Source organism: Parafilimonas sp., assembly GCF_051953455.1.
Classification (GTDB): Bacteria; Bacteroidota; Bacteroidia; order Chitinophagales; family Chitinophagaceae; genus Parafilimonas.
In genome coordinates this window covers 1-43,776 of record NZ_JBQCIT010000028.1, presented here as the reverse complement: position 1 = coordinate 43,776, position 43,776 = coordinate 1, and the positions used below count along the sequence as shown (strand labels likewise).

Below are 43,776 nucleotides of genomic sequence, written 5' to 3'. Positions count from 1 at the left end.
AACATCGTTTAGTTAAAAAACAATATTAAATATAAAGGCTGCAGAAAGCAGCCTTTATTATGTTATCTCCAATGTCCCTTCCTCCAGTAAAAACCGTGAGGCCCTCTTGCCCAACTGCCATTAACCCAGGCCTGATGCGACCTCCGCCTTGCCCAGTGACCGTTTACATAAACATAACGGCCCCTGTGCCAGCGCCAGTCTCCGTCAACCCACACGTATGTTGGCCCGGGTGAAACCGGCCTTGCATAAACAGGCGCCACAGGTTGTTCTGCAACATAATGGGAAGTGCTGCAGCTATTGAAAATTAAAGCACTTGCAGCAAGGCTAAAAATTACAAATAGCTTTTTCATAAGAAAATTTATTGATTTAATAAGCACCAACAGCATGCCATATTAAACCTATTGAGTTGCAAAAAGGTAAAAGGTTTATTGTGTTGAAGTTTTTTAATAAAAAACAGGTGTAACAGTATATCCTTTTTGCCTTAGCAGGTTAATAACGCCATTGGTATTGCCAAGATGGGCGGCGCCCACAGCAAAAAATGTGGGTTTCAATTTAGCCTGTTCAATAATTTCAGGTATCCATTTTTTATTGCGGTTATTTAGAAGCATATCCATAAAATCAGAGGGCGTGCCTGTTTCATCCATCATTTTGCTTAAAGCATCCAGGTCTTTTTGCTTGTATAAATCAAGCATCTTATTAAAACTCTTTTTAACGCTGTCAATGTGCAGCACTGATTCTGCAAATTCCTCCGCCTGTGCTTTATACGGAATTTCATCAAATATTTTTAACTGGTCTTCTACTTCTTCAAGCCCTTTGATTTCCATATCATTGGCTTTTGCCATTTGCATAAATTTTTGCTCCCAGGCCTGCGCTCCATCGCATCCAAGCAGCTTTGGATAAATGGCAGATTCAATTAGCTGCGGCTTCATTTTTTGCATCATAGTTAGCGGGAGCCCTGATATATTTTGAAAGGCTGACACAACAGAATCATATTGCTTTGGAGGTAAAAGTTGTTTAAGCGTAGTATCATTTTTCATGGTCATTTGCTGCATGGTTTTCATCAGTATGGATGGATCATCCATATCCAGTTCAAGGTATAATTGTTTGGTTGAATAGAATTTTGCTCGCAGCTCCGTATTTACCACAATATCATCCGGGCACATTAAATGAATAGTACCATATAAATAAGAAGGCGTTGTAATGCCCGGCCCGGTTATTTGCCAGAGCAATGTTTTAGCGGAATCAGTTTGCGCCTGTATATTAAATGAAATAAGCGCTAATAAGATTGATATAAATGTTTTCAATTAAATATGTTTTAAAGTGTTTAGATATCTATATTTTTTGTCGTAAAATTTTTATGATTAAATTTTGACAGAACCATCATTATTCCAAATGGTTCTGCATTTTTCTTATCCTGTCTTCAAACTTTTCCGATGAAAGATTGTAACGGCTTAATCCATCCACAATAATAGGGAAGGAGAGCGGTGTGAAACGTTGCGGAAATTTTAAAACGATTTCATTTTGCTGAATACGTTCCAAAGCCGTGCGCAAACGCACTTCTTCCATCTGCTGTTCAAACACTTCGTGATAAGCCTGCTTTAGCAAAATGTTGTTAGGATCATATTCGCTGAACACTCTAAACAACAGTGATGCAGAGGCCTGCAAATGTTTTGCTTTTTTAGGCTCGCCGGGATAACCCGTAAAAATTAATCCACCAATAACAGCTATATCCCGGAATTTTCTTGACGCCATTTCAACAGAGTTTACGCTGCGCTGAATATCGGCTATTAAATCATTTGTAGTAAACAATTCACGCACGTTGGTATCGTCCACAGGCACCGGCTGATCGCTCAATAATTCAAAGCCATAATCATTCATGGCTATGGAAAAAGTAATAGGCGTTATCTGGCTTATTCGCCAGGCGAGAATTGAACTCATCGCTTCATGAATCTGCCTGCCTTCAAAAGGATAAACCAATAAATGAAAGCCATCTTTGCTTTCAATTTGTTCAATCAGCAATTCATCACTTTGCGGAATATGTGATAAATGTTGCTGTAGTTTAAACAATGGTTGTAATGCTTTCAGTTCAGGTGAATCAGGCTTTAATGCCTTGTTGAAAGTGCGGCGCAGTAGCATGCCGAGATTAGCTGTTAAACTCATGCGGCCGCCCATCCAGCTTGGAATGATCGATTTTTTTTTGGGTGATATTTTTACATGTGCTGTCATTTCCTTAATCATCACCAGTTCAAGATTACGCCCTGCAAATGTGAATGCGTCGCCAGGCTCAAGACGGCTTAAAAACCATTCTTCTATCATGCCGATATAACTGCCGTTCATCATGCGCACTTTCATCATAGCGTCGCTTACAATCGTGCCTATCTGCATGCGGTGCCGCATGGCAATACGCCTGTTCCTGATGCGATAAAGGCCTTTCTCATCAATCTCCACTTTTTTATATTCATCATAATTTTCCAATGCCCTGCCGCCGTCGGTTATCTGCTGTAATATTTCATTCCATTCTTCAGCAGTAATATCCCGAAAACAATACGTCCCTTTTATTTCCTCCAAAATTTCTTCCTGCCTAAAACCTTCACCAATGGCAAGCGTGCATAAGTATTGCATCAGTACATCAAAGCATAACAGCATAGGTTGCCGGCTTTCAATCACCTGCTCATGAATAGCCGATTTTAAGGCTGCTGCTTCCACCAGTTCAAGCGAATGGGTGGGCAGAAAATATACTTTACTTATATCGCCTGGTGCATGGCCGCTTCTGCCTGCGCGCTGCAAAAAACGGGCAACGCCTTTGGGCGAGCCAACCTGTATCACCGTATCAACAGGGCGGAAATCAACACCCAGGTCAAGGCTGGCCGTACATACAACCGCTTTTAATTTTTGCGCGTGTAAAGCTTCTTCCACCCAAATTCTTAATTCATGCTCAATACTGCCATGATGCAATGCCATAACACCCGCAAATTGTGGTGCAATGGTGAGCAAGGTTTGATACCATAATTCGCTCATGCTTCTTGTATTGATGAAGATGAGCGTGGTATTGCTTTGTTCAACAATAGGCACAACTTTCTCTGCCAGTTTAATACCAAGATGGCCTGCCCACGGGTATTTTTCAATTTCATCAGGGAGAACTGAAATTACTTCGATACGTTTATCCATGCGGGCCTTAACTACAACCTCCCCTCCAACTTCATTCCTATAGAGGGGAGAGTTTAAGCTTGACAACAGCACTTCACGCGCCTCATCAAGATTACCAATGGTTGCGCTGATACCCCAAACAGAAGCTGTGAGCTGTGTGCTATGAGCTGCGAGTTTCTGCCGCTTAACCCCAGCCGGTTTTTCCTCGCTTGCAGCTTGCAGTTTGCCGCTTACAGCTAAAATCCTGCTTATGGCCAATTCCACCTGCACACCGCGTTTGCTGCCCAGTAGCTCATGCCATTCGTCAACAGCTATAATATGTAGGGATTTAAAGAAATTGGGATAGTTTTTTTGTGCGAGGAGCAACATTAAACTTTCAGGCGTGATAATTAAAACTTCGGGCGTATTGCGGGTTTGCCGTTGCCGTTCGTTTATATCGGTATCGCCGTTGCGGATACCAATTTGCCATTGCATGCCAAGCGCTTCTATTACTTCTTCCATAGCCCGGCCAATATCTTTTGCCAATGCACGCAAGGGTGTTATCCACAATAATTGTAAGCCATTATTTTTTTCTTTTTGATAATTATCGGGATTGTTATTAATAAATTGAATAAGACTGCCCAAAAAAACAGAAAAAGTTTTACCGCACCCGGTGGGTGCATTTACCAAACCACTTTTATTATTAATGATGTGTTGCCATGTTTCTTCCTGGAAACGGAATGCCTGCATGTTTTTAGATGCAAGCCATTGCTGAATGACTGAATAACCTTTTGTGTTTTTAAGTTTCAAGTGTGGCTGATTAATAAACCAATTGTTGAAGTGCGTGACCAAATCCTGCCTGCGTGAACACAGATCAGGCAGGGAAGTTAAATAGCATTACTACAGCCGGCCATCAAAAATTAATTCTCTACTAATTCTTCAATAGCAATATTGAGAAAATTTGGAATGATGTGGCTGTATGTCCATAAAATTTTATCCGGATCGTTCAGGTGTTCGATCATGCTTTGCCATTTAGCCTCACCATAATTTTTAATAACCGTTTCTTTCCTGTCGGGCGTATGCAAATGCACCGTCATGCCAACAGCGTCAGCTTCGGGATGAAACTGTGTGCCAATGAAATAATCATTAAAGCGAATAGCCATGATTGCTCTTTCGTAGTGCACATGCGGCCGTTCTTTTTCGATAGCCAATATTTTTGCACCCATTTCTTTCAGGCGGTTATGGTTAGGCTGAATAACCTGGTAATCACGGCTGTCAACAGCATAAAAAGGATCTTTCATGCCGGCAAAAACCATTTCGTTGGCGCCATCGAACGTCATGTGTACAGGAAATGTACCGAATGAAGTTGAATTACGCGCACAAACATTGCCCACTTTAAAATGCCTGCAGGCAAGCTGGAAACTATGGCAGATAAAGAATACATGCTTTTTGGGATAGTTGCTGAAATCATTATTCCAGTTATTAACCTGTTTAATCCAATGCATAAATTTCTTGTCCCATTCAAGACCGGCCGTATCCATTGGTGAGCCGGGTCCACCACTTGAAATGTAAGCATCATAAGAAAGATCTGGCAGTTCAAGCTTCAGCCGCACATCAAAAATATCAAGCTGAACATCTTTATTGTTTTTTAAAGCCCATTCATCTACGATTTGCTGCAAACAACGCATACCCTGGTTGGCAGCGCCTTCATAAAGATCGAGGATTGCTATTTTAATTTTTTTGTTATTTGTTCGATTCATCGGCTGCAAAATTACAAAATTTTGACAGGGCGGTTGAGCGGCAGTTTTCAACATTTAACGTATAAAATTTATGCTTAAAATATCTACTGAAATTCTGAGTTATTTATTTAATGACAGGTAAAGATTTTTCAAGGATTTCGGTTGCCGTCCGTGCTTAATAAGCATAATAAATGTTAAGAACTTATAGTCTCCAATGCACAAATTTATATCTGTGCACTGTGACTATAATAAAATTTATTTTTCCGGATTACTCATAATAAAACTTAGCAGGTTTCGGATTTTTTAACAGCAAAATCATGTGGATTTTTGCATTACAAAATTTGGAAGAAATGGAGACAAAGGAAAAAATTAATTATGACCGTATTGCACAGGCAATTGATTATATCCGGCAAAACTTCAGGGAACAGCCCAATCTTGATGAAGTTGCTGAAAAGATACATTTAAGCCCTTCGCATTTTCAGCGGTTATTTACTGAATGGGCAGGCACCAGCCCGAAAAAATTCCTGCAATATATAAGCGTGGAGCATGCTAAAAAAACGCTGGCAGATGGCCGCACAACACTATTTGATGCAACCTTTGAAACAGGGCTTTCAAGCACGAGCCGCTTGCATGATTTATTTGTAAACATTGAAGGGATGACGCCTGCCGAATATAAAAATGGCGGCAAAAATCTTTTTATCAATTACAGTTTTGCGGAAAGCCCTTTTGGCAGCCTGATAGTTGCTTCCACCTCAAAGGGTATTTGTTATATGGCTTTTGAGGATGATGAAGAAAAAGCGATTAATAATCTTAAAACTAAATTTCCCAATGCTGCTGTTGAAAGAAAGCTGGATTTATTGCAGCAAAATGCTTTATTCATTTTTCAAAACGACTGGAGCAGGCTGCATGAAATTAAGCTGCATTTGAAAGGAACCGGCTTTCAATTAAAAGTGTGGGAAAGCCTGTTGAAAATACCGATGGGAAAACTATCAACATACAAAAATATTGCTGAGCAAATTGGTAACATACAAGCATCAAGAGCAGTTGGAACAGCTATCGGCAATAACCCCGTAGCCTACCTTATTCCCTGTCACCGTGTTATTCAGTCAGCAGGAAATTTTGGCGGTTATATGTGGGGGCCAACAAGAAAAGCAGCTATCATAGGCTGGGAAGGCGTAAAAACAAATTCTGAAAATTAAAGCAGTATTAATGCAGCACATCATTCAAAAAATACAAAATACAGATTGGGACAATATTACAGAAAGAATGCATCAGAATGGATATGCCATTATTCCGGGATTACTGGCCAATGAAGATTGTGAAGCATTGAAAGCTGCGTATCCTGATTCAAATGCATATCGTAAAACCGTTGTGATGGAACGTTATATCTTTGGTTTTGGCGAATACAAATATTTCAACTACCCGTTGCCGGCCATCATTCAAACAATCCGCGAAAATATTTATCCTCATCTGGCATGTATAGCCAATGTATGGTTCAAAAACCTGCATATTAACAGGCAATTTCCGGAAGCTCATGCAGCGTTGTTGAAAGAATGTCATAATAACAAACAAGAGAAAGCAACTGTATTGATTTTGAAATATGGCAAAGGCGGATTCAACACATTGCACCAGGATTTGTATGGCGATATTTATTTTCCTATGCAGATAGTATTGATGCTTAGTGAACCTGGAAAAGATTTTACGGGCGGCGAGTTTTTATTAACACAGCAGGTTCCAAGAGCGCAGTCCAAAGCGATTGTTATGAATCCGCGCAAAGGTGATGCATTGATTTTTACAACCAACTTTAAACCGGAGAAAAGCACTAAAGGCTACTACCGGGCAAACATGAAGCATGGTGTAAGCGAAGTGCAGCATGGAAGCCGCTACACACTGGGAATCATTTTTCATGATGCATTAAGTTAGCATGAATGATAAGGCATGATGAAATATCTAACATTGATTTACGATATAGAATCAGGAAGCAGGAAATTTTATTTGGAGGAAACAGGAAGCTGAAAATATATGGCAAATTAAGTTGTGCGTCCGGTAAAAGAATGAAGCGGGAAAACAGGGTTTTCTTTGCCAGCGAAAAAGAAGCGCTTGCCCTCAATTACAGGCCCTGCGGGCATTGTATGAAAATGGAATATAAAAAATGGCAGCGTAAAACTAATTGATCTAATGCATGCAAAGCCAAGTCAGTTTGCCATATATTATTACAGTTTAAAACTATCTAACCACTGCTTTCTTTTTATTAAATATGCCTGCAAGTATTAAAAAAACAATTATTTCGGCAAGGGTTATTAGTAAGTATTTTAAAGATGAAGCCGTATAGTTTCCTGTTAACCAAAAAAAGCAAACAGCGCTTATAGCTGAAACAGTTGCGCCAAGCGCTATGCCCCATTTAAAACCTTCCATAATAAGATATGCTTTATGTGATTTGCGTTTTGCAGCCAGTGCTTCTTTTGAATCGTTAATGTTGGGCCCCTGCTTAATTTTTTTTAACAGGTAAATATTTTCGATGATGTCACATAGCCACGGAATAAGCTGTAATACTGCAAGTATTAAAAATATGCAGTGCCAAAAGCCTGGCTCAAATTTTATGGATACCTGCAGGCAAATTAAAAATACGCTGCCGTAGGCAAGCGGCATAAAAAGAAAATCGACCCATAACTGCCTTCTTAATGCACCGATAGATTTTTTGCTGTCATTAGCAGGCAATGCATATAAGCCTTTTATCACTTTAACCAGTTCTGCATAAGTGGCCGGCGTTTCCAGTTCCATAATGCTGAACCTTCTTTTGGTAAGATGGAATGTATAAAAATTGCGGCTTTGTATCATCATTATAAATGATACAAAAAGCATTAAGCCAAAAGCTATGGTGAATAATTGCCAGTTATTTAAATTGTATAAAAGCATAACTATTTTTTTGATGCAGTTATAGAAATTTTTTATAAAAGCGCTATTTCTCCTGGTTTAATTTTAGCTGCATTTCTTTCCTTCCTGCTTTATATTCCTGCCAGTTGAAATTCAGTAAAAACGCTGTTGCAGTTTTAGCGCCAAGTACAAACATTTTCATCTTGTCTTCATCTTCTAAAAAGAAATTAAGCCAGTTAAATCCTTTCAACGGAATGGAACCAATTCCTTTTTTATAAAATTTGTTTTTAATAAGAAAATCTTTATCGTAATAAAACCTTACGGTATTAAACAACCGGTAAATATATCCGGTCAGGCTCCAGTTTTCAGAATCTTCTCCTTCATCATTTGTCTTCCTATCTGTAACGGGCATTTGCCGCCAGCTTTCGCCATAAACATCGCCTGGGTCCTTTTCATCATCAAGGTCAATACCAAATGAGGGCAGGCGGGGCACATCCACTTTAGGGTTGTAAAAAATATTGATAGGAAAATTAGAGAGAATACCGCCATCTACAAACCTGGCGGTGGAAGGCGGTTTTGTTTTTTCCAGCATATCTTCCCATAATTGCCGGATATTTTTTTCTTCACATGGTATATCGCTTATAAAATAGGATTCAAAAAAAATGGGTATAGACATGGATGCCCGTATGAAACCGGCGGGTTGTAGATCATTTATATTCTCTCTGAAAAGCCCGCTCATTTTTGGAAACTCTATCTTGTTCTGCGATACAATTTCCGAAGCAATAAAAGTTACATCACCTTCCAGCCCGTTAAGGCTTTCAACACTTTCTTCCCTGAGATATAAATCGTCAACAGGCGTAGAGGCTGCTTCAATAAGATCAGAAACCGTTTTAATATTGTTTTCGAGCAGGCGGGCTTTAATCCAGTCGTAAAAAACATCGCCGGGGTTTATTCCAAAACCTGCACTTTTTAGGCGCTTTGCAAGAAAAAAAAGATAACCGCAAAGTATAAGCACCAAGGTGAAATAAAGGCCGGTTATAATAAATACAGTTGTTGTGATGCCCGCCATCCATGTATAGATGTGTTGCAAGCCCAGGCCGATAAAACCAAGCATGGGCAGTGCAATTAAAGTTATAAGCATAATGGTTAACCATTTGCTGAGCTGTGCGTTGAAATTCTTGTCTTTAATAAACAATTGAATAAGTGCCCTGGCCGCGGGATGGCCGTCAACAAGACTAAAGAAATCAAGGTCACAAATAGCCTGCAATATTTTTTTTGATTTTGCTATTTTTTTATTGCCTTTTACTTTTTGTTTTGAATTGTTACTGGTATTGGGTTCTGTTCCAATCACGGTCATTAAAGCCGTATTTATTGCGCCGGCGCTGGTACCTGCAAGCCGTATGAAACGCACGCCCATTTCTTCAAGAATGTAAGTGTAGCCCACCAATGCAACGCCTAAAACACCACCGCCTTTCTGCACAAGGTTTACATATTGATGGCCTTCTTTATCCAGCACATCAGAAATAATAAATTCACGGCCGCCTTTAGTTGTATCAAATGCTACCTTTAATTGTTCGAGACATTGCAGCACCTCAGGCTGTTGCGTAAAATCTTCAACTGTAATTTTTGTTTTGGCAGATGTTTGTTTCATTGTGAGAGATTAAACGATAGATAGCAGCAGCAATTACTAGAGCAAATCAGCCCCTGAAATATTACTTAAAATTAAGTTTCATTGTTATATGATAAAAAATAAAAATTATTATTTCCATGAGAAATAGAGTTGCTTTCATCTGTCATTTTTATTAAACAAAAGGGCTGTTTCTAACGGCGTTGTACAACAAATAATCATCCTGGTAGAAGGCGCATAAAACGGGCTATAATATTTTATTTGTTGCGTTTGTTTAACACGTTTTTTACTATATTTGTGATTATGCAACGCTGCATGTATTTGTGGCGTTGTATTTTTTTTTACTCGTTTAAAACCAGATATTATGAGTGACACTATGTACGTTTCAAAGGAAGCGTTTGAAAAAATGCGGCAGGAATTGCAACACATGAAATCTGTTGAAAGGCCTGCGGCTTCACGTGCCATTGCCGAAGCAAGAGAAAAGGGCGATTTGAAAGAGAACGCTGAATACGATTCAGCTAAAGAAGCCCAGGGGATTCTGGAAGCTAAGATTGCATTGCTTGAAGGCCAGATTGCCAGCTCAAGAATTGTAGATGCAAGCGAAATTGACACCAGCAAGGTTTCTATTTTAACCAAAGTAACCATTACCAATGTGGCTTCCAAAAAAACGGTTACTTACCAGATCGTTGGTGAAAAAGAGGCTGATCTTAAAGCCAATAAAATTTCTGTTTCATCACCCATAGGCCAGGGATTGCTGGGTAAGCAAAAAGGTGAAGTGGCTGTGGTAAAAGCGCCAACAGGTATCCTGAAATTTAAAATTGAAGAAATAGCTATTTAATTTTTTTTGCCCATACTTTAAAGCTGCGCACATTGCGCAGCTTTTTTATTTTTGATGTATTTAAAATATTTTTATGAGCATATTTTCAAAAATTATTACCGGCGAAATCCCTTCTTATAAAATTGCAGAAGATGATAAGTTTTATGCGTTTCTAGATATATTTCCCCTGGTGCCGGGCCATACGCTGGTGATACCAAAAATTGAAGTGGATAAGATATATGATTTAAGAGATGATTATCTGCAATCAATACTTGTATTTGCAAAACCTATAGCAAAAGCCATAGAAGCATCTTGTGATTGCAAACGCTGCGGTATGGCTGTCGTTGGCCTCGAAGTACCACATGCCCACCTGCACCTCGTGCCCATTAATACTATGGATGACCTGAATTTTACAAGAGGTAAAATAAAGCTTACTGAAGATGAATTAAAAGATGCGCAGCGGAAGATTTTGGAGAAGCTGAATAACAGCTAAGACATTTGGAAATGGAATAGTTAAGGCGTACATAATAGTCTTGCATTCGAGCCATCGGTCAGCACTTCCAAAACCTGATTCATTTGCCGCTTGAAGTGCCGGAATAATGTCTTTTAGTAAAAGCATTAAGAGAGCAAAATTGCATGGAAACTTCTTGCCATGTGTCTATGTTTGTATTCCAGGCAATTTGGTAAACCTGTACTTATCTTTTATATGCCGGTTGAAGTAAATGCCTTTTTCACGAAATGATAAAAAGGCTGCATATATAGGTTGCGGCACATCGTGATAAACATATATTAATCCCGAAACAAAATGCACCTCTAACGATTTTGTCCCGGGATCATACTGTATCTTCCCGATTACGGACGAAGGCATAGCTTAACTGTCGCCTTTATCGCCGTAACCCGGTTTTGATTTTGTTTTTGCATGTTGCCTTTTATCGGCACTTAATGAACGGCTCACATCATCACTTTCTTTAAAGCGGCCCTGCGCATCTCTTTTCACATAACGCTTATCTCCGTTTGGAGCAATTAAAGAGCGTTTATCACTTGATTTTTTTGTTGTAGTTGCCATAATAAATATTTATGATTTTAAATACAGGAATCATTCCAAAACCATATACCGCTGTTTATAATTTTTTATATGACAGAGATATCTCTTCATACATTCAGGGCTTGTGCATTTTTATGTTTACATCTTCAAGGTTGTGACTGGAAGGGGCCGTTATAACATCGCCATCCACATTATACCTCGCACCATGACAAGGGCAATCCCAACTTTTTTCTGCGTTGTTAAATTTTACTTCGCATTTCATGTGTGTGCAAACAGGATGAATTGCATGAAGATGGCCTTTTTCATCTTTATGCAGCGCTATCACTTCACCGTCATATTTAATTACTTTTCCTTCGCCTTGTTTTAAATCACTTATTTTATCTAGCTGGTCATGTCCAAAAATGCGGCCGGCAAATTGTTTTACCACATCGGCATTATGGGAAAGAAAAGAAACAAAACCGGCTACAGGTTTTATCCTGTTTGGATTAAATAACCGGATATATGGATTGGGTTTATTTAAAATAATATCACGTAATGTAACAGCAGCCACATGACTATAGGTAATACCGTTGCCACCATAACCTGTGGCAACCAATATTTTTTCACTATGTCCGGGCAGCTCTCCGATATATGGCAGCGCATCAGCGGGTTCAAAGTATTGGGAAGACCATTTATTGGCAATTGTTTCAATATCAAAATGTTTTCTTACATATTGTTCAAGCTTATCAAAACATTCCCCGGTGTTTTCTATGTGTCCTGTTTTATGATCTTCAGCACCTGCTATTAAATATTCCTGCCCGTTTATTTCCTGGCTGCGGACATAATGATAAGGATCATACATATCATAATATAAATCTGCCGGATATTCTTTATTCTTTAAACTAACTGCCATTGCATACGAGCGATAAGGAGAACATCTTAAGTGTAATAATTTAATACCAGTAGGAATATGCGTAGCATAAATAAAGAATGAGGAACGAAAATTTCCTTTTGAAGTTTTTATTTCAACTTCTTCATTATCTGCAACAGATTCCACGCGGCAATCCTGCATAATAATGCCGCCCGCATCTTCAAAAGCATGTGCCAGCGCATGCACATATTGAACCGGGTTTAATTTTGCCTGGCCTTCTATCTTCATTGTTTTTTTGGAAGAAATGTTTAACGGCAGATCTTTTGCATATACAGCCTTCAGATTTACTTCACGGCAGGCATCGTGAATGCTTTCCAGCTCTTTTACCTGTTCATCGTTTTCGGCAAATAAATAGGCTGCGGCATCTTTAAAACCACAATCTATCTTATATTCATTTATATACTGCTTAACCAATTGAATTGCTTGTTCAGTGGCACGGGCAACCAATGCAGCATTCTCTTTTCCAAAATTTTTTATAAGCGTGGTATAAGGGCTATCCAGCAACGTATTTAAATGTGCGGTGCTTCCGCCGGTGGTACCAAAGCAAAGGTTATAAGCTTCAAATACAATACATTTTTTGCCGGCTTTCTGTAATAGCAATGCGGTTGTTATGCCTGTAATGCCGCCTCCGGCAATTGCTACATCGAATGAGGTTTGCCCCGCATTTTGTTTGCCCGTAAATTTTGTTGCATGTTGTTGCCAAAGGCTTATGCATGCGCCGTCCCTGTTAATCATAATGCATCAAATTATAATTATGAATCAAATTAAAACTATGCCACTATTTTTTTGATGCAGTTATGTGTTGCCATGAAATGCCAGTTATTTTTTATGCATGCAATCCCCAAGATATTGCAGCAGTTTACGGGCATATTCAAGTTGTACCTCGGAAGGTTCTGTGTGTTGTGGTATTATTTTTTCAGCAAAAACAATTCTTGTGTTATAAGCTATGCTGCAATAAGCAAAAACTTCTTTGGTTTTTTCCACGGGTGCAGCATAACCGGTAATGCTCAAACCCCAGTTACTCCTGAATAATGTGCAAACATGCAGGGCCATTTCTTTGGCAACATTTTGAGAGATGCAATCGTATGCCGCAGCGTGAACCGGCTCAACCAAAAGGTGCCTGCATTTCTGTCCAAGATTATAGGCAGTTATTCCACCCTGGTAAAAACAACTTGCATCTTTTATGGTGCCAAAGGCCAGTTGCAGCAGGCCAGACGTTACGCTCTCAGCTACTGCAATTGTTTCATTATTTTCAAGCAGGTAATTTTTTAGCGGTTCAAGCAATTCTTTTTTAAATGCTTTATAAAAAGCACTTTGTTGTTCGGCCATTGAAAATAATTTTAATTATAATGACGAATTAAATCAAAGTATATGCCTTAAGCAAAAAGGCCGGCAGGCAGGTGTATTTATATTGATCTTTTACTTTTTTTGCTGTTTAAATTTATACTGTATGATTTTTATAGAAGATTTGCCCCATTTATTTATAATTGAATGCGCCGGTTAAAAGATTGTTTTAATATCCTGTTGATTTCTGCAAAACTTTTACGCCTTAAAGTTCAGGTCTTCACTTATTAAGCCTCATGTGATTAATACTCATCCGGCATGATTTTATAAGCGCTTTCAGTTATCCGGCTTTAGTATCTGCGATGATAATTGCTATCTAAACAAATAATTATGCAATGCCGTCCTTTAATTTTTTTGAAGTAAATAATTTCTAACTATAAAACTATATGTATATGCAAAGAATAACTGGTTTTAAAAAAAGAAATTATATATGGATTACACTCTTCCTTTTCATTTTTTCTTTAGGACTTCACTGGTATTTTGGATGGAACACATTTGTAAATGAAGAAAAGGAGCATCAGCAAACACCAGTTGTTTCAGATTATGTTCAGCAAATGATGCGGGACACTATGGAAAACTGGCAATCGGAATTTTTGCAATTGATTTGGCAGGTAGCCGGCCTGAGCTTCCTGTTTTGTGTAGGCTCTCCGCAATCGAAGGAAGGTGATGAAAGAAAAGAAGAAAAGCTCGACTATATTATAAAAATGCTTGATGCAGAAAATTATAAAAAATTAATGAAAGAATGGGAAACGAAATATCCCAAAAAATAAAACGCATAACCATTTGGCTTGTTTAAATTTTGCCCGCACTGTTTTGAATTTATCAAACTGGGTTGATAAAGCAACAAAAAATTTTATCTGTTAAAGTTATTGAAAGCAGCCTTTTGATTTGGTGATTTTGTTTTAGCCGGCAATGCACGGAAAAAATCGTGCATACTTGTCCAGGCTTTACTGGCACAATATCTGAACTGAAACTTCATAAACATTAAAAGAAAAACGATGCAAACAACATCAAAAAAAAGCAACATGGAAAATCCTCTTAATCAATATCCTCAACCACCTCAGCCTGAGCAGCGGCAACCGGTACCGGGAAAGGAAAGTGAAATGCAGCCTCAGGTTGATCATGGTGAAACTTCTTATAAAGGCTCGGGAAAGCTTACAGGAAGAAAGGCGGTTATTACCGGCGCAGATTCGGGCATCGGGCGTGCCGTAGCTATTGCTTTTGCCCGTGAAGGCGCAGATGTGCTTATCTCTTATCTCAATGAACATGAAGATGCAAAAGAAACAGAAAAATGGGTAAAAGAGGCGGGCAGAAAAGCAGTGCTGGTGCCTGGCGACATACAGGATGAAGCGCATTGTCGGCAAATTATTGAACAGGCAGTTAAAGAGCTTGGCGGAATAGATATTCTTGTAAACAATGCGGCTTTCCAGATGTCGCATAAATCCATACAGGAATTATCTTCGGAAGAATTGGACCGCACATTCAGAACAAATGTTTTTGCTATGTTTTATTTGTGCCGGTTAGCAGAACCGCATCTTAAGCCGGGCAGCACAGTTATAAACACTACATCTATCAATGCTTATCAACCTTCGCCGGGTTTGCTTGCGTATGCAGCAACAAAAGGTGCTATACAAAATTTCACCGCAGCGCTCGGTCAGCTTTGGGCAGAGAAAGGTATAAGGGTAAATTGTGTTGCGCCCGGACCGGTATGGACGCCGCTAATCCCTTCTACCATGCCTCTTGAAAAGGTAAAAAATTTTGGGAAGGACGTGCCTTTAAAACGTGCAGCACAACCTGCTGAACTGGCGCCGGCTTATGTATTGCTTGCATCGCAGGAATCAAGTTATATGACAAGCTCAACTATACAGGTAACAGGCGGCACTCCTACAATTTAGTTCTTATAATTTCATGGTCATTAGGAATAAACCTGTCAGGTTGCAGTATGTTTCATGCTGTTGCCTGTGAAGAGACTTCGTGGCCAAAGTTTATTCAAAAATTGATTTATATAATATACATTAAAACCGTTATGAATAAAGAAGATAAAAAAGACGATTATCAAAAAACACAGGCTGCAAGTGCGCCTGGTAAATTGGGTGAAGAAGTGATCAGGAATAAACAACATACAGATATGACTGAAGCTGAAAAAAGTATTCATAAAACGGCGCAGCAGGAAGGATTGAACGAAGAAAAATCACAGGGCGATGCAGGCGCTTTTGAAGGCCTTGACAACACGGGAAAATAAAAATTAGCTTCTTCATTTTAATTACAGGCATTTAATTAATACCTGCATTCAATAAATAGTTGTTGCTTTCCATCATTGTGGATCTGGTGCATAATTCACAAAGCAATCGGAATAATTCCATTGAAATGAATTATGAAATTCATTGCTTCTGTGCATTTGCTATAAAAGTTAAGATAAGGAATTAATGTTGCTCCGGATGTTCTACATTTTTATGGCTGTTTTATTTCTCCTCTGTTATAATTAAGTATCCAGGTATTACCATATTTGTCTGTTAATCCGCCGAACAATGCGTTCCAAAAAGTGTTTTCCAAAGGATGCGTTTGCTCGCCACCCTGTGAAAGTTTTTTATAACATTCCCGTATCTCTTTTTCGCTTGAACAGGTAAGCACGAGTGAGACGGCATTGCCTTTTAACAACCCGCTTTCGCTTACCATATCTGTGCCCATTAACACAAATTCCTTGTTTGACAGTACAGCATGAAGAATGCATTTTTTCATTTTTGCGGGCATTGTTTCTGATAGCGGCGATTCCCCAATCGTTTGAAGACTGAGTTCGCCGCCAAGACATTTTTTATAGAATACCATTGCTTCACGGCAATTGCCGTTGAAGGAGAGGTATGAATAAATGGTTTTCATTTCAAGTTATTACGATAGCTATTTTTCTTCCAGGTCGGCAATGATTATTTTTTTCATTTTCAGCATTGCCTTGAATGCATATTCCTGTTTGGCTTTTTCCTTATGATTTTCCAATTTGTAAAGCTGTTCAGGTATTACCTGCCAGGATAATCCGTATTTATCTTTGCACCATCCGCAAGGTCCTTCGCTGCCACCCTTTGCAGTAAGCGCTTTCCAGTAATAATCCACTTCATGCTGGTCTTTGCAAAAAATAACAAAAGACACAGCTTCACTGAATTTAAACATTGGCCCTGCGGCCAGTATCTGAAATTTCATGCCTAGTAATTCCATTTCAGCCACATCAAAATCACCACTTGGCGTTCCTGAATTTTTATAGGCTTTATAAGAAATCATTTTGCCATTCTTAAAAATGGACAGATAATATTTCGCCGCTTTTTTAGCGTCTTTTTCTATCCATAAACATGGCGCTATTTTTTGCTTTGCCATTTATTATGTTTTAAATAAATGAATATTGTTAATCTTGAATTTGTGTCGCTTATATTATGCATCAGGTATATTGGGTTCCACCAGTCTTTTTAATTTGTCTAATGATTCCTGCCATCCCAAATAACACATCTCTACCGGTATTACTGAAGGAATTCCTTCCTGCGTAGCTATTAGTTCTGTGCCGCATGATACTGCCCTGAGTTTTATGGTAGTGATCATTTCACCGGGAAGGTTTGGGTCATCAAACTTGTCTGTATATTTCAGCAATTCGTTAGGAACGACTTCTATGTATTCACCTCCAAATGAATGGCCATTGCCGGTTGAGAAATTGATAAAAGACATTTTGTAAGCGCCTCCTGTTTTCGCATTCATTTCATGCACTTTGGCAATAAAGCCGTAAGGTGGCAGCCATGAAGCTATTGCGTCAGCATCAGTAAAAGCCCTGAACACTTTTTCGGGCGGCGCTGCTAAAATCCTGTGTAGTTGTACGTTGTTAGTTGACATGTTCTAAAATTTAAATTGTTGTTTAAATAAATTGACAACACAAAAATGGTAATCAAAACCGGTATTTACGGGTGGCATACATGTCAGTTTGAGGGGTGGATTATGACAAGAAACAGATTATCTTTATTTCATGAAAAAAGTATCCATCTTAGTACCTGAATCTTCTGTAATGCAGGCCATTGCTGACCCACAGTATTTATTTACCACGGTAAACCAGTTTTTAATCTCTGCCGGAAAAGCGCCTTTATTCGATGTGGAGCTGGTTGGTGTAAAAAAAGAAGTGAAACTGAATAACGGGATGTTTTCTGTGCACACAGACAGGCAGTTAAAAGAAGTAAACCAAACCGATCTGGTTTTTATTCCTGCACTGTTTGGTGATATGCCGGCGGCCGTAGCAAAAAACAAAGCGGCCGTGCCGTGGATACTGGAGCAATATAATAAAGGTGCAGAAGTGGCATCACTTTGTGTAGGCGCTTTTTTATTGGCTTCAACAGGTTTATTAAATGGGAAAAAATGTTCAACGCATTGGGGTTTTCAAAATGAGTTCAGGGAAATGTATCCCGATGTGGAAGTAGTGGAAGGTAATATTGTAACAGAAGAAAAAAGACTCTACTCCAGTGGCGGCGCCAACTCTTACTGGAATTTGCTGTTGCATTTAGTAGAGAAATATACCAACAGGGAAACCGCCATTCTTGCTTCCAAATATTTTGCTATTGACATTGACAGAGACAGCCAGGCCACTTTTGCAATGTTTAAAGGACAGAAAAATCATACGGACAAAGAAATACTGAAGGCGCAGGAATACATTGAAAAGAACATTCATGAAAAAATTTCTACTAATGAACTGGCAAAAATAACAGCAATAGGCCGCCGCACATTTGAAAGAAGGTTCAGGCAGGCCACCAGCAATTCTGTATTAGAATATATTCAGCGGATTAAAATAGAAGCAGCAAAAAAACAATTTGAAACGAGCCGGAAAAATATTAATGAAGTTATGTATGATGTAGGTTATACAGATACTAAAGCATTCCGCGACTTATTCAAAAAACTAACGGGGCTTTCACCAATTGAGTACCGGAATAAATATAACAAGATGGCGATAGCGAAGCCTGAATATATTTCATGAAGAAAGAAAATTATGCGCCTGAGCACTGAGCGCATTTTTATAAAATAAACTGTGTGTAATATTTATTTTCAGATTAGATGCAACGATATTTAAGCGTCCTGTTTTGGTTTCAATGTACCTGTTTTTTTACGAGCGTTTTTAATGTAAGTGCATTAAAAACAGCATAGGCTTCCTGGTCGTTATCGAAATAGAAGTACACGTCTTTTTTTTCTTTTTGCCAGCTAAGAATTTGCTTCGCCCATTTCTTAAGTGCAATATTATTATAACTGCCCTGGTATTTCATTTCGGTTGGCCCGTGTAGCCTTACATACACAAAATCTGCAGTAATCTTCATGGGTGAAGTATGGCCTGCGAGTTGATAGATGCAGAAAGCGCAGTTATGCTGCTGCAGGAGCTGATATATATCTTCGTGATACCACGTATCGTCTCTGAATTCAAACGCATACCTGTAACCTTTTGGCAAGGCCTCCAGGAAATCGCTTAGCCTTATTACATTTATTTTCCATTTTGGCGGAAGCTGAAATAAAACCGGTCCCAGCTTATTTCTTAACGCAGTTATATTATCAAATAGTTTTGTAATGGGTGCTTCCGGTTGTGTAAGCTTTCGCATGTGCGTAATGAAGCGGCTTGCTTTCACCGAAAACAGCATGTTCTGCGGTGAGTTTTTATACCATCCCTCAAATACTGAACGATCAGGCCACCTGTAAAAAGAATTATTTATTTCAACGGTATCGAAATGGCCGGCATAGAATTGCCATTGCTGCTTTGCGTTGCTTCCTTCAGGATAAAATCTTCCAATCCAATGTTTATAAAGCCATCCTGAAGTACCTATATGGATTTTATTAGCAGGCATTTAAATAGAATTATAAAAATAGGTTGCAGCTATTGTAAGTTAACAAATGAGGTGCCATAAGACGGCCTCGTTACTAAACATCCTTAAGAGATAAATATCATTATTCATTTCTTCACTCCCCTGCATGTTTTTTATTCTTGTGTTGTTTGTTCAATATGTGTATAAGTGAATATTCAATTTGGCTACAACAATAGCAGATATGGCTAAATCTCTTTTCTAAAGGCTGTGCAATTTTGTACTGTCAAAATAAAACATAGAAAATGAATATTGTATTAACAGGTTCGTTAGGCCATATCAGCAAACCACTCGCACAAACTTTGATACAGCAGGGACATTCTGTTACCATCATCAGTAATAACGCCGGCAGGCAAAAAGAGATAGAGGCCATTGGCGCCAAAGCCGCAATTGGTTCTGTAGAAGATATAAGCTTTTTAATTCCGGTTTTTAAAAACGCAGCAGCAGTTTATTGCATGATTCCACCCAATTTTAGTGAGGCGGATCAAATTGCATATTATGAAAGAACGGGAGAAGTTTATGCAAGCGCTATCCGGCAATCAGGTGTAAAAAGAGTCATTCATTTGAGCAGCTATGGTGCGCATTTGGAAAAGGGAACAGGATTTATTACAGGCTCCCACAGAATAGAAACAATTTTTAACGCCATTCCGGGTATATCGCTTACACACATCAGGCCCGGATACTTTTATTATAACCTGTTTTCTTTTGCAGCCATGATTAAATACGCAGGTTTTATAGGTTCGGTTTATGGAGATAACGACAGGCTGCCATTGGTTTCGCCCATAGATATTGCCGCCGCCATAGCCGAAGAGATTACGCACTTGAACGGCACTGAAAAAGTTCGTTATGTTGTAAGCGACGAATGTACATGTAATGAAGTTGCACAAAGCCTGGGAGCGGCAATTGGCATACCGGGTTTGCAGTGGAAAATATTGCCGGAAGAACAGGTATTGAAAGCGCTTTTGGGCAATGGTATTCCCGAAGGTGTGGCATACAGCCTGGTAGAATTAGGATTGGCAATACATAGCGGAATTTTACGGGAAGATTACGGGCAGAATAAACCGGCTGCATTCGGCAAGGTAAAAGTTGCCGCCTTTGCAAAGGAATTTGCTGACGTGTACAATCAGCAATAATTATATTTATAGCATGGCAAACAAAAAACTATACAGGATAAAAACAATTAGTGAACTTCACCAGTTCAGGAATTTGCCAAAGCCTGAACATCCTTTAATAAGCATCGTAGACTTTGATTCAATAAATAATTTGCCTGAAAACAATTCCATAAGCTGGGTACTTGATTTTTATTCCATTGCCCTGAAACGAACATCAAATACCAAAATAAAATATGGCCAGCAGGATTATGATTTTGATGAAGGCGTTTTGTTCTTTATGGCGCCCAGCCAGGTTTTTAGTATTGAGGTGGATAAAGATGTGATTCCAAAACATTCAGGCTGGCTGCTACTCATTCATCCCGATTTTCTCTGGAATACGCCGCTGGCCAAAAACATAAAAAAATATGCCTACTTTGATTATGCTGTAAATGAAGCACTGTTTCTTTCCGACAAAGAAGAAGCCATCATATACAACATTATTCAAAACATTCGGCAGGAATATCACAGCAACATAGACAGGTTTAGCCAGGATGTAATTATTGCCCAGTTGGATTTATTATTTACTTATGCAGAACGTTTTTACGAACGACAGTTTATTACCCGCAAAATTGCCAGTCACCAGGTGCTTGACCGGCTGGAAAAAATTCTTTCGGGTTATTTTGACAGTAATGACCTGGCAATAAAAGGCTTGCCTACAGTACAGTATATTTCTGAAACATTAAACATCTCGCCAGGCTATCTTAGTAGTTTGCTCAAAGTATTGACGGGACAAAGCACCCAGCAACACATCCATAATAAACTCATTGAGAAAGCTAAAGAAAAACTCTCCACAACGCGTTTATCTGTAAGTGAAATAGCCTATGAACTGGGTTTTGAACATCCGCAGTCTTTCAGCAAACTGTTTAAAACAAAGACGAATATTTCACCCCTTGAGTTCAGGCAATCGTTTAATTAAAAATCTGCCACATTTTTAAAATAGCAAGTTTGGAACACTGCCTGAAAGTGTTTTTATTTAATATTGTGAAAGAAGCTGATAATTTAAACCGGCCGCTTCAACCAGTTGAATATTAACCGTGAAAGTAAGGAAGGATATATTTAAAGAAATCCATTCAAGCACCGTTTTGGATTATCGCAGGCGTATAAATATTGCAATGCGTTTTGCAGATGAAAATTGGGATGAACAACTCGATATCCATCTTATTGCCAAAGCTGTTCGTTATTCGCCTTATCACTTTCACCGGATATTTGGAGAATTTACTGGAGAAACGCTTGCTGGTTACATACGAAAGCAGCGGATGAGAAATTCTGCCAGGATGCTGGTGGCTGGTGTGCCGGTTGCAGACGTAGCTATTGCATCCGGTTTTTGGACGGCTTCAGCTTTCTCCAGGTCTTTTAAACAAACAACGGGTGTCACGCCTTCGCAGTTTCAACGGCTTTACGGGAATGCTCCATTAATCTTTCCCGCCCCCGTCTCTTTGCAAAGGATGAGTAACCCGGCACTCATACCCCGGATTATAGAAGATAAGGCGTTTACATTGTATTACCTGCCGAAGAAGATTGCCAACGAGGGGCTGCTCAGTGAGCATATTGGCCGCGCCTTTTATGAAGCTTTTGACAAGTGGTTTATCATTTTAAAAAAATACCACCTTGAGGCGGCTGTTTTGAAAAGATTAGGCGTGATCCGGGGCGTTACTTCTGTTTACCAGCCGAACTGTGCGTATGACGCTGGTATAGTATTTAACCGGGAAGTAATGCTTGATGGTTTGGATGAAATCCGGTGCACATGCATTAGTGCAGGGCGATGGGCTGTATTTCTCCACACGGGGCCTTATAATACGTTGTGGCAAACCTGGAATTATATTTATAACTATTGGCGCTGGGTGAGTGGTTATCATATCAGGGCGGATGAAGCATACGAAGTTTACTTAAATAATCAACGCAATACCCCGCAGGATGAACTGCTGACGGAGCTCTATATTCCGGTTGACTAAATCCTTATTCAATAAACAGTTTAAATACTTGAAACGCATGACAAAAAAGCTGTTGTTGCTCTTATTAATAACCTTATGCCTGCCGGCTATTGTTAATGCACAAACGGAGAAGAAAGAGGTTGCCGGTAAGCCACTGCAAACGGTTGGCCTGGATAGCCGCAAATTTATCGATCCTAAACGGCAGAACTGGAGCGGTACCGGGCCGAAGACAGTGCGTGTGCTGCTGTGGTATCCTGCCTATGACAGGACGGGTAACCCACACCTGGTGGGAAATGCTGACAAGGTTCCGGTTATAAAAAGCGGTGCATTTGTAACAGGACCGGAAAAATATCCATTAATACTGTTGTCGCACGGATCAGGGGGAATGGCAATGGATCTCGCAGCATGGGCTTTTTATCTTGCCGCCAGGGGATATATCGTTGCTGCCATAGAGCATAGGGGAGATTCAACAGAGAATGCTGAAACGGGTTTTCTTTCCCTGTCTGACCAACAAATGTGGCAGCGGCCACAGGATGTTTCAGCGGTGCTTACTTCCCTGTTGGCAGATTCTTTATTCGGCCCACGTATTGATACAGCGAAAATTGCAGTAGCAGGATTTTCGCTGGGAGGCTACACGGCGATTGCAGTGGCCGGGGCAAGACTGAACCTGGAATCGCTTCAGGCATCTTCTGATACAAAAAATTTGTCTCCACAGGTCAGAAATTCGGTAGAAAGATATATAGAACTGCTTGGGAAAAACAGCATATTACAAGCATCGCTGGCCCATTCAGGGGATAGTTATAAAGATCGCCGGATTAAGGGTGTATTTGCACTCGCACCGGCAATAGGGCAGGGGTTTACAAAAGAGGGCTTAAGCGATATTGATGTGCCGGTATATATTGTGGCTGGAGAAACAGACGTGGTGGCGCCCAAAGAATTAAATGCTGAGCTGTATGCTTCCGGTATAAAAGATGCCACTCTAACGATATTACCCGGCGAAGCGGGACATATTACCCGGCCCGGCCCGGTGGCCGAACAAAATTGGCAAAAAGTGTATGACCTGTCTTATCATTTCTTTGAAGGGTTATGGTTGTCAAAAAGATAAACCTATCTTTAAGCACAGCAGTTGCTGCTCCATTTTCTGGCCGATGCACTTAATAAAAGGTACTTTTTGAATAAAAATTATCATTTTTAAAATAAAAAACATGGTAAAAAACAGGTTGCTAAGGATGGATAATGTTGGCATCGTTGTAGAATCGCTCGAAAAGGCCATCCCTTTTTTTCTTGAAATAGGGTTGAAGCTTGAAGGGCGGGCTACCATTGAAGGTGAATGGGCCGGCCGGGTTACCGGGCTAAGTTCACAGCGCGTAGAAATTGCTATGATGGTGACCCCGGATGGACATAGCCGCCTTGAGCTTTCACAATTTCTTGCCCCGGCCATTGCTTCAGATCATCGTTCAGCCCCGGTAAACTCGCTCGGCTATCTTCGCGTAATGTTTGCTGTTGAGGACGTAGATGAATTGCTGTCCAGGCTCGCCGGCCATGGTGCGCAACTTGTTGGTGAAGTAGTTCAGTACGAAAACGCTTATCGTCTTTGCTATATCCGCAGTGCCGAAGGACTTCTTATCGGGCTGGCAGAACAACTTAACAGTAAATGATAGCTCTTAACAGTAAATGATAGCTGGATAAAGTTTGCCTCCTGGTTTTGATCAATGAAAAACCGTTTCCAGTTCTTCAAGCGTTTTGCCCTTTGTTTCCTTTACTTTAAAATAAACAAAAACAAAACCTATCAGGCATATTGCTGAATAGATATAGAATGTTTTATCGCCAAGTATTGATTGAAAACATACATGCCAATCAGCAATGAAAAAGTGACTCCGATGGCCAGGTAAAAAAATTAAGATAGCAGGATGCTGCAGCTATCTTAAAATAATTTTTAAACATGCCTATAGGTTCAATAAATATGTTATAAGTTATATGAGACTGCCTGCCCTTGGCTGCTAACTATTCATTCCGTTCTTAAACTCTTCACCGGATTTGCTATAGCTGCTTTGATAGATTGAAAGCTTACTGTTATCAATGCAATTGTAATAGCCAATGATCCTGCAATAAAAAATATCATCCAGCTTATATTAATTCTGTATACATAATCTTGCAGCCATTTATTCATTGCATACCATGCAACTGGTGTTGCAATGATGATGGAAACAAAAACAAGTTTTATAAAATCGAGCGATAACAATTTCGTTATGTTGAAAGCAGTTGCGCCAAGTACTTTGCGTACGCCAATTTCTTTTATCCGGCTTTCAGCTACGTATGCAGACAAACCAAACAAACCTAAACATGAAATAAAAATGGCAAGGAATGCAAACAAGCCAGCCATTGTTTTAGTGCGTTGCTCATCATCAAATTTTTTTGCGTATTCTTCATCCACAAATTGGTAATCGAAAGGATAAGCCGGATTATATTTTTTAAATATCAACGCCGTTTTTGCAAGAGCATCGGTTGTTGAATAATTTGGATTGAATTTTATATGCATTGTATTAAACCATGAATTGCCAGGACCCAAAATGATCGTGGGAGGGATTCTTTCATAGGGAGAGCCTTCGACATAGTTCTTTACAACACCCACAACTCGCCAGTTTATTTTATCAAAAGGGTTATTGATTATTTGACCTACAGGGTTTTTAAAGCCCATTACTTTTACTGCTGTTTCATTCAGTAAAACGGAAAAACTATCTGTAGGATATTTATTGATATCAATATCTCTTCCTTCGATCAAATGTATGCCTGCAGTTTTTACAAGATCTGCATCTTCACTGTATAAAGTAATTGTTGTGTTGGTATCTGCCGGAGTTTCATTTGGCCATCTGAATCCCCATGAATGTGCTCCGCCTTCGGTTATGCCGGTCATGGTTTTTGTTACAGAAGATGCGATACCTGAATTGAGAATATCTTGTTTTATCAATGAATAATTTTTATCAATATCACCAACAAAATCTACCTGGATTAAATTATTGTTTGAATAACCTTTATCCCTGTCCTGTGCATATTGAAGTTGATTGCGCACAACAATGGTTGAGACGATTAAAATAATGGCGAAAGTAAATTGCAACACTACCAATACCTTTCGCGGAGATATGGCTGATTGCGTTTTCTTAAATTGTTTTTTAAATATGCTGACCGGTCTGAATGAAGAAAGATAAAATGCAGGGTAGCTTCCGGCGAGTAAGCTTGTTAATACTATAAAGCCACATGCACTGAGCCAGAAATAAAAATTATTATACGGAATGGAAAGTTGTGCATTGATTAACGTATCGAATGATGGCAATGTTAATTGAACGATCAGCAATGCAATTGCACCGGCAATGCATGCGGTTAGAAATGCTTCAACAATAAATTGACCGATCAATGAACTTTTTCCTGCGCCGGCAACTTTGCGAATTCCAACTTCCTTTGCACGTTTTTCACTTCTTGCCGTACTCAGGTTCATGAAATTGATACAGGCGATCAATAAAATAAATGCTGCAATAATTCCAAATACACGAACAGTATCAATGCGACCACCTGCAGGTTTTCCATTTTCAAAATTGCTGTACAAATGCCATTTGCTAAGCGGATAAATGAAATGTGTCCATACATCATTGCGACCTGACTGAACTTTGGTAACATTTTTTATTTTATCAGAAAAAGCATCTGCATTTACATTAGGTTTTAATTGAACAAAAGTGAATGTATTGTTACTAAGCCAATTGTCATTATTCCAACCGAGTTTTTTTAAATAATCCCACGATAATAAATACTCAAAATCAAATTCAGTGTTTGGCGGAAGATCTTTCAATACACCTGTCACTGTAAAATTATCAACGCTGTCTATCCGGATAATTTTTCCAATCGCCTCTTCATTACCAAATAATTTTTTTGCAAGTTTTTGTGTGATAGAAATTGAATAAACATTTTTTAACTGTTCATTTTTATTTCCTTCAATCAAAGGAAAAGTAAACATTTGCAAAAAGGATGGATCGACAAAGTCACCTTCAATGCCGGTAAAACTTTTATTATTTGCAGTAAACAAAAAGCTGTTAACATCGCTTACCCTTGTGGTTGCTTCTACCTCCGGATAATTTTGTTTTAAAAAAGGACCAATGGGTTGCGATACAATACCAATTTCCTGTTGATGTCCATCTACATTCGAACCTAACCCATACAACTGGTACAAATTATCTTTATTCGTGTGAAACTTATCAAAGCTTATTTCGTTTTGCAGCCATAATAAAATAAGTATTGCTCCTGCCATTCCAATGGCAAGACCACTAATATTGATAAGAGAAAAACTTTTTCCTCTCAATAAACTTCTCCACGCTGTTTTAAAATAATTTTTGAACATAGAAGTTGATTTTTGATGTCTCTATAAGTCATGAGCTTCATGATATTCACTATTCCGTTCTCAAGCTCTTCACTGGATTCGCTATTGCTGCTTTTATTGCCTGGAAACTTACTGTTATAAATGCAATCGCTGCAGACAAGCATCCTGCAATTACAAAAACCCAAATTGAAATGTTTACCCTGTAAGAATAAGAAGCGAGCCATTTATGCATTATCATCCACGCAACAGGTGAAGCAATCACAAATGAAATAAGCACTAACATCAAAAAGTCTTTTGATAATAATGCAACGATGCCTTGCACACTTGCGCCTAACACTTTTCGAACGCCAATTTCTTTGATGCGTGTTTGCGCAACGTAAGCAGCAAGTCCTAATAATCCGAGACAGGAAATGAAAATAGTAAGTGCTGCAAACAAGCCCGCTAATATTGCTGTTTGCTTTTCATCATGAAATTTCTTGTCGTATTCTTCATCATAAAAACGAACATTAAAAGGATATTGAGGATTATATTGCTGGAATACCCTTTCCGCTTTTTTAAGACTTGCTGCAATGGATGGATTAGGATTTAATTTAAAGTTGATAACATGACCACTAAATATCGGTCCGACAATAATCATTTGCTGAATGGGTTCATAAGGTGTACCCAAAATAAAATCTTTTATTATTCCAACTACATGCAAACTATCACTTCCATTTCTAATAATAGTACCGATCGGATTTTTCAAACGCATCGCTTTAACAGATGCTTCGTTCAATAAGCATGCACTTGAATCTGTTTTATATGTATATGCATCAATCCCGCGACCTTCAATTATTTTAACGCCGATTGCTTTTTGAAAATCTTCATCAGCACTAAACATATTAAAGTCAATCTTTTTATCATCTTCTGTGCTTCCATTCCATTCAAAACCCCAGCTATCACCCCAACTCTCCGTCATTGGTGCGCTTGTTTGCGCAACTGCAGTAGCAGCGCCGCTTGAAATCAAATCTCTTTTTATCAACTCATAATTTCTATGCGCATCACCAAATTCAATTATAAAAGCAAGATTATCTTTTGAATAACCCATATCTCTTTTTTGTGCGTAATCAATCTGGTTTTTTATAATCATGGTTGATATGATGAGCATAATTGCAAAAGTGAATTGCAATACAACAAGCACTTTACGTGGCGTAACAACTTTGTTAGAAGATTTGAAAGTGCCTTTTAAAACTTTTACCGGAAGGAATGATGAAAGATATAATGCAGGATAAATGCCGGCAATCAAACCTGTAAATAAAATAAAAGCCAATGCAAACAGCCAATTGCTTGCACTGTGAAAATCAATAAACAACTTTAAGCCTAACACATTATTATAAGCAGGTAACGCCAACTGAACAATCATGATGGCAAAAACTCCAGCTATTAAAGCGAGCAAAATACTTTCTGCAATAAACTGAACAACCAGTGCACTTCTTTGTGCACCTGCTACTTTTCGTATGCCTACTTCTTTACTACGTTTTTCACTTCGTGCAGTTGAAAGATTCATAAAGTTGATACAGGCAATAATTAAAATCAGTGCCGCAATAATTGCAAATAATCTTACACGCTCAATTCTTCCGCCAACATAATTTCCATTTTCTTCTTTATCGTACAACCAGGTGTCTTTTAATGCCTGTGTAAATACTTGCGTAGTTGATGGATAAGCTGTTCCCTTTGTATGCTCAATCGTGATGTTTTTAAGTTTCGTATCGAATGCTGCCTGTGATGCGTTTGGTTTTAATAAAATGTAAGTGAAAATGTTATTGTTGTTCCAGTTACTATCAATCATGTGTTTACGCACAGCATAATCCCACGGCAACACATATTCAAAGTTGAAACGTGTGTTAGAAGTTAAATCTTTCATTACGGCAGAAACAGTAAAATAATCAGAGCTGTCTATGCGAACTGTTTTACCAACAGCATTATCATTACCAAATAATTTTACTGCAAGTTGTTTGGTTAACACAATATTATTTGGTTTGCTCAAAGCTGTAGATGCATTGCCTTCCAGCAACGGAAAACTAAACATGTTAAAGAAACCTGTGTCAGCAAATTCACCATGTAAACTAAAATGCTTATCCCCTGCAGTTAATAAAAAGTTTGCAGCATATTCCTGCACCCGAACAACGTCTTCCACTTCAGGATAATCTTTTTTTACAGCCAGACCTAAAGGTGCGGGTGTTGTGTGCCACGCCATTATTTTGCCATTTACTTTATCGCGGTTGTTGGCAACATAAATACGATCTGTTTTTTTATAAAACCTGTCGTGGCTCAATTCGTTTTGTATCCATAATAAAATAAGAATAGCGCTTGCCATTCCAATGGTTAGACCAATGATGTTTATGAATGAATAAAATTTATTCTTCAATAAACTACGCCAGATTGTTTTGAAATAATTTTTGACCACGATTTATATAGTTTAGCTTACTAACCTGTTTTGCTTATTCCCATTGCCCACTCACCATTCACGTTTTCATTCCGCTCTCAAGCTCTTCACGGGATTTGCTAGCGCTGCTTTTATAGATTGAAAACTCACTGTTATTAATGCAATTAATAAAGCAATCAGCCCTGCCAATGCGAACATCCACCATTGTATGGTTGTCCTGTATGCATAGTCTTGCAGCCAATTATGCATGAACCACCATGCAATTGGAAAAGCAATGATGCACGAAACAGTAACCAATTGTAAAAATTCTTTTGCGAGTAATCCTGTAAGTCCTGCAACAGAAGCCCCTAATACTTTGCGCACACCAATTTCTTTTGTGCGGCGCTCTGCAGTGTATGCTGCTAACCCGAATAAACCAAGGCATGAAATAAGAATTGCGAGCATTGCAAACACACCGGCGAGTTTACCAATCAGTGTTTCAGAAGAAAACATTTCATCAAAATCTTTATCTGCAAAATGGTATTCAAACGGGAAGTCTGGATTTTCTGCTTTCAATACATCACCTGTTTTTTGTAAAGCCACAGAAAGATTTACGTTGGGCTTAAATAGCACCGCCATTACCGTAGATGAATAATTACCATTGAATAAAACAAGCGGCTTACCTTCACCATACACATCATTGTAAATAAAATCTTTTATAATGCCCACTACAGTTAAATTGTGTTTGCCTGTATTGATGATGCTTCCCAACTTGCCTTGCTTTCCCATGATCTTTGCCATACTTTCATTAATGATGACATTTGTGCTGTCTATATTGCCATCATAAAAATCCCTGCCATCCATCAACTTCATGCGCATAGTAGATAAATATTCAGCGCTTACCACATTTGAATGGACAGCCAACTTGCTGTTAGGATCTTTTCCCTTCCAGCTAAATCCATTTCCGTAACTATACACGTGCAATGCATCATGCAAACTCGTTGCAGCATTCTCAACGTAACCTGTTGCAATAAGATCATTTTTTATTTGGTTGAAATGATCTTTCATGTTGCCCTGCAGGTTCATGTAGATCAAATTGTTTTTATTATAACCAAGATCTCTGTCTCTTATATGCTGCACCTGTTTGTAGACAATAATGGTGGAAATGATGAGGATAACAGATGCAGTAAACTGCGTTATTACAAGACCTTTGCGAATGAAGATAACGGCGCCTGAACTTTTTAGCTTAATACCTTTTAATACCTTAACCGGGTTGAACGATGATAGATAAAATGCAGGATAGCTGCCCGCAATTAATCCGGCGATTAGACCAATGGCTAACAAACTGCTAATATGAAGGGGGTTCAATAAGTCAAGTGATAATTGTTTTTGAACAAGATTATTGTAAAAGGGTAATATCGCATACAACATAGCGACAGCAAGCAATACAGCAATAAACGACATTAATAAAGATTCGCTGATAAACTTTCCGATCAAACTTTTTTTGCCTGCGCCCATTACTTTAAGAACGCCCACTTCTTTAGCGCGTTGTTCAGAACGCGCAGTTGCGAGATTCATAAAATTGATGCATGCAATAAGCAGTATGATGAGCGCTATGGTTGAAAATAGTTTTACATATTTTATGTTACCGCCATCCTGCACACCGTTTACAAAATTATTGCGCAGGTGCCAATCGTTCATGCTGAACAAAAAACATTGGGCAGTGTTTCCATCAACCTTAGTGCTTAAATAGTTTTTTAATTTTTGATTGATGGATGCAGGATCAGCGGTTGGTGATAATTCAACAATTGTTTCTGTAAGATTATTGCTCCAGGGCTTTAACCATGTGTTTGCATCTTCCCAGGTTGTGTAGGGTGAAAGCCATTGAAATTTATAATAACAATTGGCAGGCAAATCTTTGAACACACCTGTTACTTTATATAATCCATCGACACTGTATGCGGCTTTTGCATTCATCTTTATCGTTTTGCCAACAGGATTGCTGTTGCCGAAAAATTTCTTAGACATTGATTCACTAATCACAACATCGTTAGGGTTATTTAGTGCTGAGGTTGCGTTTCCATAAATAAAAGATAATGTGTACATTGAAAGAACCGAAGGATCTGCGTACATCCCATTTTCTTTAATAGCTTTATCACCCACCATGGCCAGTTCGTCCATTGCCCAGCTAAGACGGCCACTATTAACAATGCCTGGAATATCAGCTTTCAATGCTGCAGCGAGGGGGCCAGGTGTAGAACCATTGGTAGATATGCCTGCATCATTTTTTTCATTTTGCATAACATGATATAGATAATCACGCTTCGCAAAATTGTGATTGAAGCTAACTTCATCTTCCACCCATAAAAAAATCAAAGCAGCACAGGTAATACCTACAGTCAACCCAAAAATGTTCAGGAAGCTGTACCCTTTACGCTTCCATAAATTTCTGAATGTGGTTTTGAAATAATTCTTAAACATAAAAGCCGATATATGATTTGGCTGATTTATCATTGTCACATTGTTTTATTCTACCGCCTTTCAAATCTGTTTACGAATACAGCAGCTTTAGTTTTACTAAAAGCACACTTAGCACTGCAATAAATTACAATGCCAATGCCAAGACATAAATGCCTGTTTTTAAATGATTTAGAAATGGATATCTAATAAACTGTCCGATACCGGACATTTTTTGCACGCACCTGAACATGCCGGAGAAGAAATATTAGGCCTCGGCGTAATCAAAACACTTGTTCCGATGATAACTCTTCAGGGTTAATGAAAAACCGTTTCCAGTTCTTCAAGCGTTTTGCCCTTTGTTTCCTTTACTTTAAAATAAACAAAAACAAAACCTATCAGGCATATTGCTGAATAGATATAGAATGTTTTATCGCCAAGTTTGTCAAACAAAACCGGGAATGTAAATACAAGAATGAAATAGGCAGCCCACAAACTTAATACGGCAATAGATGTTGCCACGCCACGCACTTTATTAGGAAATATTTCCGATATGAGTACCCACGTTACCGGTGCTAAACTCATTGCATATACGCCAATGGATGATAATAAAAACCATGATACCGTTGTTGAACCTGCGGCTAACATGCGTACAACAACAATATATAAAATACATAAGCCTGCCGAGCCGATAAGCATTAAAGGTTTGCGGCCAAGTTTATCCACCAGTAACATAGCGAGTAGTGTAAAAACGAGGTTTACTATGCCGATGAAAACGGTTTGTAATAATTGATTGTCCTGCGATACACCAATGCTTTGAAAGATGCGCGGTGTATAATTAAATACCACATTAATACCGCATAGCTGTTGAAAAACAGCAAGCCCGATCCCAATCATTACAGCAGGTAAAACACCTTTCTTAAATGCAGCGGCATAACCTTGTTTTGAATTTCCGGTTAATGATGATTGAATGGATGCCAAAGTAGTTTCTGCAAAAACATTGTTGCCAATCTTTCTTAAAACTTTTGCTGCTTCTTCTTTCCTTGAAACGTTTAAAAGCCATCGCGGGCTTTCAGGTAATGCCAATGCACCTATAAAAAATAATCCTGATGGAATTGTTCCGAGGCCAAACATCCAGCGCCATGCATCTTCGCCCATATTTCGTAAACTATAATTTACAATGTTGGTAATCAGAATCCCAATAACAATAGTAAGCTGGTTGATGGCGACCATCCTGCCCCTTACATCTGGCGGAGCAATTTCCGCGATATACATAGGCGAAAGCATGGATGCCATACCCACACCGATACCTGCCAAAAAACGTGATGCTATGAATATATCTTTATTAACCGAAAAGGCCATGCATAAAGATGATACAAAGAATAATGCCGCTGCAACGAGCAGGCCTTTTTTACGGCCTAATTTATCTGCAATATTGCCTGCTATTAAACAGCCAATAATAGCGCCCAGTGCGAGGCTGCCGGTTGCAAAACCTTCCCAGTAAGCATCTAAACCAAATTGCTGCTGCAGAAAAGGTAAAGCGCCTGCAATAACCGCAAAGTCAAACCCAAATAAATATCCTCCAAGCGCCGATATAAATGATATGCCGATTATATAAGTACTGTTATAATTTTTCATTCGTGTAATTTTTGTTTTTCAGCGGTCTCGCTGAACGCCTCATTGCGCGCCCTGCTTATCTATAAAATATTTACATGGGCGTTTCAGTCGTCAAACTTTGAATATTTTCAATACTTATCTGTTGTGTTGGATTGAATTTATCTGAAGCCATATATTTTTCTAAACTATACAATAACTGCCTTGCTTCAGGCCGTTCTTCCATATTTGCTGTGAGGTCAATGCCTGAAACAATCAACTTGCCTTTTCCAGCTTTGCATTCAAATAATAAACCTAATGGCCTTGCCGTAAACCAGTCATCAATTACCCTTACAATAGGCTGAATGTGCTTTGCAACACTATCCAGCATAATGGCATTGGAGTGGCTCGTGGCATCCCACCATTGATAATCTGAATAATATTCTGTTGGAAAATATTTTAAAGCCGCATGTTTTGGATTGCATAAAATACCAAGCGTATGCGGCGCCTGCCCATGCGTCCAGGCAGTATTCCAAAAAATGCTGGAAAAGCCAATGGGAATATCACCGCCTTTATTTTTTGCAAGTGTGCCCTGTTTTAAATTCAACAATACATTGCCGCCATTATTTAAAACCTGCAAAGCTTTTTCATCTAACGTTTGTGTTGTATAAACATTTTGCACTTCGGGTAATTGTTTGGGATATACAAAAATTTCCCAGGTGTTTTTATAATCATTTACACTTACTTCTACCGTTAATTGCTCAGCGGTTGTAACAGAAGACAGCGATGCTTTTATTTCGCCGATATTAATACCATTGCCGAAAGCAATATCAGCAGCATTTAATATTCCATGAAACAAAACTTTTTCTTCTTTATTTTTTATCAGCCAGCCTGCTTTACCATTTTTTATTTCTGCTTTGCCATAGTTGGCTATTTCAACCGGCGCTGAAATGGTTTCATCGTTGGTATATATCATTTTTGGAAACCTTACCAGCGGAACTACATTATTACAAAAACGGCTGTATTCTTTTCCATTAATGTAACCTTTATCGCCCCACATCGCATTTACCACGCCTACCAATGCTGTCCCCTGTCCCGGAAAATCATTCAAACCCAATAACTGGAAACCACCGAAACCTTTCGTGCGTAAGGCCGCTTCAATATCTGCTTTGTAACAAAGCGCCTGTAATTTTCCTGAGGCCAGCAGAAACGAATCTTCTAAATGTTGCATGCCGTGTTCCTTCAAAAAATCCCTGAATATCTCAAAGTTTTTTGCTTTTAATACACCGGTATATTTTTCTATTTCTTTAAAATCAGGATACACGCACCACTGTCCAATTTCATGGCTCACCGTTGGATGCTGCCATTTAGAAATAATGTTACTCCAGTCATAAGATGTGGATGGCGGCTGACTGTTGATAATACTTTTTAAACCTGCGCCCCACGCCTGTATGCGCGGATCGGGTGTACTGTTATAATCATTTTCATCAATCACCGGCCAGCCACTTGCAGAAGTGTATAAATGCCGGTTATCTTTTTGCTTCCAGTATTCAACAAACTTTGTAAGATATTCTTTATGATGTTTGCCCGCCGGTTCATTACCATACGTCATCATACAAAAGGAAGGATGGTTACCGAAGTTGTTTATAATGCGTTCGCTTTCGTTATAAATAAAAGTATCAAGCGGTGCGCCATCACCAATAGTTGCGCCCTGATTTGCCCACGATGAGCATTCAACCTGTAAATAAAATCCTGCACTGTCGGCTGCATCAAAAGCCGCTTCCGGCGGGCACCAGGAATGAAAGCGCAGATGATTTAATCCGTAGGATTTAGCAACTGTGAATATATTTTTCCAGAAATCATTTTCTGTTGAAGGATAACCGGTAACTGGTGTAACGGCGCACTCCAAAGTACCGCGTAAAAATATGGGTCGGCCATTGATGATAAACTGTGTTTTATCTGTTACAAATTCCCGCATGCCGAAGGCAATATCTTTTTCATCACTTTCATTGCCCGATTGCAAACTGATATGCATGTTATATAAATCAGGATTGAATTCATCCCACAGCAAAGGCGCATTACCCATTGGATACGTAATGCTGATGCTGCCCGTATTTTCTTTTAAATCTTTTTCAACAGATAAAGCTTTTAATGTTTCCGCATTTTTATTGCCTGATGTTGCTTTTAAATTGATTTGTGCTTTTATCAACGCGTTATTATTCTTTTTATAATCAATTACAGCAGTGACCTGCTTTTTATGAATATCAGGAAAGAGTTTTACGTTTTCAATATGCAATACCGGTTGTTCTATCAGCATTAGTTTACCAACCATGCCATTCCAGTTGCTTTGCGTATGATCTGAAATACTGTGTGAATTTGAACCTACATTTACTTCATGAACGCGGTTATCAACACAAATGGTAATGCGGTGTTTTCCCGGTGAAAGCAGTGCCGACAGGTCATATTCATGCGGAGCGCCAAGACTCATTTGTGAATTTGTTTTGCCGCCATCAACCCAAACCGTGGTTTTCCAATGGCATCTCTCTAAAAACAATGTTATATGTTTTTTATTCCATGATGCAGGGATGGTTACTTCTTTCTGATACCATGCTGCACCTTTATAATACTTTGTTGGCTGCAGCCAAAAAGGAATTTTGAAATTGCCTGGTTCCCGGTATTTTGCATATTCCGGATTTTTAAAAAAAGAAGAATCAACAATATCGCCTGTCCAGTGTGTATTTATGGAAATATCGCTGCCAATATTGTTGGTGGTTAAGGAACCCGGCAGCACAATTTTATCAGCCAGGTTTTTATTGAACCATTCTTCTTTTTCCCCGGCATCGGTACTGTCTAATTTAAAATACCATGTTCCCTTAAGGTCAATAACATTACCAGGTGACTGTTGCGCCAATACTGAATAAGAAGCTATCAGTTGAATGGCAATAAATAACGGTAAATACTTTTTAATAAACAGCATGCAAAACGTTTTATTGGTTAATTAATCCTAAAGTATAAATAGTACCTGGCGCTATATGCTTTTGGCTACTTGTTTACTTCCTGCACATCAAGGATCAAACTTTTATAAGCACCTTTCAGCGGCCAGGCAATACCGATGCTCATTAAAAAATCTCCTTTATAAACCTGGTTATCCAATTGTGGTATTTTATAAAAGGCTTCTGCGTTCAGGCCCTGTAATTTTAAAGATTGATCAGCGCTTGTTCCAGCTATACTTCCATCCAGGTATTCTGCCATGTTATAACAAAATACCACTGCCGAAGAACGGTTGGCTGATACATATTCCAGGGATGTTTTGTTTTCTTTAAAAGGAGATTTTAAACGATATAAATTTCCAAGCTGAACCAGCGAACGGATTTCTTTATAACGTGCAATTTTTTCTCTGGCAATTTTCTTTTCTTCATCGTTCCATTTTGTAATATCGGTGCCAACACCTAAAACACCAGCCATGGAAACGTCAAACCTGTAATCGAGTGGAGGACTTTGTTTATGCCAGTCTTCATCTGTAACCCAGGCCACCATGGTGTTTGCGGGAAAAGCGCTTAGAAAACCATACTGTATAAACAAACGGTCCACAGGATCTGTGTTATCACTTGCCCAGGCCTGGTCCATGCGGGATAACATGCCCAGGTCAACGCGTCCACCGCCGCTTGAACAATCTTCAAACTGTACATCAGGAAAACGGCTGCGCAGCGTATCTATCAGCCTGTATAAATTATCTATATACCTTACGCGCACTTCCCGTTGCATTTCTATTGGCGCATCTGCCCAGCCGGGTTCTGTGAGCGTACGGTTATGATCCCATTTAATAAATTTGATATTGTTTTCATCCAGCAGGGCAGTAAAAGATTTTAACAGGTATTGAAATACATCTTCCCTGGCTAAGTTTAACATAAGCTGGTTGCGCATTTCATGCGATGTGCGATGTGGAAAAGAGAAGGCCCAGTCAGGATGTGCCCGGTAAAGATCGCTGTTGGGATTTACCATTTCCGGTTCAATCCAGATACCGAAATCCATTCCCATATCATTTATCTTTTTTATCATCGGTTGCAAACCGTTCGGAAATTTTTTCTTATCAACCGTCCAGTCGCCCAGGCCTCCTTTGTCATCAATACGTCCTTTAAACCAGCCATCATCAATCACAAACAATTCAATACCTATATCTTTAGCCACTTTTGCAAGTGCAAGCTGCTGTTCTTCGTTTACATTAAAAGTAGTGGCATACCAACTGTTATATAGTACCGGCTTTGGTTTATCTTTCCATTGCTTTGGTAAAATTGTTTTGGCTATATAATTTCTTAAGCTTTCAGAAGCACCTTCACTGCCTGAATTTGTAAAACCTGCAATAAATTTTGGTGACTTCAATATTGTTCCGGGCTTAAGGGTCCATTTAGTATCCCAGAAATTAATGCCACCAATTATTTGTAACCTGTCATTATAACCCATATCAAAGTCTATACGCCAGTTGCCACTATATTGCAGTGTGCCAAACCAAGCCGCACCGCTTGTATTTTGCTGTGTAGTTGCAGGCCTCACCATAAACCAGTTAGGATTAGTGAATGATTTAAAATCCCTTGCCTGCAGTGTTTTTGTTCCGGTGGTTAATGCGGTGCTTTGTAGCTGAAATTCATGTCCCCAACTGCCTGCCATATGCGTAAGTATGTATTGATTAGCGGGCAGGCTTATGGAAGCCGACTGCAGATTTTCAATATTGATATCAGATTTTTTTCCCGTGTTTTTTACTTCAACCCATTTTTCTATAATATCAAATTCAGGTAACACGCGTATATAGGAAGTTACTTCCAAAGGATAGTAAACATCTTTCTGTAATATTCTTAAGGTTTGCCTGCCATTAACCGATAGAATAGCAGCATCCGCAAAAATTAATCCGCAGTCTCTCACACCATCTGAGAATACCGCTTCCAGCAGGGGCGTTTTGTTGGCAAAAGCGCCCCTTACCGGTATCTCATCCATATTATCAACCCACTGCGGGTTTTTTTGTTTGAAAGAAGATTGCTCATTAGGCCCGTAATATACCTGTTGTACTTTGTTATCCTTTGTCAGGATCAATTGATATGCGGATGATTTTGTATGAATGATCCATCCCCTGGGATTATCCGTTTCAGCAATAACATCACCATCCGGTTTTTTTTGATTGCCTGCATGTACATATTGAAAACATATGCATAAAGCACACACACAAATGGCAGCAAATAACTTCATGATATTTTATTTAATATGGCTGTATAATTTTAAATTATGATGTGGTTTGATGAATGGCTGTTGTTTGTTGTATAAAATGTATCATGCGCAGGTAAATTGCCGCGCCCTGGTGATTGATATCTTTTTCCAACACCTTTTCAAGAAAGGACTTGCCCTTTTCATAATTACCCAGGCCGATATTGCCCAGCCCGGTTAAATAATCACAATGCTGCCTGTTGCGTTTGTTCAGGTCAATATCAAACACCAGCATATCAGGCAAGGAAACCGCGAAATAATCAATGCGCATTTCATCGTTTATATGGTCTTCGGCAAATTGTATAAACCTGTTGAAGATGCTCCGGGCTTTTGCAGGATCGCCTAATTTTATCCATGCCAAGGCCTGGTAAAATATCTTATCCGGTTGCGGATCGTTATAATAAATTGCCTGTACGGGTTCGCTTATGCCAATGGTTGCTTTTTTAAACAATGCAACTGCTTTTTCTTTTACATTCAGGCCTTCGTAAGCACAGGCCGTTAAATAATCCAGGTCGTTTTCCTGCACGCCATATAATTTTCCTTCGCCTAAATTATCAGGATAGTTTCTTGCTGCATTTAATAGCATCAATGCGTCATTATACTGCTGGTTTAATATCGCCTGTTTTGCCAGCTCTGTATGGCATATCAGATACTGGCCCGTTACTTTTCCTTCACCGCCTTCCCATGGGTGAAACTGCCTTTCGGCCAATAGTTGTTTTGCTTTAGTGTGATGCTGAAGATTGTTGTATAAAGTAATTCTTTCGATATATAAATCATCTCTTTGCTCAACAAGCTGTATATATTTTTCAAGCAGGTTCAGCCTTTCTTTAAAAGGCCTGTTTAAAATTTTATAGAACTGATCAAGTTCCATCAAAACCCTTGCATCTGTATCATCTGATTCAAATGCTTTCTCCAGGTATTGCAGTGCTTTTTGCGGGTTGTTTCTTTTATTGAAATAAGCAATGGCGAGGTTACGGTATGGCGTTGCAAAATTGTTGTCAAGCCGGATGCATCTGTCCCAGCATTCAATCGCTTCGTCATACTGCCGTTTATCATACCAGAGATTGCCCAGGTAATAACTGGCTTTTGTATCCGAAGGGTTTATTACAATAGCAGCCTGGAGGATGATTATTTCTTCGATTTTATTAGGGAAGACAATAGAAGCACTATGGCTGGCAGCTGCTTCAAAATATTTTAATGCTTCTTCGGTATTGCCGTTTTGCTTATGCAGCCATCCAAGGTAGTAATGTACCATCGGCGTTATTATTCCTGTTGTATTCTTCTGCTCTGAACGGTGAATGATGTACGATGAAAGCAAGGCGATAGCATCTTCATACATGCCGGCGTGTGCATACTGTAAAGCAAGTTCCAGGAAATTATTTTCTGCATAGCGCATTAACTGAAACAGACTGTTTAATGAAGCGTCAGGTTGGCTGGCTGCGTCATCAGAAGTCTGGCACCTTTCGGCCAGGTATTTTTCATAAATGCAGCCAAAATTGAATGCATCAATTCTTATGCTTTCATCACACAGCGTAATGCAGTCCTTCAATAATTTTTTCTTTCGCAGCAAAGCTGCTTTTAAATGCCTTGTGGTATTGCTGTGATAATTTTTTATCAGTGATTTTTCGGCTAACTGTAATGCATCACCGGTTTTGTGTTGATGTGCCGCAATCCTTGCCAGCCATAAAAATGCAGCATGCTGCCAGGCATCATTCCATGTGGCTTTGAAAAAAGCATCATAAGCTTCGTTATATTGTTCCTGCAATGCAAGGCTTAACCCAAGGTTATAATAAGGCTCACCATTATATGGATTAGGGTTGCGTTTCGTAAGCGTTGCAATAGCTGTTTTAAAATAAGGTGCTGCTTTTGCAAACTGCCCGCGGCGCAATAACAGCAGCCCTTTCGCATTGTTGCAACGTACATCGCCCGGACTTCTTTTTAATCCTTCATCATAATAATCCATCGGATTAAATGTTGCATGCCGGTATTGTTCCAGGTGCAAACCGTTTAAAAATAGATCTTCAACCTGTTCAATTTCCTGCGGCAATTTTGCTGCAGTAGCCGCCGCAGGTATTTCTTTTTTATTTACAGGCAAAGGCTGATAAGAAACCAGCCCGTTTCCATTATTATCCAATACGCTTACCTTCCAGTTTGTTTTATCATCTTTTGCTGTTACAATAATTGTTTCATTGAAAATGCCTGCGGGCGATAGATCAGCGATAAATCTTTTTACTTCTACCTCATCACACAAAACAATTATTAAGGCATTATTGTACACTGAGGTGGCATAAACTTTTATGTTTAATGCCTTGTCATTCCATTCAACATTTATAGCTGCATCCTTTGTCGCATTTTTTACATACCCAATGCTGTGATAGGGCATAAAGTATTGCGTGAATGTTTTTATTTCATTGGGCTGCATCCACGAAAAATCCGGCTGGTTATCGGTAAATACGCCGGTCATTAATTCAATGTACGGCCCGTCTTCATCGGTTAATTGTTTGTCCCATGCATAACCAAAATCACCGTTGCCCCATGTCCATTGTTTTTTGCCCGGCGATATATGGTGATCGGCTACATGCAGCATGCCGGCCTGTGTATCATTTTCATAACAACCCATAAAATCATATTGCGATTGAATGGCCATATAAGATGTGGGAACAGGAATGTTTTTGTATTTTGAAATATCAGTGCCCGGTGCATAATTTACTTTATAATAAGTGCCTGTTGCGATGGGAAAATCACTTACATCGCGTTTGCCATGATCGAACACCGCATATACATCCGGCGGAAAAACAGATTGATAATTGTCGTTCACTTTCACTGCTGGGTTAGCCCACCATAAAAATGTTTGGGGTAAGGAAGTGCCGTTAAATAACCTGCCCTTTATTTCCAGGTAAGCTTTATCAGGATATAATGTGAAACCGGCCATGCCCTTTGTGCGAAACATCATTTCCGTTTCATTTACCCAAACTGTTTTGCTGCCGTCTTCAAATGCTTCAAAAGTGAAATCAACAGCGCTGAATGTGCTTGGCCTGTGGTGTTGCGGCCAGTTAAATTCAATACCGCCGGATATCCACGGGCCTGCAAGCCCTACCAATGCCGGTTTTATAACCTGGTTATAGTAAACAAAATCACGTTGTTTCACTTTATCATAAGCCCGTTGAATGCGCCCGCCGAGTTCAGGCAGTATCATAATCTTTAAATAGTTGTTTTCTATAAACACAGCTTCATATTCTTTATCAATCTTTTCATTGCTGATGCTTTCAATAACCGGATGTGGATAAACCACGCCGCTGCTGCCCTGGTACACACGTTTCTCTAAAAACATCGGGTTCTTTTCAGGCTTGCCCGCCTCATACGTAGGAATAAAAATTTTCTCAACCCAGGCTTCTACATTCATATAGAAAGAAATTTATTTTAAGGTTTAACCGTTACTGTTAATGGCAGCAATTAAGAGGCATTGATGTAGGCCGAAATTCGATGTTATTAATAAAAAAAAAATAGTGAATTTTATGATAATGATGGATTATTTAACGGTTGCTTTTTTTATGATTCAGCAATATGAAAACTAAAAACGAAAGAATAAAACATGGGTTCAAGGGCCAGCAAATGATTGTGCTGCCAAGGAAGATTGTTTCTGATTTTCTAACAAAGGATCCACTAACAAAAGGTATATATATTACAGATATAGGTTATTATCCAAAGGCTATTCACCATTATGTAGAGCGGGAAAAGGGCATCAACCAGCATATTCTTATTTATTGTGTGGAAGGATATGGCTGGGTGGAGATAAATGGTAAACAAATACTGATTGAACCTTCTCAATACATAACCATCCCGGCCAATGAACCGCATATTTATGCCGCTGATGAAGAAGACGCATGGACAATTTACTGGGTGCATTTTAACGGTACGCTTGCCAAACATATTGTTGAACTCATAATAAAGCATTCAAAAGATTATAAACCATACCTCGCATATAATGAAAACAGGATAAAGCTTTTTGAAGATATCTACGAACAATTGGACAGGGGGTACAGCGACGATACTTTGCGTTATGTAAATATGATTTTCTACCATTTCCTGTCTTCCTTATTATATGAAGAAAAATTTAATGGCACACAAACCAATAAACTCAATGCGGTTTCTACTGCCATAGAGCTTATGAAGCAAAGATTAGGGGAGGTGCTTGCCTTATGCGACCTGGCGGATACTTCCAATCTTTCGGTGTCGCATTTTTCAACTGTCTTTAAAAATGAAACAGGATATTCCCCCATAGATTATTTCAACCATCTTAAAATTCAAAAGGCCTGCCAGTATTTACTTTTTACCAATATGAGCATCAAAGAAATCTCATTTAGCCTCGGTATAGAAGATCAATATTATTTTTCAAGAATGTTTTCCAAACTTATGAATGTTTCACCAAAAGAATACCGCAACAGAAATAAGAGTTATTAGTGTTTACAGGCGTTTCAGCGCAATATCCTGATGAAATGAAATAACATTATGTAGTTTTTACACTTATTGGCATTTGCTTTTTGTACCAAAAAATAATCCATCTTTTTAAATAAAATATCCATTTAAAAGGCTTGCTGTTAACTGTTATTTTGAATACTAATCTTTTGCTTATGCCAAGAAATATCACTATCCTCAATTATGCTAAGCTGCTTTACCTGAAACGAATTTTATTGCTCTTTTTTGTTTGTTCATATTTAAATACTTATGCGCAGTCACCCGTGCAGGTAAAGGGTGTTATTGTAGATGAAAAGAATATGCCGGTTGCCGATGCCAGTATTCGTGTAAAAAATAAAAATACCGGCACCATCAGCGACAGCACCGGGCATTTTACCATTTCAGTACCTGATAAGACTGCTGTGCTGGTAATATCCGATATCGGTTTCAAAACGCAGGAAGTTGCCATACCTGAAAGCGGTGAAATAACCGTGCAGTTAATAGGAGAAAACAGTATGTTGAGTGATGTGGTGGTAGTAGGTTATGGCACACAAAAAAGAACATCGCTTACTGCTGCTGTATCAAGCCTTAAAGGCGATGAAATAAAAAGCACGCCGGTTGCCAACATCAGCAATGCGTTGGGCGGCCGTGTGGCGGGTGTTCTTTTTAAGCAGGGCAGTGGTGAACCCGGCTATGATGGTTCAACCATTTTAATACGTGGCTTTAGCACCACGGGCAATACCGCACCGTTGGTAATTGTGGATGGTGTGCCGCGTAGTTTTCAGCAACTCGATCCGAATAGTGTTGCCAGTTTTACCATATT

The 43,776-nt window shown here is 39.0% G+C and carries 38 protein-coding genes; 16 read left to right on the top strand and 22 right to left on the bottom strand.

Annotation, left to right across the window (positions count from 1 at the left end; genetic code table 11):
- Positions 1 to 62 precede the first annotated feature (62 nt).
- The 4 genes from ACTHN6_RS11330 to ACTHN6_RS11315 all read right to left on the bottom strand — a co-directional run bounded on the left by ACTHN6_RS11330 (position 63) and on the right by ACTHN6_RS11315 (position 4,886).
- Entirely contained in the window at positions 63 to 350 is a 288-nt protein-coding gene (locus ACTHN6_RS11330; RefSeq protein WP_440435873.1) for a hypothetical protein, read from the bottom strand.
- Positions 351 to 443: 93 nt separating this feature from the next.
- Entirely contained in the window at positions 444 to 1,304 is an 861-nt protein-coding gene (locus ACTHN6_RS11325) for a TraB/GumN family protein (RefSeq protein WP_440435872.1), read from the bottom strand.
- 79 nt (positions 1,305 to 1,383) lie between these two features.
- Positions 1,384 to 3,936, bottom strand: coding sequence for a ligase-associated DNA damage response DEXH box helicase (locus tag ACTHN6_RS11320; protein WP_440435871.1), 2,553 nt, complete (start codon positions 3,934 to 3,936; stop codon positions 1,384 to 1,386).
- A gap of 110 nt (positions 3,937 to 4,046) precedes the next feature.
- On the bottom strand, positions 4,047 to 4,886 hold the full coding sequence (locus tag ACTHN6_RS11315) for a type 1 glutamine amidotransferase (protein WP_440435870.1): 840 nt from the start codon (positions 4,884 to 4,886) through the stop codon (positions 4,047 to 4,049).
- Positions 4,887 to 5,215: 329 nt separating this feature from the next.
- Here ACTHN6_RS11315 and ACTHN6_RS11310 point away from each other — a divergent pair, with 329 nt between their 5' ends.
- The 3 genes from ACTHN6_RS11310 to ACTHN6_RS11300 are packed head-to-tail and all read left to right on the top strand — an operon-like array spanning position 5,216 to position 7,039.
- The gene (locus ACTHN6_RS11310; protein WP_440435869.1) at positions 5,216 to 6,064 is read left to right on the top strand and encodes a methylated-DNA--[protein]-cysteine S-methyltransferase; all 849 of its coding nucleotides are present in this window, start codon (positions 5,216 to 5,218) and stop codon (positions 6,062 to 6,064) included.
- Positions 6,065 to 6,074: 10 nt separating this feature from the next.
- Positions 6,075 to 6,788, top strand: coding sequence for a 2OG-Fe(II) oxygenase (locus ACTHN6_RS11305; protein WP_440435868.1), 714 nt, complete (start codon positions 6,075 to 6,077; stop codon positions 6,786 to 6,788).
- A gap of 5 nt (positions 6,789 to 6,793) precedes the next feature.
- The gene (locus ACTHN6_RS11300) at positions 6,794 to 7,039 is read left to right on the top strand and encodes an Ada metal-binding domain-containing protein (protein WP_440435867.1); all 246 of its coding nucleotides are present in this window, start codon (positions 6,794 to 6,796) and stop codon (positions 7,037 to 7,039) included.
- Positions 7,040 to 7,091: 52 nt separating this feature from the next.
- Here ACTHN6_RS11300 and ACTHN6_RS11295 read toward each other — a convergent pair whose 3' ends face one another.
- Together ACTHN6_RS11295 and ACTHN6_RS11290 are read right to left on the bottom strand one after the other, a co-directional pair.
- The gene (locus tag ACTHN6_RS11295) at positions 7,092 to 7,781 is read right to left on the bottom strand and encodes a hypothetical protein (protein WP_440435866.1); all 690 of its coding nucleotides are present in this window, start codon (positions 7,779 to 7,781) and stop codon (positions 7,092 to 7,094) included.
- A 43-nt stretch (positions 7,782 to 7,824) separates the two neighbouring features.
- Positions 7,825 to 9,390, bottom strand: a complete 1,566-nt coding sequence (locus tag ACTHN6_RS11290; protein ID WP_440435865.1) for a patatin-like phospholipase family protein — start codon at positions 9,388 to 9,390, stop codon at positions 7,825 to 7,827.
- A 340-nt stretch (positions 9,391 to 9,730) separates the two neighbouring features.
- Between ACTHN6_RS11290 and greA the strand changes: the two genes are divergently transcribed.
- Positions 9,731 to 10,204: a transcription elongation factor GreA gene (gene greA, locus ACTHN6_RS11285; protein ID WP_440435864.1), complete on the top strand. Its 474-nt coding sequence runs from the start codon at positions 9,731 to 9,733 to the stop codon at positions 10,202 to 10,204.
- A 73-nt stretch (positions 10,205 to 10,277) separates the two neighbouring features.
- On the top strand, positions 10,278 to 10,676 hold the full coding sequence (locus tag ACTHN6_RS11280) for an HIT family protein (RefSeq protein ID WP_440435863.1): 399 nt from the start codon (positions 10,278 to 10,280) through the stop codon (positions 10,674 to 10,676).
- A gap of 165 nt (positions 10,677 to 10,841) precedes the next feature.
- Here the strand turns inward: ACTHN6_RS11280 and ACTHN6_RS11275 are convergent, their stop codons facing one another.
- The 4 genes from ACTHN6_RS11275 to ACTHN6_RS11260 form a co-directional block, all read right to left on the bottom strand.
- Positions 10,842 to 11,051 carry a KTSC domain-containing protein gene (locus ACTHN6_RS11275; protein WP_440435862.1) on the bottom strand — a complete coding sequence of 70 codons (210 nt, stop codon included), beginning with the start codon at positions 11,049 to 11,051 and terminating at the stop codon, positions 10,842 to 10,844.
- 3 nt (positions 11,052 to 11,054) lie between these two features.
- The gene (locus tag ACTHN6_RS11270; RefSeq protein ID WP_440435861.1) at positions 11,055 to 11,249 is read right to left on the bottom strand and encodes a hypothetical protein; all 195 of its coding nucleotides are present in this window, start codon (positions 11,247 to 11,249) and stop codon (positions 11,055 to 11,057) included.
- A 94-nt stretch (positions 11,250 to 11,343) separates the two neighbouring features.
- The gene (locus ACTHN6_RS11265; protein WP_440435860.1) at positions 11,344 to 12,873 is read right to left on the bottom strand and encodes an FAD-dependent oxidoreductase; all 1,530 of its coding nucleotides are present in this window, start codon (positions 12,871 to 12,873) and stop codon (positions 11,344 to 11,346) included.
- A gap of 84 nt (positions 12,874 to 12,957) precedes the next feature.
- The gene (locus tag ACTHN6_RS11260) at positions 12,958 to 13,467 is read right to left on the bottom strand and encodes a CinA family protein (RefSeq protein WP_440435859.1); all 510 of its coding nucleotides are present in this window, start codon (positions 13,465 to 13,467) and stop codon (positions 12,958 to 12,960) included.
- 407 nt (positions 13,468 to 13,874) lie between these two features.
- Between ACTHN6_RS11260 and ACTHN6_RS11255 the strand changes: the two genes are divergently transcribed.
- From ACTHN6_RS11255 to ACTHN6_RS11245, 3 genes are all read left to right on the top strand, one after another.
- Positions 13,875 to 14,252 (top strand): DUF6766 family protein, encoded by a 378-nt coding sequence (locus ACTHN6_RS11255; protein WP_440435858.1) that lies wholly within the window; start codon positions 13,875 to 13,877, stop codon positions 14,250 to 14,252.
- Between the two features lie 255 nt (positions 14,253 to 14,507).
- Positions 14,508 to 15,377 carry an SDR family oxidoreductase gene (locus ACTHN6_RS11250; protein WP_440435857.1) on the top strand — a complete coding sequence of 290 codons (870 nt, stop codon included), beginning with the start codon at positions 14,508 to 14,510 and terminating at the stop codon, positions 15,375 to 15,377.
- A gap of 131 nt (positions 15,378 to 15,508) precedes the next feature.
- The gene (locus ACTHN6_RS11245) at positions 15,509 to 15,724 is read left to right on the top strand and encodes a hypothetical protein (RefSeq protein WP_440435856.1); all 216 of its coding nucleotides are present in this window, start codon (positions 15,509 to 15,511) and stop codon (positions 15,722 to 15,724) included.
- Between the two features lie 209 nt (positions 15,725 to 15,933).
- On the opposite strand, the gene ACTHN6_RS11240 is transcribed toward ACTHN6_RS11245, so the two are convergent.
- From ACTHN6_RS11240 to ACTHN6_RS11230, 3 genes are read right to left on the bottom strand one after another with little or no spacing between them, the layout of a single operon-like run.
- The gene (locus ACTHN6_RS11240; protein WP_440435855.1) at positions 15,934 to 16,359 is read right to left on the bottom strand and encodes a VOC family protein; all 426 of its coding nucleotides are present in this window, start codon (positions 16,357 to 16,359) and stop codon (positions 15,934 to 15,936) included.
- Between the two features lie 18 nt (positions 16,360 to 16,377).
- On the bottom strand, positions 16,378 to 16,845 hold the full coding sequence (locus tag ACTHN6_RS11235) for a VOC family protein (protein WP_440435854.1): 468 nt from the start codon (positions 16,843 to 16,845) through the stop codon (positions 16,378 to 16,380).
- Positions 16,846 to 16,899: 54 nt separating this feature from the next.
- Positions 16,900 to 17,349 (bottom strand): SRPBCC family protein, encoded by a 450-nt coding sequence (locus ACTHN6_RS11230; RefSeq protein ID WP_440435853.1) that lies wholly within the window; start codon positions 17,347 to 17,349, stop codon positions 16,900 to 16,902.
- Between the two features lie 130 nt (positions 17,350 to 17,479).
- On the opposite strand from ACTHN6_RS11230, the gene ACTHN6_RS11225 reads away from it, so the two are divergent.
- A complete protein-coding gene (locus ACTHN6_RS11225) occupies positions 17,480 to 18,475 on the top strand; it encodes a GlxA family transcriptional regulator (RefSeq protein ID WP_440435852.1) in 996 nt (331 codons plus the stop codon).
- Between the two features lie 109 nt (positions 18,476 to 18,584).
- Here the strand turns inward: ACTHN6_RS11225 and ACTHN6_RS11220 are convergent, their stop codons facing one another.
- Entirely contained in the window at positions 18,585 to 19,328 is a 744-nt protein-coding gene (locus ACTHN6_RS11220; RefSeq protein ID WP_440435851.1) for a DUF72 domain-containing protein, read from the bottom strand.
- Between the two features lie 260 nt (positions 19,329 to 19,588).
- On the opposite strand from ACTHN6_RS11220, the gene ACTHN6_RS11215 reads away from it, so the two are divergent.
- From ACTHN6_RS11215 to ACTHN6_RS11195, 5 genes are all read left to right on the top strand, one after another.
- Positions 19,589 to 20,476: an NmrA family NAD(P)-binding protein gene (locus ACTHN6_RS11215; RefSeq protein ID WP_440435850.1), complete on the top strand. Its 888-nt coding sequence runs from the start codon at positions 19,589 to 19,591 to the stop codon at positions 20,474 to 20,476.
- Positions 20,477 to 20,489: 13 nt separating this feature from the next.
- Entirely contained in the window at positions 20,490 to 21,410 is a 921-nt protein-coding gene (locus ACTHN6_RS11210; RefSeq protein WP_440435849.1) for a helix-turn-helix domain-containing protein, read from the top strand.
- A gap of 118 nt (positions 21,411 to 21,528) precedes the next feature.
- The gene (locus ACTHN6_RS11205; RefSeq protein WP_440435848.1) at positions 21,529 to 22,446 is read left to right on the top strand and encodes an AraC family transcriptional regulator; all 918 of its coding nucleotides are present in this window, start codon (positions 21,529 to 21,531) and stop codon (positions 22,444 to 22,446) included.
- Between the two features lie 37 nt (positions 22,447 to 22,483).
- Positions 22,484 to 23,530 (top strand): alpha/beta hydrolase family protein, encoded by a 1,047-nt coding sequence (locus tag ACTHN6_RS11200; RefSeq protein WP_440435847.1) that lies wholly within the window; start codon positions 22,484 to 22,486, stop codon positions 23,528 to 23,530.
- Positions 23,531 to 23,630: 100 nt separating this feature from the next.
- Entirely contained in the window at positions 23,631 to 24,083 is a 453-nt protein-coding gene (locus tag ACTHN6_RS11195; RefSeq protein ID WP_440435846.1) for a VOC family protein, read from the top strand.
- 51 nt (positions 24,084 to 24,134) lie between these two features.
- Here the strand turns inward: ACTHN6_RS11195 and ACTHN6_RS11190 are convergent, their stop codons facing one another.
- The 8 genes from ACTHN6_RS11190 to ACTHN6_RS11155 all read right to left on the bottom strand — a co-directional run bounded on the left by ACTHN6_RS11190 (position 24,135) and on the right by ACTHN6_RS11155 (position 41,901).
- Positions 24,135 to 24,260, bottom strand: a complete 126-nt coding sequence (locus tag ACTHN6_RS11190) for an MFS transporter (protein WP_440435874.1) — start codon at positions 24,258 to 24,260, stop codon at positions 24,135 to 24,137.
- Positions 24,261 to 24,433: 173 nt separating this feature from the next.
- Positions 24,434 to 26,812 carry an ABC transporter permease gene (locus tag ACTHN6_RS11185; protein WP_440435845.1) on the bottom strand — a complete coding sequence of 793 codons (2,379 nt, stop codon included), beginning with the start codon at positions 26,810 to 26,812 and terminating at the stop codon, positions 24,434 to 24,436.
- Between the two features lie 49 nt (positions 26,813 to 26,861).
- Positions 26,862 to 29,198, bottom strand: coding sequence for an ABC transporter permease (locus ACTHN6_RS11180; RefSeq protein WP_440435844.1), 2,337 nt, complete (start codon positions 29,196 to 29,198; stop codon positions 26,862 to 26,864).
- Between the two features lie 105 nt (positions 29,199 to 29,303).
- A complete protein-coding gene (locus ACTHN6_RS11175) occupies positions 29,304 to 31,676 on the bottom strand; it encodes an ABC transporter permease (RefSeq protein WP_440435843.1) in 2,373 nt (790 codons plus the stop codon).
- 294 nt (positions 31,677 to 31,970) lie between these two features.
- Positions 31,971 to 33,290 (bottom strand): sugar porter family MFS transporter, encoded by a 1,320-nt coding sequence (locus ACTHN6_RS11170; RefSeq protein WP_440435842.1) that lies wholly within the window; start codon positions 33,288 to 33,290, stop codon positions 31,971 to 31,973.
- A gap of 70 nt (positions 33,291 to 33,360) precedes the next feature.
- Positions 33,361 to 36,222: a sugar-binding domain-containing protein gene (locus ACTHN6_RS11165; RefSeq protein WP_440435841.1), complete on the bottom strand. Its 2,862-nt coding sequence runs from the start codon at positions 36,220 to 36,222 to the stop codon at positions 33,361 to 33,363.
- 65 nt (positions 36,223 to 36,287) lie between these two features.
- Entirely contained in the window at positions 36,288 to 38,483 is a 2,196-nt protein-coding gene (locus tag ACTHN6_RS11160) for an alpha-galactosidase (RefSeq protein ID WP_440435840.1), read from the bottom strand.
- Positions 38,484 to 38,517: 34 nt separating this feature from the next.
- Positions 38,518 to 41,901: a DUF5107 domain-containing protein gene (locus ACTHN6_RS11155; protein WP_440435839.1), complete on the bottom strand. Its 3,384-nt coding sequence runs from the start codon at positions 41,899 to 41,901 to the stop codon at positions 38,518 to 38,520.
- A gap of 161 nt (positions 41,902 to 42,062) precedes the next feature.
- Between ACTHN6_RS11155 and ACTHN6_RS11150 the strand changes: the two genes are divergently transcribed.
- Both ACTHN6_RS11150 and ACTHN6_RS11145 read left to right on the top strand, forming a co-directional pair.
- A complete protein-coding gene (locus ACTHN6_RS11150; protein ID WP_440435838.1) occupies positions 42,063 to 42,959 on the top strand; it encodes an AraC family transcriptional regulator in 897 nt (298 codons plus the stop codon).
- Between the two features lie 170 nt (positions 42,960 to 43,129).
- Positions 43,130 to 43,776, top strand: a 647-nt coding sequence (locus tag ACTHN6_RS11145) for a carboxypeptidase-like regulatory domain-containing protein (protein WP_440435837.1), incomplete at its 3' end; no start/stop codon positions are given.

What these genes read in the sequence shown, in the direction of transcription:
- ACTHN6_RS11315 (WP_440435870.1), bottom strand. Translation starts at nt 4,886, where the DNA reads ATGAATCGAACAAATAACAAAAAAATTAAAATAGCAATCCTCGATCTT.
- ACTHN6_RS11245 (WP_440435856.1), top strand. Translation starts at nt 15,509, where the DNA reads ATGAATAAAGAAGATAAAAAAGACGATTATCAAAAAACACAGGCTGCA.
- greA (WP_440435864.1), top strand. Translation starts at nt 9,731, where the DNA reads ATGAGTGACACTATGTACGTTTCAAAGGAAGCGTTTGAAAAAATGCGG.
- ACTHN6_RS11265 (WP_440435860.1), bottom strand. Translation starts at nt 12,873, where the DNA reads ATGATTAACAGGGACGGCGCATGCATAAGCCTTTGGCAACAACATGCA.
- ACTHN6_RS11230 (WP_440435853.1), bottom strand. Translation starts at nt 17,349, where the DNA reads ATGTCAACTAACAACGTACAACTACACAGGATTTTAGCAGCGCCGCCC.
- ACTHN6_RS11300 (WP_440435867.1), top strand. Translation starts at nt 6,794, where the DNA reads ATGATAAGGCATGATGAAATATCTAACATTGATTTACGATATAGAATC.
- ACTHN6_RS11235 (WP_440435854.1), bottom strand. Translation starts at nt 16,845, where the DNA reads ATGGCAAAGCAAAAAATAGCGCCATGTTTATGGATAGAAAAAGACGCT.
- ACTHN6_RS11195 (WP_440435846.1), top strand. Translation starts at nt 23,631, where the DNA reads ATGGTAAAAAACAGGTTGCTAAGGATGGATAATGTTGGCATCGTTGTA.
- ACTHN6_RS11150 (WP_440435838.1), top strand. Translation starts at nt 42,063, where the DNA reads ATGAAAACTAAAAACGAAAGAATAAAACATGGGTTCAAGGGCCAGCAA.
- ACTHN6_RS11165 (WP_440435841.1), bottom strand. Translation starts at nt 36,222, where the DNA reads ATGCTGTTTATTAAAAAGTATTTACCGTTATTTATTGCCATTCAACTG.
- ACTHN6_RS11185 (WP_440435845.1), bottom strand. Translation starts at nt 26,812, where the DNA reads ATGTTCAAAAATTATTTTAAAACAGCGTGGAGAAGTTTATTGAGAGGA.
- ACTHN6_RS11175 (WP_440435843.1), bottom strand. Translation starts at nt 31,676, where the DNA reads ATGTTTAAGAATTATTTCAAAACCACATTCAGAAATTTATGGAAGCGT.
- ACTHN6_RS11280 (WP_440435863.1), top strand. Translation starts at nt 10,278, where the DNA reads ATGAGCATATTTTCAAAAATTATTACCGGCGAAATCCCTTCTTATAAA.
- ACTHN6_RS11220 (WP_440435851.1), bottom strand. Translation starts at nt 19,328, where the DNA reads ATGCCTGCTAATAAAATCCATATAGGTACTTCAGGATGGCTTTATAAA.
- ACTHN6_RS11260 (WP_440435859.1), bottom strand. Translation starts at nt 13,467, where the DNA reads ATGGCCGAACAACAAAGTGCTTTTTATAAAGCATTTAAAAAAGAATTG.
- ACTHN6_RS11170 (WP_440435842.1), bottom strand. Translation starts at nt 33,290, where the DNA reads ATGAAAAATTATAACAGTACTTATATAATCGGCATATCATTTATATCG.
- ACTHN6_RS11310 (WP_440435869.1), top strand. Translation starts at nt 5,216, where the DNA reads ATGGAGACAAAGGAAAAAATTAATTATGACCGTATTGCACAGGCAATT.
- ACTHN6_RS11270 (WP_440435861.1), bottom strand. Translation starts at nt 11,249, where the DNA reads ATGGCAACTACAACAAAAAAATCAAGTGATAAACGCTCTTTAATTGCT.
- ACTHN6_RS11250 (WP_440435857.1), top strand. Translation starts at nt 14,508, where the DNA reads ATGGAAAATCCTCTTAATCAATATCCTCAACCACCTCAGCCTGAGCAG.
- ACTHN6_RS11275 (WP_440435862.1), bottom strand. Translation starts at nt 11,051, where the DNA reads ATGCCTTCGTCCGTAATCGGGAAGATACAGTATGATCCCGGGACAAAA.
- ACTHN6_RS11215 (WP_440435850.1), top strand. Translation starts at nt 19,589, where the DNA reads ATGAATATTGTATTAACAGGTTCGTTAGGCCATATCAGCAAACCACTC.
- ACTHN6_RS11305 (WP_440435868.1), top strand. Translation starts at nt 6,075, where the DNA reads ATGCAGCACATCATTCAAAAAATACAAAATACAGATTGGGACAATATT.
- ACTHN6_RS11240 (WP_440435855.1), bottom strand. Translation starts at nt 16,359, where the DNA reads ATGAAAACCATTTATTCATACCTCTCCTTCAACGGCAATTGCCGTGAA.
- ACTHN6_RS11160 (WP_440435840.1), bottom strand. Translation starts at nt 38,483, where the DNA reads ATGAAGTTATTTGCTGCCATTTGTGTGTGTGCTTTATGCATATGTTTT.
- ACTHN6_RS11295 (WP_440435866.1), bottom strand. Translation starts at nt 7,781, where the DNA reads ATGCTTTTATACAATTTAAATAACTGGCAATTATTCACCATAGCTTTT.
- ACTHN6_RS11255 (WP_440435858.1), top strand. Translation starts at nt 13,875, where the DNA reads ATGCAAAGAATAACTGGTTTTAAAAAAAGAAATTATATATGGATTACA.
- ACTHN6_RS11155 (WP_440435839.1), bottom strand. Translation starts at nt 41,901, where the DNA reads ATGAATGTAGAAGCCTGGGTTGAGAAAATTTTTATTCCTACGTATGAG.
- ACTHN6_RS11210 (WP_440435849.1), top strand. Translation starts at nt 20,490, where the DNA reads ATGGCAAACAAAAAACTATACAGGATAAAAACAATTAGTGAACTTCAC.
- ACTHN6_RS11290 (WP_440435865.1), bottom strand. Translation starts at nt 9,390, where the DNA reads ATGAAACAAACATCTGCCAAAACAAAAATTACAGTTGAAGATTTTACG.
- ACTHN6_RS11200 (WP_440435847.1), top strand. Translation starts at nt 22,484, where the DNA reads ATGACAAAAAAGCTGTTGTTGCTCTTATTAATAACCTTATGCCTGCCG.
- ACTHN6_RS11330 (WP_440435873.1), bottom strand. Translation starts at nt 350, where the DNA reads ATGAAAAAGCTATTTGTAATTTTTAGCCTTGCTGCAAGTGCTTTAATT.
- ACTHN6_RS11225 (WP_440435852.1), top strand. Translation starts at nt 17,480, where the DNA reads ATGAAAAAAGTATCCATCTTAGTACCTGAATCTTCTGTAATGCAGGCC.